Annotated in this window: 47 protein-coding genes and 1 riboswitch (1 of these 48 running past the window's edge); of the genes, 28 read left to right on the forward strand and 19 right to left on the reverse strand. The window is 70.6% G+C overall.

Annotation, left to right across the window (positions count from 1 at the left end; genetic code table 11):
• Nucleotides 1-140 precede the first annotated feature (140 nt).
• Together glyA and ACFHVL_RS18345 are read right to left on the reverse strand one after the other, a co-directional pair.
• Complete coding sequence (glyA, locus tag ACFHVL_RS18340; RefSeq protein WP_416629317.1) at nucleotides 141-1409, reverse strand: serine hydroxymethyltransferase; 1269 nt, start codon at nucleotides 1407-1409, stop codon at nucleotides 141-143.
• A gap of 66 nt (nucleotides 1410-1475) precedes the next feature.
• Nucleotides 1476-1561, reverse strand: a riboswitch (ZMP/ZTP riboswitch).
• Between the two features lie 126 nt (nucleotides 1562-1687).
• Entirely contained in the window at nucleotides 1688-2722 is a 1035-nt protein-coding gene (locus ACFHVL_RS18345; RefSeq protein ID WP_416629319.1) for a LacI family DNA-binding transcriptional regulator, read from the reverse strand.
• Nucleotides 2723-3094: 372 nt separating this feature from the next.
• Between ACFHVL_RS18345 and ACFHVL_RS18350 the strand changes: the two genes are divergently transcribed.
• The 6 genes from ACFHVL_RS18350 (at nucleotide 3095) to ACFHVL_RS18375 (ending at nucleotide 12024) form a co-directional block, all read left to right on the forward strand.
• Nucleotides 3095-4375, forward strand: a complete 1281-nt coding sequence (locus tag ACFHVL_RS18350; protein ID WP_416629321.1) for an extracellular solute-binding protein — start codon at nucleotides 3095-3097, stop codon at nucleotides 4373-4375.
• Between the two features lie 120 nt (nucleotides 4376-4495).
• On the forward strand, nucleotides 4496-5506 hold the full coding sequence (locus ACFHVL_RS18355) for a carbohydrate ABC transporter permease (RefSeq protein WP_416629322.1): 1011 nt from the start codon (nucleotides 4496-4498) through the stop codon (nucleotides 5504-5506).
• Nucleotides 5503-6441 carry a carbohydrate ABC transporter permease gene (locus ACFHVL_RS18360; protein WP_416629324.1) on the forward strand — a complete coding sequence of 313 codons (939 nt, stop codon included), beginning with the start codon at nucleotides 5503-5505 and terminating at the stop codon, nucleotides 6439-6441. Before ACFHVL_RS18355 ends, ACFHVL_RS18360 begins: the two co-directional genes overlap by 4 nt.
• A 66-nt stretch (nucleotides 6442-6507) precedes the next feature.
• Nucleotides 6508-9009, forward strand: coding sequence for a glycoside hydrolase family 2 protein (locus tag ACFHVL_RS18365; protein WP_416629326.1), 2502 nt, complete (start codon nucleotides 6508-6510; stop codon nucleotides 9007-9009).
• Nucleotides 9006-9965 (forward strand): ROK family protein, encoded by a 960-nt coding sequence (locus ACFHVL_RS18370; RefSeq protein ID WP_416629328.1) that lies wholly within the window; start codon nucleotides 9006-9008, stop codon nucleotides 9963-9965. The genes ACFHVL_RS18365 and ACFHVL_RS18370 overlap by 4 nt, the downstream gene beginning before the upstream one ends.
• Before the next feature lie 37 nt (nucleotides 9966-10002).
• Complete coding sequence (locus ACFHVL_RS18375) at nucleotides 10003-12024, forward strand: cellulase family glycosylhydrolase (RefSeq protein WP_416629330.1); 2022 nt, start codon at nucleotides 10003-10005, stop codon at nucleotides 12022-12024.
• An 88-nt stretch (nucleotides 12025-12112) separates the two neighbouring features.
• Here ACFHVL_RS18375 and ACFHVL_RS18380 read toward each other — a convergent pair whose 3' ends face one another.
• From ACFHVL_RS18380 to ACFHVL_RS18405, 6 genes are all read right to left on the reverse strand, one after another.
• Nucleotides 12113-12298 carry a DUF397 domain-containing protein gene (locus ACFHVL_RS18380; RefSeq protein WP_416629332.1) on the reverse strand — a complete coding sequence of 62 codons (186 nt, stop codon included), beginning with the start codon at nucleotides 12296-12298 and terminating at the stop codon, nucleotides 12113-12115.
• Nucleotides 12295-13083 (reverse strand): helix-turn-helix domain-containing protein, encoded by a 789-nt coding sequence (locus tag ACFHVL_RS18385; RefSeq protein ID WP_416629334.1) that lies wholly within the window; start codon nucleotides 13081-13083, stop codon nucleotides 12295-12297. The genes ACFHVL_RS18380 and ACFHVL_RS18385 overlap by 4 nt, the downstream gene beginning before the upstream one ends.
• A gap of 269 nt (nucleotides 13084-13352) precedes the next feature.
• Nucleotides 13353-14642 carry a hypothetical protein gene (locus ACFHVL_RS18390; protein ID WP_416629336.1) on the reverse strand — a complete coding sequence of 430 codons (1290 nt, stop codon included), beginning with the start codon at nucleotides 14640-14642 and terminating at the stop codon, nucleotides 13353-13355.
• Nucleotides 14615-15463: an inositol monophosphatase family protein gene (locus ACFHVL_RS18395; RefSeq protein WP_416629396.1), complete on the reverse strand. Its 849-nt coding sequence runs from the start codon at nucleotides 15461-15463 to the stop codon at nucleotides 14615-14617. The genes ACFHVL_RS18390 and ACFHVL_RS18395 overlap by 28 nt, the downstream gene beginning before the upstream one ends.
• 197 nt (nucleotides 15464-15660) lie before the next feature.
• Nucleotides 15661-16011: an alpha/beta hydrolase gene (locus ACFHVL_RS18400; RefSeq protein ID WP_416629338.1), complete on the reverse strand. Its 351-nt coding sequence runs from the start codon at nucleotides 16009-16011 to the stop codon at nucleotides 15661-15663.
• Nucleotides 16012-16024: 13 nt separating this feature from the next.
• On the reverse strand, nucleotides 16025-16813 hold the full coding sequence (locus ACFHVL_RS18405) for an acyltransferase domain-containing protein (protein WP_416629340.1): 789 nt from the start codon (nucleotides 16811-16813) through the stop codon (nucleotides 16025-16027).
• 308 nt (nucleotides 16814-17121) lie between these two features.
• Here ACFHVL_RS18405 and ACFHVL_RS18410 point away from each other — a divergent pair, with 308 nt between their 5' ends.
• From ACFHVL_RS18410 to ACFHVL_RS18420, 3 genes are all read left to right on the forward strand, one after another.
• On the forward strand, nucleotides 17122-17982 hold the full coding sequence (locus tag ACFHVL_RS18410) for a hypothetical protein (protein ID WP_416629342.1): 861 nt from the start codon (nucleotides 17122-17124) through the stop codon (nucleotides 17980-17982).
• 37 nt (nucleotides 17983-18019) lie between these two features.
• Nucleotides 18020-19570, forward strand: a complete 1551-nt coding sequence (locus ACFHVL_RS18415; RefSeq protein WP_416629344.1) for a sigma-70 family RNA polymerase sigma factor — start codon at nucleotides 18020-18022, stop codon at nucleotides 19568-19570.
• A 118-nt stretch (nucleotides 19571-19688) separates the two neighbouring features.
• Complete coding sequence (locus ACFHVL_RS18420) at nucleotides 19689-20282, forward strand: GNAT family N-acetyltransferase (RefSeq protein WP_416629346.1); 594 nt, start codon at nucleotides 19689-19691, stop codon at nucleotides 20280-20282.
• Here the strand turns inward: ACFHVL_RS18420 and ACFHVL_RS18425 are convergent.
• Nucleotides 20263-21708 carry a serine hydrolase domain-containing protein gene (locus tag ACFHVL_RS18425; protein ID WP_416629348.1) on the reverse strand — a complete coding sequence of 482 codons (1446 nt, stop codon included), beginning with the start codon at nucleotides 21706-21708 and terminating at the stop codon, nucleotides 20263-20265. The genes ACFHVL_RS18420 and ACFHVL_RS18425 overlap by 20 nt on opposite strands.
• Nucleotides 21709-21789: 81 nt before the next feature.
• Here ACFHVL_RS18425 and ACFHVL_RS18430 point away from each other — a divergent pair, with 81 nt between their 5' ends.
• Nucleotides 21790-22374, forward strand: a complete 585-nt coding sequence (locus ACFHVL_RS18430; protein ID WP_416629350.1) for a hypothetical protein — start codon at nucleotides 21790-21792, stop codon at nucleotides 22372-22374.
• 64 nt (nucleotides 22375-22438) lie between these two features.
• On the opposite strand, the gene dinB is transcribed toward ACFHVL_RS18430, so the two are convergent.
• Both dinB and ilvD read right to left on the reverse strand, forming a co-directional pair.
• Nucleotides 22439-23692 carry a DNA polymerase IV gene (dinB, locus tag ACFHVL_RS18435; protein ID WP_416629398.1) on the reverse strand — a complete coding sequence of 418 codons (1254 nt, stop codon included), beginning with the start codon at nucleotides 23690-23692 and terminating at the stop codon, nucleotides 22439-22441.
• Between the two features lie 67 nt (nucleotides 23693-23759).
• The gene (gene ilvD, locus ACFHVL_RS18440) at nucleotides 23760-25607 is read right to left on the reverse strand and encodes a dihydroxy-acid dehydratase (protein ID WP_416629352.1); all 1848 of its coding nucleotides are present in this window, start codon (nucleotides 25605-25607) and stop codon (nucleotides 23760-23762) included.
• Nucleotides 25608-25756: 149 nt separating this feature from the next.
• Here ilvD and ACFHVL_RS18445 point away from each other — a divergent pair, with 149 nt between their 5' ends.
• The 6 genes from ACFHVL_RS18445 to serA all read left to right on the forward strand — a co-directional run bounded on the left by ACFHVL_RS18445 (nucleotide 25757) and on the right by serA (nucleotide 35035).
• A complete protein-coding gene (locus ACFHVL_RS18445) occupies nucleotides 25757-27997 on the forward strand; it encodes a putative bifunctional diguanylate cyclase/phosphodiesterase (protein ID WP_416629399.1) in 2241 nt (746 codons plus the stop codon).
• Nucleotides 27998-28195: 198 nt separating this feature from the next.
• Nucleotides 28196-30094, forward strand: a complete 1899-nt coding sequence (locus ACFHVL_RS18450) for an acetolactate synthase large subunit (protein ID WP_416629353.1) — start codon at nucleotides 28196-28198, stop codon at nucleotides 30092-30094.
• Nucleotides 30095-30163: 69 nt separating this feature from the next.
• Entirely contained in the window at nucleotides 30164-30679 is a 516-nt protein-coding gene (gene ilvN, locus ACFHVL_RS18455; RefSeq protein ID WP_416629354.1) for an acetolactate synthase small subunit, read from the forward strand.
• Nucleotides 30680-30784: 105 nt separating this feature from the next.
• Complete coding sequence (ilvC, locus tag ACFHVL_RS18460; RefSeq protein ID WP_416629355.1) at nucleotides 30785-31798, forward strand: ketol-acid reductoisomerase; 1014 nt, start codon at nucleotides 30785-30787, stop codon at nucleotides 31796-31798.
• 202 nt (nucleotides 31799-32000) lie between these two features.
• Nucleotides 32001-33227, forward strand: a complete 1227-nt coding sequence (mpgS, locus tag ACFHVL_RS18465) for a mannosyl-3-phosphoglycerate synthase (protein ID WP_416629356.1) — start codon at nucleotides 32001-32003, stop codon at nucleotides 33225-33227.
• Between the two features lie 209 nt (nucleotides 33228-33436).
• Nucleotides 33437-35035 carry a phosphoglycerate dehydrogenase gene (serA, locus tag ACFHVL_RS18470; protein WP_416629357.1) on the forward strand — a complete coding sequence of 533 codons (1599 nt, stop codon included), beginning with the start codon at nucleotides 33437-33439 and terminating at the stop codon, nucleotides 35033-35035.
• A gap of 55 nt (nucleotides 35036-35090) precedes the next feature.
• On the opposite strand, the gene ACFHVL_RS18475 is transcribed toward serA, so the two are convergent.
• Together ACFHVL_RS18475 and ACFHVL_RS18480 are read right to left on the reverse strand one after the other, a co-directional pair.
• Nucleotides 35091-35459: a hypothetical protein gene (locus ACFHVL_RS18475; RefSeq protein ID WP_416629359.1), complete on the reverse strand. Its 369-nt coding sequence runs from the start codon at nucleotides 35457-35459 to the stop codon at nucleotides 35091-35093.
• Nucleotides 35460-35827: 368 nt separating this feature from the next.
• The gene (locus tag ACFHVL_RS18480; RefSeq protein WP_416629361.1) at nucleotides 35828-36691 is read right to left on the reverse strand and encodes an FAD:protein FMN transferase; all 864 of its coding nucleotides are present in this window, start codon (nucleotides 36689-36691) and stop codon (nucleotides 35828-35830) included.
• 233 nt (nucleotides 36692-36924) lie between these two features.
• On the opposite strand from ACFHVL_RS18480, the gene ACFHVL_RS18485 reads away from it, so the two are divergent.
• Both ACFHVL_RS18485 and ACFHVL_RS18490 read left to right on the forward strand, forming a co-directional pair.
• Nucleotides 36925-37956 carry a 3-isopropylmalate dehydrogenase gene (locus tag ACFHVL_RS18485; protein WP_416629400.1) on the forward strand — a complete coding sequence of 344 codons (1032 nt, stop codon included), beginning with the start codon at nucleotides 36925-36927 and terminating at the stop codon, nucleotides 37954-37956.
• Nucleotides 37957-38239: 283 nt separating this feature from the next.
• Entirely contained in the window at nucleotides 38240-39337 is a 1098-nt protein-coding gene (locus ACFHVL_RS18490) for a branched-chain amino acid aminotransferase (RefSeq protein WP_416629401.1), read from the forward strand.
• A gap of 66 nt (nucleotides 39338-39403) precedes the next feature.
• On the opposite strand, the gene ACFHVL_RS18495 is transcribed toward ACFHVL_RS18490, so the two are convergent.
• Together ACFHVL_RS18495 and ACFHVL_RS18500 are read right to left on the reverse strand one after the other, a co-directional pair.
• Nucleotides 39404-40141 (reverse strand): tyrosine-protein phosphatase, encoded by a 738-nt coding sequence (locus tag ACFHVL_RS18495; RefSeq protein ID WP_416629363.1) that lies wholly within the window; start codon nucleotides 40139-40141, stop codon nucleotides 39404-39406.
• Nucleotides 40142-40255: 114 nt separating this feature from the next.
• A complete protein-coding gene (locus ACFHVL_RS18500) occupies nucleotides 40256-40729 on the reverse strand; it encodes a PRC-barrel domain containing protein (RefSeq protein ID WP_416629364.1) in 474 nt (157 codons plus the stop codon).
• A gap of 368 nt (nucleotides 40730-41097) precedes the next feature.
• Here ACFHVL_RS18500 and cimA point away from each other — a divergent pair, with 368 nt between their 5' ends.
• Complete coding sequence (cimA, locus tag ACFHVL_RS18505; RefSeq protein WP_416629365.1) at nucleotides 41098-42705, forward strand: citramalate synthase; 1608 nt, start codon at nucleotides 41098-41100, stop codon at nucleotides 42703-42705.
• Nucleotides 42706-42715: 10 nt separating this feature from the next.
• Here cimA and ACFHVL_RS18510 read toward each other — a convergent pair whose 3' ends face one another.
• Together ACFHVL_RS18510 and ACFHVL_RS18515 are read right to left on the reverse strand one after the other, a co-directional pair.
• The gene (locus ACFHVL_RS18510) at nucleotides 42716-43651 is read right to left on the reverse strand and encodes an endonuclease/exonuclease/phosphatase family protein (protein WP_416629403.1); all 936 of its coding nucleotides are present in this window, start codon (nucleotides 43649-43651) and stop codon (nucleotides 42716-42718) included.
• A gap of 169 nt (nucleotides 43652-43820) precedes the next feature.
• The gene (locus ACFHVL_RS18515) at nucleotides 43821-44459 is read right to left on the reverse strand and encodes a transposase (protein WP_416629366.1); all 639 of its coding nucleotides are present in this window, start codon (nucleotides 44457-44459) and stop codon (nucleotides 43821-43823) included.
• On the opposite strand from ACFHVL_RS18515, the gene ACFHVL_RS18520 reads away from it, so the two are divergent.
• From ACFHVL_RS18520 to ACFHVL_RS18530, 3 genes are all read left to right on the forward strand, one after another.
• Nucleotides 44396-45439, forward strand: coding sequence for an AAA family ATPase (locus ACFHVL_RS18520; protein ID WP_416629367.1), 1044 nt, complete (start codon nucleotides 44396-44398; stop codon nucleotides 45437-45439). The two genes, ACFHVL_RS18515 and ACFHVL_RS18520, sit on opposite strands and share 64 nt — an antisense overlap.
• A gap of 62 nt (nucleotides 45440-45501) precedes the next feature.
• Nucleotides 45502-46497, forward strand: coding sequence for a DUF58 domain-containing protein (locus tag ACFHVL_RS18525; protein WP_416629405.1), 996 nt, complete (start codon nucleotides 45502-45504; stop codon nucleotides 46495-46497).
• A complete protein-coding gene (locus ACFHVL_RS18530) occupies nucleotides 46494-47456 on the forward strand; it encodes a VWA domain-containing protein (protein WP_416629368.1) in 963 nt (320 codons plus the stop codon). Before ACFHVL_RS18525 ends, ACFHVL_RS18530 begins: the two co-directional genes overlap by 4 nt.
• Here the strand turns inward: ACFHVL_RS18530 and ACFHVL_RS18535 are convergent.
• Complete coding sequence (locus ACFHVL_RS18535; protein ID WP_416629370.1) at nucleotides 47383-48747, reverse strand: RNA-guided endonuclease InsQ/TnpB family protein; 1365 nt, start codon at nucleotides 48745-48747, stop codon at nucleotides 47383-47385. The genes ACFHVL_RS18530 and ACFHVL_RS18535 overlap by 74 nt on opposite strands.
• A gap of 140 nt (nucleotides 48748-48887) precedes the next feature.
• Here ACFHVL_RS18535 and ACFHVL_RS18540 point away from each other — a divergent pair, with 140 nt between their 5' ends.
• Entirely contained in the window at nucleotides 48888-49793 is a 906-nt protein-coding gene (locus ACFHVL_RS18540) for a S1C family serine protease (protein WP_416629372.1), read from the forward strand.
• Between the two features lie 77 nt (nucleotides 49794-49870).
• Entirely contained in the window at nucleotides 49871-50299 is a 429-nt protein-coding gene (gene arfB, locus ACFHVL_RS18545) for an alternative ribosome rescue aminoacyl-tRNA hydrolase ArfB (protein WP_416629373.1), read from the forward strand.
• Nucleotides 50300-50327: 28 nt separating this feature from the next.
• On the opposite strand, the gene ACFHVL_RS18550 is transcribed toward arfB, so the two are convergent.
• A complete protein-coding gene (locus ACFHVL_RS18550; RefSeq protein ID WP_416629375.1) occupies nucleotides 50328-51872 on the reverse strand; it encodes a S8 family serine peptidase in 1545 nt (514 codons plus the stop codon).
• Nucleotides 51873-52166: 294 nt separating this feature from the next.
• Here ACFHVL_RS18550 and ACFHVL_RS18555 point away from each other — a divergent pair, with 294 nt between their 5' ends.
• From ACFHVL_RS18555 to ACFHVL_RS18570, 4 genes are all read left to right on the forward strand, one after another.
• Entirely contained in the window at nucleotides 52167-55607 is a 3441-nt protein-coding gene (locus ACFHVL_RS18555) for a diguanylate cyclase (RefSeq protein ID WP_416629376.1), read from the forward strand.
• Nucleotides 55604-56125, forward strand: coding sequence for a hypothetical protein (locus ACFHVL_RS18560; RefSeq protein WP_416629377.1), 522 nt, complete (start codon nucleotides 55604-55606; stop codon nucleotides 56123-56125). Before ACFHVL_RS18555 ends, ACFHVL_RS18560 begins: the two co-directional genes overlap by 4 nt.
• A 31-nt stretch (nucleotides 56126-56156) precedes the next feature.
• Nucleotides 56157-57083, forward strand: coding sequence for a 3-methyladenine DNA glycosylase (locus tag ACFHVL_RS18565; RefSeq protein ID WP_416629406.1), 927 nt, complete (start codon nucleotides 56157-56159; stop codon nucleotides 57081-57083).
• 247 nt (nucleotides 57084-57330) lie between these two features.
• Nucleotides 57331-57671 carry the 5' portion of a helix-turn-helix domain-containing protein gene (locus ACFHVL_RS18570; RefSeq protein ID WP_416629378.1) on the forward strand. The gene runs 250 nt beyond the window's last position, so the window shows 341 of its 591 coding nt (coding positions 1-341); its start codon is at nucleotides 57331-57333; its stop codon lies off the right edge, out of view.

Raw genomic sequence — 57671 nt, forward strand, 5'->3', positions numbered from 1 at the left:
GTCGGCGGGCGACCTACCCACCATTTTCACGCCTGCGCGGCGTCCTCCCCAAGGGGACCGGGTGACTTGCATTTATCGACAGGATTTGTCCGACTTGTCCATCGATAACTGCAAGATCGTCGTGATCATGGGGGCGGCGGTCAGGCGGTGGCGTAGCCGGGCATCGGGTAGCCGGCGAGCAGGTCGGTGACCTCACCGGCGATCCGGTCGAGAGCGGCGTCGTCGTCCTTGACCGAGGCGGTCACCGCGTCGTCCATCCAGGCGGCCACCTGCGGCATCTGCTGCTCGGTCAGCCCTCGGGTGGTCAGCGCGGCGGTGCCCAGCCGGATCCCGGACGGATCGAACGGCTTGCGGGGATCGTAGGGCACAGTGTTGTAGTTCAACTCGATCCCGGCCCGGTCCAGCGCCTGCGCGGCCGGCTTGCCGGCGACCCCCTTGGCGGTCAGGTCGGCCAGGATCAGGTGGTTGTCGGTGCCGCCGGAGGCCAGGTCGAAGCCCCGCTCGACCAGCGCGGCGGCGAGCGCCCTGGCGTTGGCGACCACCTGGTGGGCGTACTGGCGGAAGCCGTCGGTCGACGCCTCGCGCAACGCCACGGCGATGCCGGCGGTGGTGTGGTTGTGCGGTCCGCCCTGCAGGCCGGGGAAGACGGCCTTGTCGATCGGGGCGGCGTACTCCTCGGTCGTCATGATCATCGCGCCGCGCGGACCGCGCAGCGTCTTGTGCGTGGTCGTGGTGATCACGTCGGCGTAGCCGACCGGGGACGGGTGGGCGCCACCGGCGACCAAACCGGCGATGTGCGCGATGTCGGCCACCAGGATCGCGCCGACCTCGCCGGCGATCTCGGCGAAGGCCGGAAAATCGATGGTACGCGGCACGGCGGTGCCGCCGCAGAAGATCACCTTTGGTCGTTCCCGGCGGGCCAGGTCGCGGACCTCGTCGAGGTCGATCAGACCGGTCTCCCGCGAGACGCCGTACCGGACCGGGTTGAACCACTTGCCGGTGGCCGAGACCGACCAGCCGTGGGTGAGGTGCCCACCCATCGGCAGCGCCATCCCCATCACGGTGTCGCCGGGGGAGAGGAAAGCGAGGTAGACGGCGAGGTTGGCCGGGGAGCCGGAGTACGGCTGGACGTTGGCGTGCGCCACCCCGAAGACCGACTTGGCGCGCTCGATCGCGAGGGTCTCGATCGGGTCGACGAACTGCTGGCCTTCGTAGTAGCGCCGGCCCGGGTAGCCCTCGGAGTACTTGTTGGTCAGCACCGTGCCGCTGGCCTCCAGCACGGCGGTGGAGACGTAGTTCTCGGAGGCGATCATCCGCAGCTTGTCGTGCTGGCGGCGGGCCTCGCCCTCGATGAGTTCGGCGAGTTGCGGGTCGGCGGCGGTGAGTTGGGGGATCTGCGGTACGTGCACGAGGTGCCCTCCTGCTGTCGGGCGGCGCCGTCGCCCCGGGTTGCCCCGGACACGGCGATGCCGTCGACGTTGCACCCAGGCGCGCGGCGCACGTCAGTGGTCGCTCCCCGGTGGTCTGTTCCACCTTCGCTGCGCCAGTCGCGTGACCGGGTCGAGGATAACCCGTGGCCGCGCGGCCGTGCCGGGGGTCGCCACAGGCCGGTGCCGCGCGACCGTGCCGGTTCCTAACTTTCTATCCGGTTGATCCCACGGCTCAACTATCAAGCAACTTAACCGGTTCATGGGTCCGTCGGTCGGTCCGCCCGGGGCGGGGCGGTGCTGCCCCGGGGGGTCAGGTGCGGAGTCTCGTCCTGGAACGTCTGGGCCGGCTGGCCGGCGATCGCGGCGAGCAGCTGCCGCGCCGCGTGTGCCCCGTACGCCGGGATGTCCCTGCCCAGCGCGGTCAGGGACGGGTGCACGAGCTGGCACAGTGCGGAGTCGTCCCAGGCCACGATCGACAGGTCGCCGGGGACCGCCAGGCCCATCTCCTGGGCCACCGAAAGGCCGGCGATCGCCATCACGTCGTTGTCGTAGATCATCGCGGTCGGTCGGGCCGCCGTGCTGAGCAGTCGCCGGGTGACCCGCGCGCCCTCCTCGCCGGTGTAGTCCGACGGCACTGTGACGCACTGCTCCAGGCCCAGCTCGCGGCAGATGCCGGCGAAGGCGGTGGACCGGATCTCGGTGTGCAGCAGGCCGGGTAGGCCACCGACCCGGGCGATCCGTCGGTGGCCGAGCGCGGCCAGATACTCGACCGTCTCGACCAGCGCGGCCGCGTCATCGGACCAGACGCTGGGCAGCGAGCCGGTGTGTCCGGGGCCGCCGATCACCACGGCCGGCAGTTGCAATTCTTCCAGTGCGGGCACCCGGCTGTCGCCAATGCGCAGGTCACAGAGGAAGACCCCGTCCACCCGGCGCTCGCCCCACCAGCGTCGGTAGACCGTCACCTCGGCCTCGGTGTCGGCCACCACCTGCAGGGTCAGCGCGTAGGAGCGCGCGGACAGCTCCGCCTCGACGCCGCTGATCAACTCCATGAAGAACGGCTCGATGCCGAGGATCCGGGCCGGTCGGCTCAACGCCAGGCCGACCGCGTTCGCGCTGGCGCCCGAGAGCGCGCGGGCCGCGCTGTTGGGGTTGAAGCCGATCTCCGCCGCGATGGCGAGGATCCGTTGCCGGGTCGCCGCCGAGACTCCCGGTTGCCCGTTGAGGGCGTAGGAGACCGCGCCCTTCGAAACGCCTGCTCGGCGGGCGATGTCGGCGATGGTCGGCCGTTTCACCGGCGGCGCTCCTTTGACTCGTCGTTGCCGTCGGGTGACTTCTTGTCGCGACCGCGGTGACGGTGCGTATGTCGACCCACGACCTTGCCCGGTTAAGTTCCTGCTGGAAACGATATCCGTCGGGCCCCGCCTGGTGCCCGGGCCCCTGTGGTCGATCGCGTCCGCGCCGTGAGGGAGCTCGCGTCCGAACCTGATCTTGAGAGGCGACGTCGGGTCCTGGTGTGTGACTCGGGTCACCAAGGTTGCGGGTTGGCCACGACGGTGACTTGCCATTGACGCTCGCCAATCCCGCTCGTACCGTGGCTTCACTTATCCGGTTCAGTCAACGTTCCTCGATACCAGGAGCGTTTCCAAACTCGTTCGGAGGATGGCATGAAACGGCGTGGGACCCCTTGGGTGCGCACGGTGGCCGTGGGTGCCGCAGGCGCGCTGCTCGTCGCCGGCTGCAGCGGTGAACCCGGTGGTGGTGGTGACGACGGCAGGACCAACCTGACCATCGCGTTCTGGGGCGACTTCGGCCTCAACGAGCTGAAAGCCAAGTACGAAGCCGACAACCCCAGCATCCGGATCAGCCTCAATGCCGGCGAGTACAACGCTCAGCACGAGGACCTGCAGAAGAAGCTGATCGCCGGCTCCGGTGCCGCCGACATCGCCGCCATCGACGAAGGATTCGTCGTCCAGTTCCGCGAACAGGCCGACAAGTTCGTCAACCTGCTGGACAAGGGCGCCGGCCAGTACGAGGAACGCTACCTCGACTGGAAGTGGCAGCAGACCCTGTCCACCGACGGCGCCACCCAGATCGGTCTCGGCACCGACGTCGGCGGCCTGGCCATGTGCTACCGCACTGACCTGTTCGCCGCCGCCGGCCTGCCGACGGACCGCGACGAGGTCTCCGCCCTCTGGCCGGACTGGAACGCCTTCATCGCCACCGGCGAGGAGTACGTGGCCGCCGCCGACAAGAAGTTCGTCGACTCCGCTACCAACATCTTCAACCCGGTGCTGGGTCAGCAACCGGTCGGCCTCTTCGACACCAGCGACACGCTGGCGATGGAGGGCGGTCCGAAGGTCGCCTTCGACACCGCCGCCGCGGTCGTCGCCGCCGGCCTGTCGGCAAACCTCGCCGCCTTCTCCCCAGAGTGGAACAACGGCTTCGTCAACGGCGACTTCGCCGTGCTGGCCTGCCCGGCCTGGATGATGGGCCACATCCAGAACACCGCACCGGACACCGCCGGCAAGTGGGACGTCGCCGCCATACCCGGTGGCGGCGGCAACTGGGGCGGTTCCTTCCTGACCATCCCCGCCCACGGTAAGAACGTCGACGAGGCCTACAAGTTCCTGGAGTGGCTGATCCAGCCCGAGCAGCAGATCGAGATCTTCAAGAAGGTCGGCAACCTGCCGTCGCAGCCGGCGCTCTACGAGGACCCGGCGATCGTCGAGTTCTCCAACCCGTTCTTCAGCGACGCCCCGGTCGGCCAGATCTTCTCCTCGACGGCGGCGAGCCTCACCCCGCAGTACCTCGGCCGCAAGAACGGACCGGCCCGGGTCGCGGTGGAGAACGTCCTCAACCGGCTGCAAAGCGGTGACCTGGAGGGCAAGACCGACGAGGCCTGGCTGGAAGCCATCAAAGAAGCCGAGAAGGCGACGACCGCGTAGCTGGTCGCGGGCCACGACCCGGGGGCCGGGGGCGGGCTCCGCCAGGTGTGTCCACCTTGGCGCAAGCCCACCCCCGCCACGGGCGGGCCGGCCGTCGCACGGCGAACTCTGGAGGCAACCATGTCCGCAACGCGCGCCGCACCCCCGCCGCGTTCCCGCGGCAGGGCCCACGCCCAGTCGCCGGAACCCGACCGGCGCGGCAACCAGCCCTGGAGTAACCGGCTGCACCGCTTCGACATGCGGTACATGCCCTACATACTGATCTCCCCGTTCTTTCTCCTCTTCATCGCCTTCGGGCTCTTCCCGATCATCTTCAACGGCGTCGTGGCGCTGCGGCACTGGCGGCTGGACGACGCCGAGCTGACCGGCTGGGCCGGCCTGGCCAACTTCGAGCGGCTGCTCACCGACGACCGGTTCTGGAACGCGCTCTACAACACGTTCGGCATCTTCATCCTCTCCACCGTGCCGCAACTGTTCCTGGCCCTGATCATCGCGTCGCTGTTGAACCGCAAGCTGCGCGCGCAGACCTGGTTCCGGGTCGGCATCCTGCTGCCGTACATCACCCCGATCACCGCGTCGACGCTGCTCTTCGCAGTCTTCTTCGCCCGGGACTTCGGCGTCGCCAACTGGGTACTGGACGTGCTCAACCTGCGCGGCGAGGCGCCCATCGACTGGCGGTCCACCAAGACCGCCTCCTGGATCGCCATCGCCACGATGGTCAACTGGAAGTGGATCGGCTACAACGCGCTGATCTACCTGGCCGCGATGCAGGCCATCCCGCGCGACATCTACGAGGCGGCGGCCGTCGACGGCGCCGGGCCGTGGCGCCAGCTGTGGCAGATCACCGTGCCGATGATCCGGCCGGTGGTGGTCTTCACCGTGATCCTGTCGACCATCGGCGGATTGCAGCTGTTCACCGAACCGATGCTGTTCAACCAGAACGCCCAGGCGGCCACCGGTGGCTCCAACGGCCAGTTCCAGACCATCGCCCAGCTCATCTACAAGGTCGGCTGGAAGGACCTCAACCTCGGCTACGCCGCGGCGATGTCCTGGGCGCTGTTCCTGATCATCGTGATCATCGCCGTCGTCAACGCGCTGATCGCCAACCGGCTGGGAGGGGGTCGCAAATGAGCCTCAGCACCGCACCCCGTCCACCCGCCGGACACACCGGCAAGTCAGGCAGCGGTGACCTGCGCAAACGCCAGCGGCGCAGCGCCGCACTGCTGGGGCGTGCCCCGGCGAGCACGCCAGCCAACTTCTGGAACTACCTGTTCCTCAGCCTGGTCATCCTCTTCTCGGCGTTCCCGCTCTACTGGATGCTGGTCATCGCCACCGGCACCGACGCCGACCTGGCCAAGATCCCGCCGCAGCTACTGCCCGGCGGCCAACTGCTCACCAACCTCAACGAGGTCTTCACCCTCGAGGACGTCTACTTCGCCCAGTCGCTGGGCAACAGCTTCATCGTCTCGTCGATCGTGACCTTCTCGGTGCTGTTCTTCTGCTCGCTGGCCGGCTTCGCCTTCGCCAAACTGCGGTTCAAGGGCCGCAATGTGCTGATGGTCATCGTGGTCCTCACGCTCACCGTGCCCAACCAGCTCGGCGTGGTCGCCCTCTACATCCTGATGGGCGAACTCGGCTGGAACGGTCAGCTGATCGCGGTCATCGTGCCCGGCCTGGTCACCGCGTTCGGCGTGTTCTACATGCGGCAGTTCATCCTCGAAGCGGTCCCGGACGAACTGATCGAGGCTGGCCGCATCGACGGCGCCACCACCATCCGGATCTACTGGAGCGTGGTGCTGCCGGCGGTCCGCCCGGCGATGGCCGTCCTCGGCCTGCTCACCTTCGTGGCCACCTGGAACGACTTCCAGTGGCCACTGATCACCCTCGGTGGCACCTACTTCCCGACGTCGATGGTGGCCCTGTCCGACCTGGCCAGCGGCAACTACGTGCTTTACCGGCGGGTCCTCGCCGGCGCGCTCGTGGCTACCATCCCCCTGCTGATCATGCTTTTCATCGGTGGCCGGCAGATCGTCCGGGGAATCATGGAAGGCGCCGTCAAGAACTAACGTCGGCGACGGCAACGGCGACATCGTGACCAGTCCAGCACCAGCCAGCACAGTGAGGTACCGCCAATGAACACCGTACGACCGCTCCACGAGGGCTGGACCGTACGACCCGCCGACGGGTTCGACGTACCCGACGGCATCGGCGACCGGGCCATCCCGGCGGCCGTACCCGGCTGCGTCCACACCGACCTGCTCACGGCTGATCTGATCCCCGACCCCTACCTGGACGACAACGAGACCCGGTTGTCCTGGATCGGCCGGACCGACTGGATCTACGAGACGACGTTCGACTCGGTCGACCCGGGTGGGCACCGGGTCGACCTGGTCTGCGCCGGCCTCGACACGATCGCCACCGTCAGCATCAACGGCATCGAACTCGGTCGCACCGCCAACATGCACCGCGGCTACCGCTTCGACGCCCGCCCCGCCCTGCACACCGGCCACAACACCCTGCAGGTGCGGTTCGACTCCGCGTACCGGCACGCCGAGATCCTGCGTGACCAGCTCGGCGACCGGCCCAATGCGTACCCGGAGCCGTTCAACTTCATCCGCAAGATGGCCTGCAACTTCGGCTGGGACTGGGGTCCGAACCTGGTCACCGCCGGCGTCTGGCAGGAGATCGGCCTGCACACCTGGAGTACCGCCCGGCTGGCCACGGTCCGCCCGCTGGTCACCGTCAGCGGCGTCGGCGTCGGCGTCGGCTCCGGCGGTAGCGGCGGCGGTGGCGTCGAGGGACGCGTCGAGGTGCACCTCGACGTCGACCGGACCGACGGGGACGACGCCGCGTTGACCGTGGTCGCCGCCGTGGCCGGCGTCCGCGCCGAGACCGTCGTCCCGGCCGGGCAGCGCAGCGCCGTCGTGACCCTCACCGTCGCCGACCCCGAGCTGTGGTGGCCCCGGGGGTACGGCGAACCCGCCCGCCACATACTCGACGTCACCCTGCACCGCGCCGACGGCACCGCACTCGACGCCTGGCAGCGGCCCATCGGCTTCCGCTCGGTGCGCCTGGACACCACCGCCGACGACGCGGGCACCGCCTTCACCCTGATCGTCAACGAGGTCCCGGTCTTCGTCCGGGGCGTCAACTGGATCCCCGACGACGCGTTCCCCACCCGGGTCACCCGCGCCCGCTACGCCCACCGGTTCGGCGAGGCCGCCGACGCTGGCGTCAACTTCCTGCGAATCTGGGGCGGCGGGCGCTACGAATCCGAGGACTTCTACGACCTCGCCGACCAGATGGGACTGCTCGTCGGGCAGGACTTCCTCTTCGCCTGCGCCGCGTACCCGGAAGAGGATCCGCTGGCCAGCGAGGTCGCCGCCGAGGCCCGATACCAGGTCGCCCGGCTCACCCCGCACCCCAGCCTGGTGCTGTGGACCGGCAACAACGAGAACATCTGGGGCTGGCACGACTGGGGCTGGCAGGAAGCCCTCGACGGCCGGACCTGGGGGCTCGGCTACTACCTCGACGTACTGCCCCGGGTCGTCGCCGAACTCGACCCGACCCGCCCCTACTGGCCGGGCAGCCCGTACTCCGGCCGCGACGACCTGCACCCCAACGACCCGGCACACGGGACGATGCACATCTGGGACGTGTGGAACACCGACGACTACCTCAAGTACCGGCAGTACGTGCCACGCTTCCTCGCCGAGTTCGGCTACCAGGGGCCACCCGCGTACGCCACCGCGCGCCGCGCGCTGAGCGACGACCCGCTCGCGTCCGACTCGCCCGGCATGGCGCACCACCAGAAGGCCGCCGACGGCGACCTGAAGCTCCAACGTGGCCTCGACGCACACCTGCCCGCCCCGCACGACTTCGACGACTGGCACTACCTGACCCAGCTCAACCAGGCCCGCGCCATCGCCGTCGGCGTGCAGCACTTCCGCTCCCACCGGGGCAGCTGCATGGGCACCATCCTGTGGCAGCTCAACGACTGCTGGCCGGTCACGTCGTGGGCGGCCATCGACGGCGACGGACGCCGTAAACCCCTGTGGTACGCACTTCGCCACGTGTACGCCGACCGGCTGCTCACCATCGAGCCGCGCGACGGCGGGCTGGCTCTTGTCGCCGTCAACGACACCGGCACCGACTGGCACCCGCGGACCGACGTCGCCCGGCTGAGCCTGGCCGGCGAACCACTCGCCAAGATCGGTTATGAGCTGGCCGTGCCGGCCCACTCGGCTGTCACCGTGCCGCTCGACCCCGACCTGGCCGCCACCGGCGATCCACGTCGTGAGTTGCTGCTCGCCGACGCCGCCGGGCAGCGGGCCTGGTGGTTCTTCGCCCCGGACCGCGACGTCGACTACCCGGCGGCCGAGTACGACACGGCGGTCGAGCCAATCGACGACGGGCTGCGGGTCACCGTCACCGCCCGGACCATCCTGCGCGACCTCATCCTCTACCCGGACCGCCTCGACCCGGCTGCCGAGGTCGACCAGGCGCTGATCACCCTGCTGCCCGGCGAGACGACCGAGTTCGTCGTGCACACCGAGGCCGACCTCGACCCGGCCGCGTTGACCAGCCGGCCGGTGTTGCGCTGCGTCAACGACATCCCGGCGGTCGAAGCGTGACCGCCGGCACCGACCGTGCCGCCAGCGGTCCCGGGCCCGTTCTCGCTGTCGACGTCGGCGGCACCAAACTGGCCGCCGCTGTCGTCGAACCCGACGGCACCATCGCCGTGCAGGGCGCGGTGCCGACCCCGGCCGGCCAGGACGCCGCGACCGTCACCGCCGCCCTGCACCAGGTGATCCGCCAGGTCATCGGCGACCGGGACGCCGACGCGCTGACCGCGATCGGCATCGGCTCGGCCGGCCCACTCGACCCGGCCGCCGGCACCATCAGCCCGGTCAACATCACCGCCTGGCGCGGCTTCGCCATCTGCGACTCGCTGCGCCCCCTGCTGCCCGGCCGCCCGGTGGTGCTCGCCGGCGACGGCCACTGCATGGCGCTCGGCGAACACTGGCGCGGCGGCTACCCCGGCCGGGCGCTGCTCGGCATGGTCGTCTCCACCGGCGTCGGCGGCGGGCTGATCATCGACGGCAGAGTCCACCCCGGCGGCAGCGGCAACGCCGGCCACATCGGCCACATCGTGGTCGACATGACCGGCCCGCCCTGCCCCTGCGGCGGCCGAGGCTGCGTCGAGGCGATCGCCAGTGGACCGGCGATGGTCCGCTGGGCGGTAAGCCAGGGCTGGTCGCCGGGAGAGCGGCCGGGCGACGCCCGTACCCTCGCCGAGGATGGCCGGGCCGGCGTACCGATCGCCACGGCCGCCTTCGACCGCGGCGCCCTCGCCCTGGCCGCCGCGGTGGTCTCCGCCACCGCGTTGGTCGACCTCGACGACGTCGTCATCGGCGGCGGGGTCGCCGCCGCCGGTGACCTGCTCTTCGCTCCGCTGCGTGCGGCCGTCGCGGAGCTGGCCGGGCTCGACTTCGTCCGTCGGGTCCGCGTTCACACCAGCAGCCTCGGAAACGACGCCGGGCTGCTCGGTGCCGCCGCACTCGCCCTGGAGGCCGCCGCGCGCCAGTGACCTCCACCGTCCCCCCACGGTCAAGGAGAACCCCCGCATGCGCCCACGCTCCGCCGGCTGGTTACTCGCCCTCGCCGGTCTGCTCCTCGCCACCACCGTCGCGGTGCCGGCCCAGGCCGGGCCGTCGGCTCAGGCCGGGCTGCCGTTGCACGCCGGGCCGCCTGGTCAACCGTCGACCGGGTTCGTCACCCGGCACGGTGCCGACCTCAAACTCGACGGCAAGAAGTTTCGCTTCGCCGGCAGCAACAACTACTACCTGATGTACAAGTCGCCGACAATGGTCGACGACGTCTTCGCCGACGCGAAGGCGGCCGGGTTTACCGTGCTGCGTACCTGGGGATTTCTCGACATCGGCAACGCCGACGGCTCCGATTCGGTCGCCGGACCGGCCGACGGCGTCTACTTCCAGTACTTCGACGGCGAACGACCCGCGTACCGCGACGGCCCGGACGGCCTGGAGCGCCTCGACTACATCCTCGCCGCCGCCCGCGAAGCCGGCATCAAACTGGTGATCCCGTTGACCAACAACTGGCGCGACTTCGGCGGCATGGACCAGTACGTACGCTGGCGCGGCGGCCAGTTCCACGACGACTTCTACACCGATCCGGTGATCCGTGGCTGGTACTCCGACTGGATCTCGCACCTGCTCAACCGCACCAACACCATCACCGGTCTGAAGTACAAGGACGACCCGACGGTGATGGCCTGGGAGTTGGGCAACGAGCCGCGCTGCAAAGGATCCGGCGTCTACCCGACTTCACCGGACTGCAGCACCGCGACCCTGACCGCCTGGGCCGACGAGATGAGCCGACACGTCAAGTCGATCGCGCCCCGGCAGCTGGTCAGCGTCGGCGACGAAGGCTTCTTCTGTGACGATCCGACCAGCGCCGACTGGACCACCAACTGCGGCGAAGGCGTCGACAGCGTCGCACTGAGCAAGCTGCCGGCCATCGACGTGATCTCCTACCACCTCTACCCGGACCACTGGGGCAAGGACGCCGCCTGGGGCAACGAGTGGATCACCCGGCACGCCAAGGCCGCCAGGAAGGTCCGCAAGCCGGTGATGCTCGGCGAGTTCGGCATCCACGACAAGTCGACCCGCAACCTCGTCTACCGCCAGTGGACCGACACCGCGATCGCCGGCGGCACCAACGGATTCCTCTACTGGATTCTCTCCGGCGTCCAGGACGACGGCAGCCTGTACCCGGACTACGACGGCTACACCGTCTACTGCCCGAGCCCGGTCTGCACCACGCTGTCCAACGCCGGGGCGGCGGTTCGTGGGAGCCGCCGACCGTGGCCGCCGGTCGCCGACCACGACACCACCACCGTCGAGTTCGGCCAGGTCGCGACGCTGCGGCCAGCGGCCAACGACATCGCCCATCGGGGTACGGTGCGCGCCGCCACCATCGACCTGGACCCGACGGTACGCGGCCAGCAGCAGCGGATCGCCGTCACCGGCGGCGAGTTCACCCTCGGTCGCGACGGGGTGGTCACCTTCACTCCGACCGACGGGTTCGCCGGCCGGGCCACCGCCCACTACACCGTCACCGACCAGGCCCGGCGGCAGTCCAACGTGGCCGACCTGGTGGTCACTGTGAAGCCGGATCCGGCCGGAACCCAGGTGCTGTTCTCCTTCGAGACCGGCACCGACGGGTGGGGGCCGCCATCCTGGGAGCCGGGCGCGGGCAGCGTCGCGCACTCCGACGCGTTCGCCACCGACGGGGCGTACGGGCTGCGGGTCGACGCGGTCAACGGCGGCTGGTTCGGCACCTCGTTCGCCGAGCCGGTCGACCTGTCCAGCCGGGTCACGCTCAAGTACGACCTGCGTACCGACCCGTCGGTGGGCACGAACGCGGCGATCGCCGTGCAGACCGGGCCGGGTTACGCCTGGTGCCAGTCCACGTTCACCTGGTTGAACCAGAACTACACCGGCACCGCCGAGATCGACCTGCTGACCGAGATGTCGTGTGACGCCGAGGCACTGGCCGATGTGCGGGAGATCTACGTCTACGTCAACCCGGGCAGCGTGCACCTCGACAACATCCGGGTCGAGTAGCCAGGTCACCGGATGCGGGTGGGTCCCGGCCCCTGTCGGCGTGGGGCCGGGGCTCACCCGCGGGCCGCTGTGCTGCCGATTCTGTGGGTCAGCGGAGGGTGGGCGCTCCGGTGATGAATGCTTGCCAGGCGGCGGGGCCGAAGGTGAGGGTGGGGCCGGTCTGGTCTTTGCTGTCGCGGACGAGGACGCGGCCGGGAAGGTTGTCCGCGACCTCGACACAGGCGCTTCCGTTGCTGTTGCTGCGGCTGGACTTGCGCCACACAGGATCGGTCACAGTTCCTTCACCAACTTCAAGATCATGTCCCGCGACTGGTCGCGCGGCAACGCCACACCACTCAGAGCCTGCCAGGCCTGTTCCAGGGCGGCAACCCGCTTCGGCTCGGTCACCAGGCGCCCCTGCAACTGGTCGTCGACGTAGCCGACGGTGCCGCCGGTCTCGGCCAGGGTGGCGAGCATGAACGGACCGTTCTGGCCGGGGTGCCAGCCCGCGTCCGCTGGCGTCACCTGCACCAGCACCCGGGATCGGGTGCTCATCTCGGCGATGTGTTCCAGCTGCTCCCGCACGATCGTCGGGTCGCCCCGGAGGAGAGCCGACTGGTCGATGATGAACTGACACACCGGCGGCTCCGCCCGGTCGAAAACGGCCGCCTGTCGGGCCATCCTGATCGTGAGGTACTCGTCGGCCTTGGCAGGAGTCAGCAGACCGCTGTGCAGGATGGCGCGGGCGTACGCCTCAGTCTGGAGAAGCCCGGGAATGATCGCTGGATCGTGCCACCGGATCGATGTGGCCGTCGCTTCCACCTCTGGCCACGGCTGGAACCAGTCTGGTGGGATGGCCTTGCGGGCGTTGTCCACCAGTTCCTTGATCAGTGGGGCGCTGCTGAACACCAGATCGAGGTGGTCTGCGGTGTCGGGCATCGGGATCTGCCGGCCGGTCTCGAACTTGGCGATCAGGGACGTCGATACGCTGAGCCGCTGCGCCAACTGTTCCTGCGTCATACCGCCGTTGAGTGCACGAAGAAACCTGAGTACCTGCGGGATGCCATTATTACTCGTCATTACCGATCCTTCCGGCCCGTCTCGGGGCAGCGTCCTGCCCGCACCAACTGCGTCGCGTACCGGGCCATCTTCTCGCGTGACGTCCGCATAGTCCAGGGTGGAAGTCGACAAGCGTGACCCGAGCGGAGTCTTCAGTCGCGTGATCCGCGTCTGTAGGTCAGCGGACAGTAGAGCGCGGTCCGTCCTGGTGCCCGTGCACTTGGGTGGGACGGAGGCGGCAGTCGATCATGAGCTCCGTGAAGCGGGTGATGATGCGTGAGCCAGCTCGGCTATTTACCCGAACGTCTCCAGGCGCGGATGAATTCCTTGTAGAGGAAACGTTGCACCGGCGTGTTTCCCGGAGTGAATTGCTTGCCCGCTCTGCGCGCGATTAGCCACAGGCCACTTACCTTCGGCAGTCCGGGGATCGACTCGGCGACCGAGGCTGCCCCGTCGAGCAGTTCGCGTTCAACGGCGGACAACGTGACGTCGCGGAGCCCAAGGCGTTCAAGTAGATCCGCTCTGACGACCTCTATATCCCTGGTCAGTCGTAGATAGTCCTCGACGTGTATGCAGCGTTCGAGGGTATCTCGCAGTGGGCGGCTGACCCGCCGGTACTCCAATACTCGTTGTGCCACAAGATCGGACCATTCCTGGTCTCCCATTTTTCCCAGTTCATCTGGCCGCCACAACCGGCCGCCGAGTAGTGGGAGCTCCAATTCCAGGAGCTGGACGCGATTGGCTGAGCCGACTCCAGCGGCGTCTGCGACAGCGGTGTATATTCCGCGGACTGCCTTGATGACCTCGAAGACGTGATTCCTGTTTTCGCCGAGGCGACGAAGATCGAAGTCGATCAGGAAGTCTCTCCGCAGTGGATGGGACTGATAAGTGATGCCGGAAGCCTCGGCGCGGCTCTGATACTTGAGTCCGCGTGCGATTGTCGCCAATAGATAGGCTGCCTGGCCGGGTGGGGCGATGCCCTCCAGTGCACCGGACAGGAACTTTCCGGCGGTTCTTGCCCATTCGCCGAACGGTTCGTTCTCAATGCCATCTTCGGTGGAGACTCGTGCACGGTGATGTCCCGCCACCAGGACGTCGTTGGTCTGGAACTTGAGCCAATTTCTCACGCGTCCGGCCATGGTCGTCTGGCTGGGAATTTGCAGCAAGTCAATCTCAATCATCTGATTGACAAAGGACATGAAGTTCTGGGTTCCGGACGAGCTGCCAAGTTCCTTGAGTCGAGCTGAGTGCAGTCTGCCTGCAGCGCTCAGCTGTGTTTCGCGTAGAGCAAGTGGTTTGATGGGGCTGGCTCGGATGAGTGACTGCAAGAGAATTGGTTGATTGCCGAAATCGATCGCCCTTGGTGTTGCCAGCGTTGGGTGGGCAACGTACACGTCAGACATGAAGATGAGGCTTTGAATCAGCTCGACGAAGCACTGTCGCGAAAATGGGTCGGCCGGTGTGATGCTGTTATTCTGTGCGCGCACGAAACTGTCGGCACCGATTATCCTCGTGACGTCGATGAGGACTGCAGTGCTGCTTTGCGCTAAGTCTAGCTCTTGCTGATCTCCAAGAACCATTCGACCGCCTCCGGCAAACCCATGATCGTGGAATCAAAGCTCGGGGTCTTGTGCGACAGGATCTCACGTTCCACGGGAGTTCGGCTACTGCCGGTGTTGTCGACGCTGGTCAGCCCTGTTGCGGCGCCCAGGCACAGGCCGGCGACGCCATCCCAGATCTTCTGATCCTTCCGGTAGAACAGATCGAACTGGGGCATTGGCAGATCGGTCATGTCGGTCAAATCGACTGAGGTGCGGAGCATGTCGATGGTCTGCGACGTCGTGGACGTCTTTAGATCGAAACCCGCGCCCGCCATGAGCGGCTCAAAGGGGTGCGGTGCGCTTCCTGAGCTGCGGGTGACCGAGGCCCAACGCGGCCGGTTGGGGTTGCGCCCGGACTGGCAAGGCTGTCCGTTGACCGTGAGCACATGGGCGGCTCGGTCGGCAAAGACGATGAGTGGGGTACGGTCGTGGCCGAGCTCGGGTGCGACAACGAGCGTCGTAACTGGCTCACCGCGCTCCAGCAGGCAGATGACGCTGCAGAACTCCCGGCGGTCGGGACGCACGAACTCGGCGGTGCCGTCGATCGGGTCGATGACCCACACCTGTTCAGGAGTCTGTGCGACTTCAGACAGGTTGCCTGACTCCTCGGCGATGATCTGCGCGCCTGGGTCGGCAGCGCGGATCGCCTTGACGATCAAAGCTTCGACTTCAAGATCGGCTTTGGTGAGCAGGGTGCGGTCTGGCTTCTCGGTGACGTGGAGTGAAGGTAGTTGGTTTCGGTACTTCTGGATGCTCAATGGAAGCTGGCCGGCCAACGTGCTCCACAGTTCACCGAACATCACGCCACACTCCGAGTCCACACGTTGAGCGTTGGAATTCTGACAGTAATGCGGGAGCTCCCGTACGGACGAGTGTTCCAGACGTGACACGGCGTGCTCAAGCCGCCAGACCGCCGCTACTGGACGTGGGTCCGGTTGCGGTGCGCAGCCGCCCCGCTGGTACGCCTCCCACCCGGTGCGCAACTCGGCCAGCCCGGTCAGCTCGGTGCCGCCCAGGCTCCCTGGCTCAGCCCCCACAGCCCGAGCGGGACATCGCCGTCGACGAGCTTGCGCAGCGTCCGGGCCGCAGCCGCCGCGTCGGTGGCCTGCAACCGCAGTGGTACGTCGCGACCGGGCTCCAACGGCACCCGGCGGTCGTAGCGCAGCACCGCCACACCGTGTGCGGTGAGTACCCGGCCGACGTGGGTGTAGCAGAACCAGGACCGGTGACCGGCCGTCGATCCGTGCACCACGACCACCGCTGCGCGCACCGGACCGTCGGGCAGCTCCACCGTGCCGGGCAGCTCACCGTCGTCCGTCGGAACGGTGCACTCGTACGTGGCGGGCATCTTCGTGGCGTGCCTAGATCGGGAAGTGGCCGCGGCGGATGCGCCAGTGGCGGCCGGCGCTCAGATGGTCGACGATGGCCCGCTGGAGCGCGGTGCGGCGCGGTAGCGCTTCGATCGGCGTGGTCAGGGTGCGGAACACGAACCGCAGCACCTCGACGTCGGCGTCCAGCCCGTCCCGCTCGGCGTAGGGCTCCAGCTGGAACCTCTGCTGGAACGCGACGATGTTGGAGTCCTCGGGCAGGTAGTCCAGCAGTTGCGGGTCGAGCAGCCACGAACTGCAGATGAACGCCGTGTAGCGCTCGTCGGGGAAGTGGCGCGGGAAGAACGCGCGGGCGGCGTCGAGCGACGCGGAGACCGCCTCCGGGGTCAGCGGCCCCGACTCGGGAACGTGCAGGTTGATGGCGTTGCCGCCACCGCCGCCACGGTGGTGCTGCAGCCGGCCCAGCTCGTAGAGGCCGCCGCGCGCGTGCAGCGTCAACCAGGCCTGCATCACCGGCCAGCCCTCGCGGTGCATCCGACGGTCGACCGCGAGGCTGCGGCCCAGGTCCGCGAGGGTCGCCCAGGACACGGCCGCGGCGATGCCGTGGTCGCGGTGGTACGCCATGACGACGTCGACCAGGGCCAGGTACGCGTACACGTACAGGTGTCGCCAGGCGGGCCCTCGCTCGCGGGGCAGAGCCGGGCCGGGCGGAAGCCAGCCGTGGCCGCCGAGGTCGGCGCGGACCAGGGCGATCGAGCGGTCGAGCAGCCAGCACAGCTCCGGGGTCCACAGCGGAGAGTCCGGGTCGGGCCAGCCGGCCATGATCTCGGCGGCGTCGTCCGGCCGTACGGCGAGACGGTCGAGGATCGCGGGCGCGTCGACCTTGGCGGGCAGTGGGGCCGACGGCCGGTCACCGGCGAGTCGGTGTACGCGGTCGATGTCCTCGCACGCCGAGCCGGGCGGCGGTGTCGTCCAGATCCACGTGGATGACTCTACCGGCGGGCGGACCCGCCCACTGACCGAGCAAGGTGTGGATCGTGCCGTGGAAAGTTGTTGGTTCCCGGCTGGCCACCGTCTCCCAACCCTGTCCGGCACGACAGCCGGCAAGTGACTTCAGGCGAGGTGACGAGATGATCTACACGACTTCGGGTGTCGGATCGGCGCGGCGGTGGATGCGGCATTGGCCGGCGGCCACCGCCGTGGTCGTGGTGGCGCTGAGCGGGCTGCTCCTGCTGGCGTTGGTGGCCTGCGGCGCAGCGACCGGCCGGCTCAGCGGCCAGTCGGACGCCGGCGGGGTGCCCGGCTCGGCCGGGCTCGGCGGCGCACCGGCCACGACCGAGACCAGCGGCACCGGCCCGGCCGACGGCGGGCACACCGGGTCCGGTGGCGACGACAACGACAGTGGCAACGGCGGCGACGACGACGGCGGGGCGACCGGCCCGGACGGCAACGGCGGCGGCGACGGGAACGACGGTGCCGCGATCGAGCCAGAGCCCGAGGTGACGGCGGCTGCCGAGGACTGCGTGGGCTACGACCCGGCGAACCTTTCGGTCACGCAGCAGAGCGACGCCTGGCTGATGCGCGACGGCAGCCACGCCATCAAGCTCTTCGCGACCAGCCTCGACGCTCAGGACGGCGTCAAGGTGGCCCGCAACTGGACGCAGCTCTGCTACATCGGCCGGGGTAACGAGCGCGCCGACCGCCACCGCTACATCGTCACGTACTTCCAGAGCCCGTCGGGCCTGCCACTCGGCCTGGCCCCGCAGTACGACTGCACGGCGTACGACCCGGCGGCCCTCACCGTCAATGGTCCAGCTGCCGACGGCTGGTCGCTGCGGGCCGGGCAGACGTCGCTGCTGGTCCTCGACGATGCGGCCGACGCCGAACGGGCCCGGCTCGTCGCCGTCGGCAACACCCGGCTCTGTCTGATCGGCCGGGACAACGACAAGCCCGACCCGGCCCGCCACCAGCTGAAATATTGGCGACAGTAAGGGTGGTACGGGGATCGCCACCTCTAGCATCGGCTGCGTGGACGACCGCGCCGTCGTGGCCGCGCTGGTTGCAGGTGACCAGCGCGGCCTCGACGGCGCGTACCGCGCGTACGCCGGCCGGCTGTACACGTACTGCCGATTTTTGCTGCGCGACGCCGACGCGGCGGCCGACGCCGTGCACGACACGTTCATTCTCGCCGGTCAGCGGGCGGCCCAGCTGCGCGATCCGGACCGGTTGCGCCCGTGGCTGTACGCCATCGCCCGCAACGAGTGCCTGCGGGTGATGCGTGGCCGGCTGCGGCAGCTGCCGTTGGAGGCGGCCGGCCAGGTGCCGGCCCCGGCGGTCGACCCGGTCACCGGGCTCGGCGCCGAGCAGGTACGCGAGTTGATCTGGGCCGCCGCCGCCGGGCTGAACCCGGGTGACCGGCAGGTGTTCGAGCTGGCCATCCGGCACGAGTTGTCCGCTACCGAGGTCGGCGCGGTGCTCGGCGTCTCGGACAGTCACGCGCACGCCCGGCTGTCGCGGGTACGGGCACAGCTCGAACGGTCGATCGGCGCGTTGCTGGTGGCCCGCACCGGTGCCGCCGACTGCGCGGAGCTGGCCGGGCTGCTGCACGGCTGGGACGGCACCATCACGGTGCTGCTGCGCAAACGGGTCAGCCGGCACATCGAGAACTGTCCGACCTGCGCCGACCGGCGTCGGCAGCAGATCAGTCCGGCGGCGTTGTTCTCCGCGTACGCGACCCTGCCGCTGCTCGCCGTACCGCCGGAGCTGTGGCCCCGTCTGGTGTCGACCAGCTCCGACGCGGGCCAGGCTGCGGCCAGGGGGCGGATCGACCGTCGGGCCGGCCGGTTCGATCCGGCGACCGGATTCCCACGCGCGGTGGATCGGCGGCGGGGACGGGCGCTGGCCGCCGGGCTGGCCGCAGCCGTGGCGTTGATGTTGCTGCTCGGCGCGGCCCTGATCGTGCCCCGGTTGGGTGAGGTGGACGACGCCGCCCGGTCCGCAGCTGCCGGGCCGACCGCCGTGGCGGCCCCGACGGCGCCAGCGGAGGCGACCGGGCCGGCGACCCCGACCGGGCCGGCAGCGGCGAGCGATCCGGCGGGGGCGACCGGGTCCGCGTCGCCCGGTGGGCCGCCGGGCGCTGCGGCCACCACCGACCCGCCGGCGCCCCTGGCGGTACGGGCCCAGGCCCGGTTCGCCTGCACCGCCGCTGGCGGGGCCACGCTGACTGTCGGCGCGGTGATCGACGGTGGCGTCGCGCAGATTGCCACTTTGACCTGGTCGGCCGGCACTGGCGTGGCGACCAGCCAACCCCCGCGCGCATCCCCAGCCGGCCCGACGACTGCCCCGACGGCCCGGCCCGGCGGCCCCGGCGGCATCGTCGCCCCCGGAGGCGGATCGACCGGCGGCCCGACCGGCGGTGAGGTGCCGATGCGGATCACCGACGACACCGCGACGGCGCAGGTGCCGAGGTTGACCACGATGACGGTGACCTGGCAGGTCACGGTCACCGCAGCCGACGGGCGGCGGGCTGACGCCGGATCGGACGGTCCGGTCGCCAACCCGTGTCCCGCGCCCGGCTGAGCCGCCGGCCTGCTACGCGCCAACACTTCCGCCTGTCGATGTCCGCGGCAGGCAAGTCGCTGTGACCGAAGTCCTGACCAGTCGACGGCACGTCGGTGCAACCGGCAGGATGTCCGGCATGCAGCGCAACCCCGACGGCGGAAACGGCGACCAGGATCGGGCATCGGTCTATCACCGGGCCGGTACCCAGGCCGATGTTCCGGCGGTCCTCGACCTGCTCGACGGTGCCGTGCGCTGGCTGGCCGAGCGGGGGCGGACCGACCAGTGGGGCACCGAGCGGCAGTCGACCAGCCCGCGCCGGATCGCGATGGTCACCGGGTGGGCGCGGGAGAGTGGCCTGGTGCTGGCGTGCGTGCCGGCCGCTGCCGGTGGTGACGGGCCGCGAGTTGGCGAGCAGGTCGTCGGGGCGCTGGCCGTCGGCACGGCCCGGTCCTACGTGCCGCCGGTGAACGAGCCCGAGTTGTACGTGAATCTGCTGGTCACCGACCGACGGTGGGCCGGTCGCGGGGTCGGCGGTGCCCTGCTGGACGAGGCTCGGCGGATCGCCGTGGAACGCGGCGCGACCCTGCTACGGGTCGACTGCTACGCCGGTGGTGACCGGGCGCTGGTCCGCTACTACGAGCGGGCCGGGTTCACCGCCGCCGAGCCGTTCACCATCGACCAGCCCGGCGGCCCGTGGCCGGGGCAGATTCTCAGCCAGCGGATCCGCTGACCTGCTCGTCGGTGTCGGTCACCGGCCGTTCGGAGCCGGCTCGCCACCCGGTCGGGTCCACGCCGCCCGGCACCGCCGCCGCCGGATCGTACGGCCCTCGGGTCAACACCAGTGTGCCGAGATCGAGATGGTCGACCGCACCGGCCGGGTCCCGGATCACCCGCAGCGTCTCCCCGGCGTAGAAGCCGTCGAAGCCGGTCCAGGTGTCGGCGGTGGTGGTGGCGCGGAACCGGGTGCCCCGTCCCGCCCTGCCGATCGGGGTGAGCTGGAGCCTGCCGTCGCCGAGCAGCCGGATCGCCACCGGCCGCGCGCCCCAGTACCACGGCCCGGTCAGGTCGAGCAGTGTCGGGTCGAGGCCGGCGGCCGGTCGCCACGGCGGCGGGATCGTCGGCTCCCGGTCGGCGACGATCTTGACCAGGTCGGCGGCGATGTCGCCGATCTGCGGGCCGGCGGTGACGTTGGCCAGTACGACCGCAGCCACGTCCTGGTCGGGGCAGGTCCACAGGGCGGCGAGAAACCCCGGCACCGAACCGGTGTGCCCGGACAGGCTCAGGCCATGGTGGCGCAGCAACTGCATGCCCAGGCCGTACCCGTGGTCCGGGTCCGCGCTCTCCGGCGGCGAAGCGGCGGTACGCATCATCGCCAGCGACTCGGTGGACAGCACCTGCGGGTCGCCGTCGAGGAGGAACACCGCGAAGCGACTGAGGTCGGCGACGGTGGACCACAACTGCCCGGCCGGGGCGAGGTGGCCGTACTCCTCGGTCGGCTCGGGCAGTAGCACGTCCGCCCAGGGATGAACCGCCCAGCCGGCGGCAGGTCGACCACCCGGGGCGACGCCGCTCTGCGTCATCGAGAGCGGGTCGAGCACGTCGGCCCGCAGTGTCTGCCCCCACGGTCGGCCGCGCAGTCGCTCGATCAACTTGCCGAGCAGCGCGTACCCGGGGTTGGAGTACCGGTGCCCGTGTCCGGCCGGCCACCGGTCCGCATCGGCACCGAGCACGTCGGACAGCTCCGGTCGCAGCGCGCCGGGGGTGCGTTCCCACCATGGGCCGCGTGGTTCGGCCGGCAGCCCGGCATTGTGCGCCAGCAACTGCGCGACGCTCGCCTCGACTCCGCAGCCGGGCAGGTGCCGGTCGATCGGGTCGGTCAGCTTCAGCAGACGTTCCTCGGCCAGCCGCAGCACCTGGACCGCGGTGAAGGTCTTGCTGATCGAGCCGATCCGGTAGCCGGTCGACGCCTGCGGCGCGGTGCCGTCGACCTCGCCTCGACCGGCGGTCCAGACCGGCCCGTGCGCGCGGACCACCGCCGCGATCATGGACGGCGCGCGGCCGTCGGCCTGGCCGGTGGCGAGCCGGTGCAGCAACGCCCGCGCGGTCTCCGGTAGCAGACCTGCGGGTGTTTCCTGGTGTGCGGCGGCGGGTGTCATACCGCTGATCCTTGGCGATCCCGGCCGTTTCGGCCAGCGGCGGTGCCGTCGATCCGAGCCGATCCGTGGCATGGTTACCCGATGGACGATGTCGACGCCCCACACCTCGGTGCAGATCACGCCGCCTGGCATGCCCGTCCGCCGGCGGTGCTCGGTCAGGTGGTCGCCGGCCAACTGCTGCTGGCCCGCAGCGACCGGGCGGCCGTGGTGCTGGCCAGCGTACTGGCGTACCCGACGGGGTTCGAATTCGATGTCAGCGCCATCCTGCGTGAGCCGCAGCCAGCCGGAGGCGGAGCGTTCACCGACGGCGCGGCGGTGCCGCGCCCTCGCAGCGCCGCCGAGTCGGGCGGCGGGCCGGAGCTCACGGTGCGGTTCGCCGACGGTACGACGTTGTCGAGCGCCCGACCCGGCCCGTTGCCCGAGCATCCCGGGGACGGAGCCCCGGCCGGGCCGGTGCTGGTGCCGGTCGCGGCCAGCACCGACGGTCGCCGCCACGACGCGCGGTTCTGGGTCTGGTCGCTTCCGCCGGAGGGCCCGGTCGTCGTCGAGTGCGGCTGGCCGGCCCAGGACATCACCTACGGCCGGGTGGAGATCTCCGGCACGCTGATCCGTGCGGCGGCGGCCGGCGCGGTCGAGCTGTGGCCGCAGGAGGCCGCGACACGCTGACCAACGCGTTCGCCCGGCCGCCGGGGCCGGCCGCTGTCAGTCCGGCCGCCGGTGCCGGCCGCTGTCAGTCCGGCCGCAGTGGGGCGGCGGGGCCGAGGTCGCGGCCGAGCAGCACCGCCCGGTCGACCGCCCTCGACCCGAACCGGTCCCGGACCGCGTCGAGCGCGGCGTCCAGGCTCTCCTGCCGTCCTACCGGCTGACCGGCGGGCCGTCCGTCCGGTCGCGGCGCTGCCGTGTCCGGTCGTGCGTCAGCCGGATCCAGCGGCAGGGTCAGCTGGGTGGCCTGCCCGTCGTCGAGGTTGCCGACCGAGACACCGACCAGGGTGAGGCCGCGCTCGCCGATCATCGGAGCGGCGGCGGCCAGCAGGTCACGGGCGGTGCCCAGAATGATCGACGTCTGGGCGGTGGCCCGGGGCAGGGTGTGCGCGCGGGTGGCCCGGCTGAAGTCGCCGAAGCGCAGCCGCAGGGTCACCGTACGGCCGGTGTGCCCGGCGGCCCGCATCCGTCGGCCGACCCGGTCGACCAGCCCGGCGAGGATCGCGTCCACGTCGGCCCGGTCCCGGCTGGCCCGGCCGAGCGCCTGCTGCGAGCCGATCGAGCCGCGCTGGCGCCCGACCTGGACCGGGCGCGGGTCCTGGTTGTGGGCCAGCGCGTGCAGATGCCGGCCGGCGGCCGCGCCGAGGATGGAGACCAGCGCCGCCTCGCCGAGGCGGGCCACCCGGCCGACCGTGGTGATGCCGCGTTCGCGCAGTTTGCCGGCGCTGACCGGGCCGACGCCCCAGAGCCGCTCGACGGGCAGCGGATGCAGGAACGCCAACTCCTCGTCGGGCGGCACGACCAGCAGCCCGTCCGGTTTGGCGACGCCGCTGGCGACCTTGGCGAGGAACTTGGTCCGGGCCACCCCGACGGTGATCGGCAGCCCGACCTGCTCGCCGACGGCGACCCGCAGCCGGGCGGCGATGTCGGCGGGTGCCCCGACGAGCCGACGCAACCCACCGACGTCGAGGAACGCCTCGTCGACGGAGAGCGGCTCGACCAGGGGAGTGGTCTGCCGGAAGACCTCGAACACCGCCCGGCTGGCCGCCGTGTACGCCGCCATCCTCGGTGGCACGACCACCGCCTGCGGGCAGATCCGGCGGGCCGCCCCGGTCGGCATCGCGGTCCGTACGCCGAACGCCTTGGCCTCGTAGCTGGCCGCCAGCACCACGCCGGCGCCGACGATCAGCGGCCGCCCGCGCAGCCGTGGGTCGTCGCGCTGCTCGACCGAGGCGTAGAACGCGTCCAGGTCGGCGTGCAGGATGCTGGCCTCGCCCACCACCCGGTCATCATCGCACAAGTGTTCGACAATGGTGCCTGAGCTGCTCAGACGGTCGCTAGACGGTCGGTCAGTCCGGGACGAGGCGGTAGGCGCCGTCGCTGGCCGAGGTGGCCATCGACGCGTACGCCCGCAGCGCCGCCGACACCGGCCGGTCCCGGTCGACCGGGGTGTACGGGCGGTCCCGCTTCTCCTGGGCGATCCGGCGGGCCTGCAGCACCTCGTCGGGAACGTCGAGCTCCAGCTTGCGGGCCGGGATGTCGATGACGATCTCGTCGCCGGTCTCCACCAGGGCGATCAGGCCACCGGAGGCGGCCTCGGGGGAGGCATGTCCGATGGACAGTCCGGAGGTGCCGCCGGAGAACCGGCCGTCGGTGATCAACGCGCAGGCGCGGCCCAGGCCCCGGCCCTTGAGGAACGAGGTCGGGTAGAGCATCTCCTGCATGCCCGGCCCGCCCTTGGGGCCCTCGTAGCGGACCACCACCACATCGCCGGCGACCACCTCGCCGGCGAGGATCGCCGAGACGGTGTCGTCCTGCGACTCGTACACCTTGGCCGGGCCACGGAAGGTCAGGCAGTCGTCGGGCACGCCGGCGGTCTTGACCACCGCGCCCTGCGGGGCCAGGTTGCCGTGCAGGATCGCCAGGCCGCCGTCGGCGGAGTACGCGTGGGCGATGTCGCGGATGCAGCCCTGCGCCGCGTCGGTGTCCAGGCTGGACCAGCGGGCGGTGGTGGAGAACGGCTCGGTGGTACGCACCCCGCCGGGCGCGGCGTGGAACAGCTCGACCGCCTCCGGGGTCGGTGCACCACCCCGGATGTCCCAGTCGGCCAGCCACTTGGCCAGCGACGGTGAGTGCACCGCCCGCACGTCACGGCGCAGCGCGCCGGCCCGGTCGAGCTCCCCGAGCAGCGCCGGGATGCCGCCGGCCCGGTGCACGTCCTCCATGTGGTACTTCGGGGTGTTGGGTGCGACCTTCGCCAGGCAGGGCACCCGGCGGGAGATGTCGTCGATGTCGGCGACGGTGAAGTCGAGCTCGGCCTCGCGGGCGGCGGCCAGCAGGTGCAGCACGGTGTTGGTGGAGCCGCCCATCGCCACGTCCAGGGCGACCGCGTTCTCGAAAGCGGCCCGGCCCGCCAGTGACCGGGGCAGCACCGAGGCGTCGTCGTCCTCGTACCACCGCTTGGCGATCTCGACGACGGTCCGGCCGGCCTCGACGAACAGCGACCGGCGGGCGGCGTGGGTGGCCAGCACCGAGCCGTTGCCCGGCAGCGCCAACCCGATCGCCTCGGTGAGGCAGTTCATCGAGTTGGCGGTGAACATGCCGGAGCAGGAGCCGCAGGTCGGGCAGGCGGACCGCTCGATCGTGTCGAGCTGGGCGTCGGTGACGGCTTCGTTCGACGCGGCGATCATGGCGTCGATCAGGTCGAGCTTGGCGTGCACCACGCCGTCGACGGCAACGGTCTTGCCGGCCTCCATCGGACCGCCGGAGACGAACACGGTCGGGATGTTCAGCCGCAGCGCGGCGAGCAGCATCCCCGGGGTGATCTTGTCGCAGTTCGAGATGCAGACCAGCGCGTCGGCGCAGTGCGCGTTGACCATGTACTCGACGGCGTCGGCGATCAGTTCCCGGCTCGGCAGCGAGTAGAGCATGCCGGCGTGGCCCATGGCGATGCCGTCGTCGACGGCGATCGTGTTGAACTCGCGGCCGACCCCGCCGGCTTCGGCGATCGAGTCGGCGACCAGTCCGCCCATGTCCTTGAGATGTACGTGGCCGGGCACGAACTGGGTGAAACTGTTCGCGACGGCAACGATCGGCTTGCCGAAATCGTCGTCGGTCATCCCGGTGGCCCGCCACAGGGCCCGGGCGCCGGCCATCGTCCGACCGTGCGTGGAGGTCTTCGACCGCAGCTCAGGCATCCGCCAAGTCTTACACCACGGTGGCCGGGCCGCTGCCGTGAGCGGTGCCGCGTATCACGTGTCGGGATCTTTGCTGGCCGGATGCCCCACCCCGGCACCATGGCGCGCCGCCGATCCGGCACAGTTGTGCCGTGCACCTCCCCCCGGGCATGCGGGCGTACCGGCCGATAGCGGTCGGGGCCGGCCTGACCACTGTCGCCGTACTCGTGGCGCTGGTCGGGGTGTCGACGCTGGCCGACACCGGAGATCCGGACCAGCCGCAGCGGTTGCTGCTCGCCACCGTGGTCGCCAGCGGTGGCACCGCCGGTGGCCTGGCGCTGATCTGGGGCCTGCTGCGGTTGCCCGGTGCCGCCGCCGGGCGGACGATCCCGGAGCTTCGTCACCTGCTCGACAGCCTTGCTGTCGGCGCGGCGCTGTGGCTCACCGGCTGGGTGCTGCTGGCACCGCCGACCCGGCTGCTCGGTGCGGCCACCCCGACGGTCTGCCCGGCGGTCGTGCTGGGCGGGGCGACGGTCGCCGTGGTGGCGGGGGTGGCGGTGGTGACCGCGTTGCAGGGCGGCTGGCGTCGCGCCGGGCTGGCGGCCAGTGGAGCGGGCGCGGTGGTGATCGCCGCCACCGGGATCGGCGCCGCCACCGGGCTCTGCCAGGCCTGGTCGGGGCTCGTCCTGGCCAACGCCGCCGCGTTGCCGGTGGGTCTGCTGCTTACCTGGCACGGCAGCCGTCGGGCCGGCCGGGTCGACGGCGCGAACGCGGGGCCGGGCGGCCGGGGCAGCGGTTACGTGTTCCTGCCGATCGTCGTGATCGCCGGGGCCGGGATCTACCACGCGTCGCGCGGTGGTGCGTTCGGCACGCTGGCTGTCGTGGTCGGCGGCGTGGAGGGGTTCGTCCTGGTGGGGCGGCAGTACCTGGCCCTGCTCGATGTGCGCGGCTACGCCGAGCGGCTGGCCGCGAGCGAGGCGCACTTCCGCAATCTCGCGCACACCGACCCGCTGACCGGACTGGCCAACCGGCGGGCGTTGCTGCAGGAGCTCTACGAGTGGGTCGCGAACGAACGCCCGGGCGGGTTGATCGCCCTGGACCTGGACGGGTTCAAGACGGTCAACGACATGCGTGGCCACGATGTCGGCGACGCCGTGTTGATCGAGGTGGGGCGGCGGCTCGCCGGGGTGCTCGACGGCGCGGGGCTGGCCGCGCGGCTCGGTGGTGACGAGTTCGCCGTCCTGCTGCCGGCGGCGGACGCGCAGGAGGCGCGCCGGTTCGGCGATCGGCTGCTGCAGGTGCTGAACGCTCCGTACCCGCATGAGCTGGGCCCGATCTACGTCTCGGCGAGTATCGGCATGGCGTCCCGGTCCACCGCCCCGGACGTCCCGACGCTGCTGCGCAACGCGGACCTGGCGTTGCGGTCGGCCAAGCAGCGCGGCAAGAACCGGGTGGAGCGCTACGACGTCTCCTACGACCAGGCGCAGCGGCGGCGGGTCCAGCTGGAGCACGAGATGCGCGGCGTGGTCGACCGCGGTGAGCTGCGGCTGGTCTTTCAACCGGTGGTGGCGGTGCCGTCGGTACGCCCGGTCGGCGCCGAGGCGCTGATCCGCTGGCAGCATCCCGAGCTGGGCAAGGTGCCGCCGGACGAGTTCATCCCGCTCGCCGAGGAGTGCGGGATGATCAATCGGCTGGGTGCCTGGGTGCTGGACCAGGCGTGCGAGCAGTTGGCCAGCTGGTTGGCGCAGGGACATGACGTGTGGGTGTCGGTCAACGTGTCACCGCACGAGCTGCACGACCCCGGGTACGTGCGGCAGGTCGACGAGGCGTTGCGGCGTCACCGCGTACCGCCGCAGCGGCTGGTGTTGGAGGTGACCGAGCATGCTGTCGCCCGGGACCTCGCGGAGCTGATCCGCCGGCTCAAGGCGTTGCGGGCCACCGGGGTGCGCATCGCCATGGACGACTTCGGTGCCGGGTATTCGTCGCTCGGGCAGCTGCGGAATCTGCCGATCGACATTCTCAAGATCGATCACAGCCTGGTGGCCGAGCAGGGGCCGACGGCACCGCCGCTGCCCGGACGGCGGGCGTTCGCGCCGATGGTGGACGTGGTGATGCGGCTCGGGCACCAGTTGGGTCTGGAGGTGATCGCCGAGGGGGTGACCAACCGGTCCGAGTTGGCGGTGGTGGTGGAGGCCGGTTGCCGGTTCGGCCAGGGCGCGCTGTTCGGCTGGGGGGTGCCGGCCGAGCATCTGGCGGCGATGCTGCAGGCGGCGACTTCCTCGGGCGGTCCGCATGGTGGTGTCGCCGGCCCCCGCTACCAGGGGGACGGCAGCTCACCGGCGCTGCCCCGACACTCGTACGCCCAGGATGTGAGATCAGTTGACTCATCGCATGAGATGCGTCAGGCTTAGCCCTATGTCGCTGACTCTGTCGTCTCGAGTACTTACCTGAGCGCACTCTCCCGCCGAGAGTGTGCTGGCCCCGTGCATCTGCACGAGGGCCGTTTTTATTGCCAGCTACCTGCCGGTTCCGGCCGATCGGTCCCATCTGCCGGATATGCCGCCGAGACCCTTGTCGCGAGACCACTGAGCTAGAAGGCCTGAACCGTCATGACGAGACCCACGCCCGAGAACCTCGCCCACCGCGTTCACCCGGTCGCGGCGGCCGCGCCGACACCGGCCACCCTCGCCAACGCCGTAACACCGCCGCCGGCCGCGCCGGTGCAGGTCTCCGGTGCGGCCTGCCTGGTCCAGTCGCTCGAGGCACTCGGTGTCGACGTGGTCTTCGGTATCCCTGGCGGCGCCATCCTGCCGGCGTACGACCCGCTGTTCGACTCGACGGTGCGGCACATCCTGGTCCGCCACGAGCAGGGTGCCGGACACGCGGCGACCGGCTACGCGCAGGCCACCGGCCGGGTCGGGGTCTGCATGGCGACCTCGGGCCCCGGTGCCACCAACCTGGTCACGCCGATCGCCGACGCGTACATGGACTCGGTGCCGATCGTCGCGATCACCGGTCAGGTCTCCCGGCCGATGATCGGTACGGACGCCTTCCAGGAGGCGGACATCCAGGGCATCACCCTGCCGATCACCAAGCACAACTACCTGGTGCAGTCCGGCGAGGAGATTCCCCGGGTGCTGGCCGAGGCGTTCCACCTGGCGTCGACCGGCCGACCAGGGCCGGTGCTGGTCGACATCCCCAAGGACGTCCTGCAGGCGCAGACAACCTTCGCCTGGCCGCCGACGCTGGACCTGCCCGGCTACCGGCCGACGACGCACCCGCACGGCAAGCAGATCCGGGAGGCGGCCCGGCTGATGGCCGGCGCCCGGCGGCCGGTGCTCTACGTCGGCGGTGGCGTGCTCAAGGCCAAGGCCACCGACGGGCTGCTGCGGTTGGCCGAGCTGACCGGGATTCCAGTGGTCACCACGCTGATGGCCCGGGGCGCGTTCCCCGACTCGCACCCGCAGCACCTGGGTATGCCCGGCATGCACGGCACCGTCGCGGCGGTGTACGCGCTGCAGAAGGCCGATCTGCTGGTGGCACTCGGGGCCAGGTTCGACGACCGGGTCACCGGCCAGCTGGACTCGTTCGCTCCGGACGCGGCGGTGGTGCACGCCGACATCGACCCGGCGGAGATCGGCAAGAACCGCCCTGCCGACGTGCCGATCGTCGGTGACGCCCGGCGCGTCATCGACGAGCTGATCGAGGCGTACCAGATTGCTCAGCGCGGCGCTGCCGGCACCGCCCGGCCGGTTTCGACCCGGACCAGCGCTGGCACCGCCGCCGGCGATCGCACCGACTGGTGGACCCAGCTCGACGATCTGCGTGAGCGGTACCCGCTGGGCTACGACGAGCCCGACGACGGCACGCTGTCGCCGCAGTACGTGATCCAGCGGCTGGGCAAGCTGGCCGGCCCGGACGCGATCTACGTGGCCGGGGTCGGGCAGCACCAGATGTGGGCCTCGCAGTTCATCTCGTACGAGAAGCCGAACACCTGGCTCAACTCTGGTGGGCTGGGCACGATGGGGTACGCGGTCCCGGCGGCGATGGGCGCGAAGGCCGGCCGACCGGATGCGACGGTCTGGGCGGTCGACGGTGACGGCTGTTTCCAGATGACCAACCAGGAGCTGGCCACCTGCGCGCTGGAAGGCATCCCGATCAAGGTCGCGCTGATCAACAACGGCAACCTGGGCATGGTCCGGCAGTGGCAGACGCTGTTCTACGGCGGGCGTTACTCGAACACCGACCTGGGCACCCACAAGCACCGCATCCCGGACTTCGTCAAGCTGGCCGAGGCGCTCGGCTGCATCGGGCTGCGCTGCGAGAACGCCGCCGACGTCGACGCCACGATCGCCGCCGCGATGGAGATCAACGACGCTCCGGTCGTGATCGACTTCGTGGTCGGCAAGGATGCCATGGTCTGGCCGATGGTCGCCGCCGGCACCAGTAACGATGAGATCATGTTCGCCCGGGACGTCCGGCCCGCCTTCGACGACGACGACCTGTGACGACCGAACTCGTGACCTGCGCCGACCGAGCCGCGCCGACCGAACCGATCCGACGATGACGAGGAAATGATGACCAAGCACACGCTCTCCGTGCTGGTGGAGAACAAGCCCGGGGTGCTGGCCCGGGTGTCCGGTCTGTTCTCCCGGCGCGGATTCAACATCGACTCGCTGGCGGTCGGGGAGACCGAGAACCCGGAGGTCTCCCGGATCACCATCGTGGTCGACGCCGACTCCTCGCCGCTGGAGCAGGTGACGAAGCAGCTGAACAAGCTGGTCAACGTACTGAAGATCGTGGAGCTCGATCCGACGGTGTCGGTCGCCCGTCAGCTGCTGCTGGTGAAGGTGCGCGCGGACCGGTCGATGCGGTCGCAGGTGCTGGAGACGGTCAACCTGTTCCGCGCCCGGGTGGTGGATGTCGCAGCGGACACCCTCACCATCGAGGCCACCGGCACCGCCGACAAGCTGGACGCGTTGCTACGGGATCTCGAAACGTTCGGGATCAAGGAGATGGTGCAGTCCGGCCTGGTCGCGATCGGGCGTGGCTCCCGGTCGATCACCACCGGTCCGGCGCTGCGCGCTGCCTGACCTGGGCGCGGCAGTGGCATCTGCCGCGCTTCGATGACCTGCGGCAGGTTGTTGCCGCCCGAAGAGAACGCCGGCCATCGTGGCCGGGCACACGAGAGGGAAGTCATGACCGCTGAGGTGTTCTACGACGACGATGCCGACCTGGGCCTCATTCAGGGCAAGAAGGTCGCCGTGCTGGGGTACGGCAGCCAGGGCCACGCCCACGCGCTGTCGCTGCGCGACTCCGGTGTCGATGTCGTGATCGGCCTGCCGGAAGGCTCCAAGAGCCGGGCGAAGGCCGAGGAACAGGGGCTGCGGGTGCTGACCCCGGCCGAGGCGTCGGCCCACGCCGACGTGATCATGGTGCTGGCGCCGGACACCGCACAGCGCTCGCTCTACACCGAGGCGATCGCGCCCAACCTGACCGCGGGCAAGGCGCTGCTCTTCGGCCACGGCCTGAACATCCGGTACGGCTTCATCACGCCGCCGGCCGACGTGGATGTCGCGATGGTCGCCCCGAAGGGGCCCGGGCACCTGGTGCGCCGGCAGTACGTCGACGGCAAGGGCGTGCCGGCGCTGGTCGCGGTGGAGCAGGACGCCACCGGTGGCGCGTTCGGTCTCGCCCTGGCGTACGCAAAGGCGATCGGTGGCACCCGGGCCGGGGTGATCAAGACGACCTTCAAGGAGGAGACCGAGACCGACCTGTTCGGCGAGCAGGCGGTGCTCTGCGGTGGCGCGGCGGCGCTGGTGCAGACCGGGTTCGAGGTACTCACCGAGGCCGGCTACGCGCCGGAGATCGCCTACTTCGAGTGCCTGCACGAGCTGAAGCTGATCGTCGACCTGATGTACGAGGGTGGCGTCGCGCGGATGCGCTACAGCGTGTCGGACACCGCGGAGTACGGCGACTACTCCCGTGGGCCGCGGGTGGTCGACGCGCGGGTCAAGGAGGAGATGCGCAAGATCCTCGCCGAGGTGCAGTCCGGTGAGTTCGCCCGTGAGTGGATCGCCGAGGACGACGCCGGCCGGCCGAACTTCGCCAAGTGGCGGGCGGAGGGCGCGGCGCACCCGATCGAGGAGACCGGCCGCAAGCTGCGCGGCATGATGAGTTGGGTGGACCGGCCGATCACCGAGACGGCCTGAGGTTCGGCGGCACCGCACCAGTGGATGTTCATCAGGGCCCGCTACTGAGAGTAATCATTAGCGGGCTCTGTGGCTATCTTGATTGGGGCCAGGTTACCGATAGATTGCGGGTTGGAGTCGGTTTCGGGTAGTTGATGGCTGATGCCGATTATTGACCTACGGTTACAGCTAGTTAATATGGTGCTCGGGTAAGGTGCCCCGCATGCGTCTGGAGCAATCGCACCGTACTGAGCGCTTTGGTGCCGTTCGCATCCATGAGCTTCAGCGTGTCATCGAGCTGGACTCGGGGGATGTGACCGGGGACCGAGACCGTGGGCTTGCCTCGCAGCAGGACATCAGGGCGATCGAGCGGAACATGGTCGTCGTCATTCCCTGCATGAACGAGACGCGCCGGGTGATCGAGGGCGTGCTGGCCGGCATACCGCACGACTGCCTGATCGTCCTGGTGTCGAACAGCGGGCGCCAGCCGGTCGACCGCTACGAGATCGAGGCGCACGCGGTCGAGCAGTTCTGCCGGTCCGCCGACCGCCCGGCTATCACGGTGCACCAGCGGGACCCGGGCCTCGCCGCGGCGATGAAGGCCGCCGGGATGCCGGAGCTGATCGACGAGAGCGGACTGGTCCGCGCCGGCAAGGGCGAGGCCATGCTGATCGGCATGGCGGTGGCCGCGTTGACCGGCCGCAAGTACGTCGGTTACGTCGACGCCGACAACTACGTCCCCGGCGCGGTGCACGAATACTGCAAGGTGTACGCCGCCGGCCTGCACCTGGCGGACAGCCCGTACTCGATGGTGCGGATCTCCTGGCACTCCAAGCCCAAGCTGCGCGACGGCCGGCTCTTCTTCAGTCGCCGGGGACGCAGCTCTGAGATCACCAACAGCTTCCTCAATCGGTTGATCGCCGAATACTCCGGCTTCGGCACCGAGGTGATCGCCACCGGCAACGCCGGTGAACACGCGCTGAGCCTCGACCTCGGGCTGCGGCTGCGGCTGGCCGGCGGATTCGCCGTCGAGCCGTACGAGTACGTCGACCTGTTCGAACGCTTCGGTGGAATCCTGGACACCGACTGCCCCGAGGTGATGGCGAGTTCGGTGCCGGTGCTGCAGGTGGAGACCCGCAACCCGCACTTTCACGACAACAAGGGCGAAGACCACGTCCAGGGCATGCGAATGCAGGCGCTCAACGTGCTGTACCACTCGCCGGTCTGCCTGCCGGCGGTCCGCAAGGAGATCCTCGAATTCATGGTGGACCAGGGTGCGTTGGCCCCCGGTGCCGAGCCGCCCCGGGAGCGGGTCTACCCACCGGTCGGCACACTCGCCTTCGACCTGCTCCACGACGCTCTGATGGCGGAGGCCAGCACCCTGCGGCAGATCGGCGAGGGCGGCATCGTGCCCGGCGGGGCGGCACCGGGTGGGATCGCACCGAGCTGACACCGGCCGGGACGACCCCGGGCTGAACGGGTGTTAGGTCGGGTTTGTGAGGGCACTCACCCCCGGCCCTGAGCCCGGCCGTCCATTGGTGCGCCTACGATCGCGGGTAGGCCGCCTCCGTGCCGGCGCGACGCCCGGGCGGGGAAGCGTAGGGCGCAGAGCGGCGCCCCACCGCCGCAGATACCCGTCCCGGACGACTTTGAGGACCAATGAATCCTGTCGTACTGATCGCTGAAGAGCTTGCGCCCGCCGCCATCGACGTGCTCGCCCACGACTTCGATGTGCGTCACGTCGACGGCACCGACCGCGCGGCGCTGCTCGCCGCGCTCGCCGACGCCAACGCGGTGATCGTGCGCAGCGCCACCCAGATCGACGCCGAAGCGCTGGCTGCGGCCCCCCGACTCAAGGTGGTCGCCCGCGCCGGCATCGGCCTGGACAACGTCGAGGTACCGGCCGCCACCGCCCGAGGTGTGATGGTGGTCAACGCGCCGACCTCGAACATCGTCTCCGCTGCCGAGCAGGCGATCGCCCTGCTGCTCGCGGTCGCCCGTAACACCGCCAGCGCCAGCTCCGCGCTCAAGGCCGGCGAGTGGAAGCGTTCGAAGTACACCGGCGTCGAGATCCAGGGCAAGACCGTCGGCGTGGTCGGGCTCGGTCGGATCGGGGTGCTGTTCGCCCAGCGGATCGCCGCGTTCGGGACCCGGCTCATCGCCTACGACCCGTACATCCAGCCGGCCCGGGCCGCCCAGCTCGGGGTGCGGCTGGTCGGCCTGGAGGAGCTGCTGCGCGAGAGCGACTTCATCTCGATCCACCTGCCGAAGACGCCGGAGACGCTCGGCCTGATTGGCGAGAAGGAGCTGGCGATCGTCAAGCCCGGGGTGCGGATCGTCAACGCCGCCCGTGGTGGCCTGGTCGACGAGCAGGCCCTGGCCGACGCGCTCGCCGAGGGCCGGGTCGGCGGCGCCGGGGTGGACGTGTACGCCAAGGAGCCGTGCACCGCCTCGCCGCTGTTCGCCTTCGACAACGTGGTCGCCACCCCGCACCTGGGCGCGTCCACCGCCGAGGCGCAGGACAAGGCGGGGCTCGCGGTGGCGCGCAGCGTCAAGCTGGCCCTGCAGGGGGAGTTCGTGCCGGACGCGGTCAACGTCCAGGCCGGCGGGGTCGTCGCCGAGGACGTCCGTCCGCTGCTGCCGTTGGCGGAGAAGCTCGGCAAGGTCTTCACCGCGGTGGCCGGCGGCGTCGCGGCCAACGTCACCGTCGACGTACGCGGTGAGGTGGTCAGCAACGAGGTGTCGGTGCTGAAGCTGGCCGCCACCAAGGGCCTGTTCAGTTCGGTGGTGGAGGAGCAGGTCACGTACGTCAACGCGCCGCACCTGGCCGCCGACCGGGGCGTCGAGGTGGAGCTGGTAACCCAGCAGGACACCGCCGAGGCACCGAATCTGGTGACGGTGCGCGGGGTGCTGCCGGACGGCGGCACGGTCAGCGTCTCCGGAACGGTGGTGCACACCGGCGGTCGTGACCTGGTCCGGTTGACCGAGGTCGACGGCTTCGACCTTGAACTGACCGCCGAGGGCATCCTGCTCTTCTTCCGCTACGTGGACCGGCCCGGCGTGGTCGGCACCATCGGGTCGACCCTCGGCGAGGCCGGGGTGAACATCGCGGCGATGCAGGTGGCCCGGCGCTCCGCCGGCGGTGAGGCGCTGATGACCCTGACGGTGGACTCCGCGGTCGGCGCGGAGTCGCTGAGCTCGGCCGCGAGCTCGATCGGGGCCACTGCGGCCAGCGCGGTCGACCTGCGCGAGGAGTGACGGTACGGAACATTTGGCGCGGCGGTTCGGGCGTTCTGCCCGAACCGCCGTCCGCTCAGCGGGCCGTCGCGCTGGCCGACGACGGGTATACCGAGCCGTCCTGCGGATCGAGCAGGAGCAGGCCGTGTTCCTGAGCCAGCCCTTCGATGGTCAGCAGCACCTCATCGGCGCAGGTGAGCTGCAGATTCATCTCGACGTGGTCGATGGCGACATGTAGTGGAACCTTCGCCCAGGGGGAACCAGCACCGGTCGCGGCGGGGCCCTGGTCCGGATAGTCAGCGGTCAGCGTGGCGTAGAACGACGTTATCCGGCGGTCGGTGTCGCCGTCGACGTGCTGGCCCTGCCGGCACAGTTCATGTGCGGCGTGCACGTCCGCCGGAGTGGACTGATCGTCCAACGCCCATACGACTAGATCAAATGTCACGCCGGACAGCGTGCCATCTACCCGGTCGATCGTTCCAGCCAGTGGGGCGGTCGACAAGCGTAGATACAGAATTTTGAGCCTTGCGTACCGTTGTAGGGAATCGATAGCGTGTGGTGGCGGTCGCTCAGGAGTTGTTGCGGTACGGTCCCGTCTTCGGGTGACGTCCGACCGCTCCGCGCGTGCTCCGTGAGCGGCAGCACCCCCGGTGCGCGAGCCAGGCGCACGTGTCGCCGGTCGGCTCCCGTGGTCACTTGCCGAGATCACGGGAGCCGACCGCGTCGGCCACCGCTCGTTCCCGGGTCGCCAGTTGTCCGGCGGCCACCCACTGGCTATGGCCGCTGACTGATCACCAGGTCCGGCGCGGCCGGTCAGTCGCCGATCAGGTCGAGGACCTGGTATCCGTCCGCTGTGGGGAACCAGTCCCGGCCAGCCGCGCCGGCGGCGTACAACGCGGTGGCGTAGCCGTCGGCCACGGCGAGGTCGGCGCCGAGCACCATTGCGGCACCGGCGCGGCGCACCGTGGATCCGGTGTGCGGATCGATCACCAGCCGCTGGCGGGTGGTCAGCCCGCTGGTCCCGATCGCGCCGTCCACCATGGTCACCACGGTCGGCGCGGCGTCGACGCCGTCGGAGCCGGGTGGTTGCTGCAGGGCCACCCGCCACGGTCCGCCGTGTGGGGCGTGTCCCCGTACCGTCAGATCGCCGCCGCTGATCACGGCGTAGTCGCTGACGCCGGCCGCGCGTAGTCGGCTGGCGGCGCGCTCTATCGCCCAGCCCTTGATCATGCCGGCGGGGTCGAACCCGCCGGGGACGGCCCACGGGTCGAACCAGCCACCGGTGGCTGCCCGCATCGTGAGGCAGCGGTCCACGATGTCGGCGAGCGGCGGATACACCTGCGGCGCGACCTCGCCCCGACGCAGCAACGACACCAGGCTGTTGGGTCGCAACGGGCTGTAGGTCACGTCGATGGCCCGCAACTCGGCCACCGCGTCGCTGATCGCCTCGCTCAGTTGGCGACGGCCGATGCGGTCGCCGCCGACCAGGACCAGCCGGTACCGTGCGGTCGAGGTGCTGACGGTGTGCCGGGCCGCGATCGTGCCGGCCGCGCGGGGGTCGGCCGCCGACGGCGGTAGGTCGGTGGTGCGACCCGTCGCTCTGCTGGGGGTCACCGCGGGTACGGCCCCGACCAGCAGATCGGGTGGCTCCAGCTGGGCAGCGCGGTGTGCCAGCATCGTGATGCCTCCTTCGACCGGCGCCCGAATGCGGCCTTCACCTACAGTAGCCGTCGGGTATGAGAAGGGTACTAAGCCGGACTGTGTACTTGCTGTGCGCCCGGCGGTGTCAGGCACAAGACGGGAATTGGCGGCGTACCGTCCGAATCATGGGACTGGCGTACCGTTGAACGAGACGATCGCTTAACGTTCGCTAGGCGGTCGATCGATCTGACTTAGGAGTGGACGTGGCGATGGCGCGGATCGCGGTCGTGGCCGGCGACGGCATCGGGTCCGAGGTGACCGCGCAGGCCCGCAAGGTCATCGACGCGGTGCTGCCCGGAGTCGAGGCCACCGAGTACGACCTGGGCGCGGCCCGCTACCACCGCACCGGCGAGGTGCTGCCCGACTCGGTGCTGACCGAGCTCGCCGAGCACGACGCCATCCTGCTCGGTGCCGTGGGTGACCCCACCGTCCCGCCGGGGGTGCTGGAACGCGGCCTGCTGCTCAAGCTGCGCTTCGCCTTCGACCAGTACGTCAACCTGCGGCCATCCCGGTTGTGGCCCGGCACCGCCAGTCCGCTCGGCGGGGTCAAGCCCGGCGAGATCGACTTCGTGGTGGTCCGCGAGGGCACCGAGGGTCTCTACACCGGTGCTGGCGGGACGATGCACCAGGGCACTCCCGCCGAGGTCGCCACCGAGGAGAGCCTGAACACCCGGTACGGCGTCGAGCGGGTGATCCGCGACTCCTTCGCCCGAGCCGCCCGCCGGGAGCGGCGCAAGGTCACCCTGGTGCACAAGACGAACGTGCTGACCCACGCCGGTTCGCTGTGGGCGCGGACCTTCGCCGAGGTCAAGGCCGACTTCCCGGAGATCGAGACTGAATATCAGCACGTCGACGCGGCGGCCATGTTCATGGTCACCCACCCGCAGCGCTACGACGTGGTGGTCACCGACAACCTGTTCGGCGACATCCTCACCGACATCGCCGCGGCGGTGACCGGGGGCATCGGTCTGGCCGCCAGTGGCTGCATCAACCCGGAGCGCCGCTTCCCGTCGATGTTCGAGCCGGTGCACGGCTCCGCGCCCGACATCGCCGGCAAGGGGGTCGCCGACCCGGTGGCCGCCGTGCTCTCCGCCTCCCTGCTGCTCGACCACCTCGGTCACCCCGAGCAGGCCGAGCGAGTATCCAGGGCGGTCGCGGCCGAGCTGGCCTCCCGTACGCCGGGAGCCGCGCTGCGTACCGCCGAGATCGGCGACCGGCTCGCCGCCCACGCGGCGGGCTGAGGCCGCACCGCACCGCACCGACCGCGGACCGCAGGTCGGAATCTCGTCACCTTCCACAGCCCACCCGGCACTGGCCCACCCGGCCGCCCACCCACGGCGCGGTCGGGCGTGCCCGTGTCGCCGGTCGGGCGACCGCGCGTGTCCGACCGCCGATGACCACTGGCTCACCAGCGAGACGTGGTCCATCGGCGTGGCCGACTGCGCCGGTTCCCGCTGAACGAACGTTCGGGGTAAGTTGCATGACACACAACTTCGTCACTTTCTCGCCATGGAGGTCAGCCCAATGATCGGCGGTGACAAACTCGATTTCGAGATCCGTCCGAATCCGCACCCGGTAGCGGCCGCGGAACGCAGCGCGCTGCTGGCCAATCCCGGATTCGGCCAGATCTTCACCGACCACATGGTCACCGTCCGGTACGCCGAGGGCAAGGGCTGGTACGACGCCCGGGTCGAGCCGCGGGCACCGATCCCGATGGACCCGGCCACGGCGGCGCTGCACTACGCCCAGGAGATCTTCGAAGGGCTCAAGGCCTACCACGCGGCCGGCGGCGGCGTGACGTTGTTCCGGCCGCAGGCCAACGCGGCGCGGTTCGTCGCCTCCGGCGCGCGGATGGCCATGCCCGCACTGCCGGAGCAGGTCTTCCTCGATTCACTACAACATCTGATCACCATCGACCGGGAGTGGATTCCCGCCGGTGACGACGGCAGCCTCTACCTGCGTCCGTTCATGTTCGCCAGCGAGGTCTTCCTCGGGGTGCGGCCGGCCCGCGAATATCTCTACGTGGTGATCGCCTCACCGGTCGGCTCCTACTTCTCCGGAGGCGTGAAGCCGGTGACGGTCTGGGCCTCGCCGCTCTACACCCGGGCCGCGCCGGGCGGCACCGGAGCCGCCAAGTGTGGTGGCAACTACGCCGCCTCCCTGGTGGCGCAGGCCGAGGCGATCGAACACGGCTGCGACCAGGTGGTCTTCCTGGACGCGGTCGAGCGGCGCTACGTCGACGAGCTCGGCGGCATGAATGTCTTCTTCGTCTACGACGACGGTTCGTTGGTGACCCCGCCGCTGACCGGGGCCATCCTGCCGGGGATCACCCGGGAGTCGGTGATCACGTTGGCCCGCCGGGCCGGTCACCAGGTCATCGAGCGGCCGGTCAGCCTGGAGCAGTGGCGGGCCGACGCGGCCAGCGGCAAACTGCGGGAGGCGTTCGCCTGCGGCACCGCGGCGGTGATCACCCCGATCGGCCGGGTCCGGTCGACCGACGGCGAGTTCACTGTCGCCGACGGCGGGTCGGGCGAGGTGACGATGGCGCTGCGGCAGACCCTGGTGGACATCCAGCGGGGCCGGGGCACCGACCCGGACAACTGGGTGCACCGGGTGCTCTGACCAGAGTGCGTTTCGGGTGGTGCGGTGTCCACCGCACCACCCGAAACGCGAGGCCGGGCGGCGCTGTCAGGTGAGCAGGCTGGCGCGCAACGTCTCGATCCGGTCCGCCGGTAGGCCGGCTGCCCGTAGGTAGCCCTCCACCGAGCCGTGCCGCTGCCGGAACTCGGTCAGGAACGTCTGCATCGCCTCCGCCGGGCAGGTGAAGAACGGCACCGGCACCAGATGGTCGTTGCCCTTCTGGGTACGCAGCCAGGCGAGCAGGCGCTCGCTGCCGGCCGTACTCAGTGCGTAGTCCTCGGCGATCACCGTGTCCCGCACCCCGAGCAGCGACAGCGTCATGGCACAGACCAGGCCGGTCCGGTCCTTGCCGGCCATGCAGTGCACCACCGCCGGGGCGGTCCGCTCCTGCGCCAGCAGCGCGATCGCCGCGACGAAGCCGTCAGCGGCCTGTTCGGTCAGGTCGTGGTACCGGTCCGCCAGGTAGCGGGCCGCACCCCGGTCCGGCTGGTACGGGATCTCGTTCCAGTCCTGATGCTCCAGGTGGATGTTGTGGTACTCGAGCCCGTCCGCCGGCCGGATCCGGCCGTAGGTGTCGACCTCGTGCGGGCGGCGCAGATCGATGACGGTGCGTACGCCGAGCGTGGCGAACACGGCTTCGTCGTCGCCGTCCAACCGGTGTGGCGAGTCGGCGCGGTAGACCCGCTGCCAGCGGACCGTACGGCCGTCGAGCCCTTCGTAGCCACCGATGTCGCGGAAGTTGAACATGGTGGCGAAGGCGAGGGACCGGGTGGCGGCTGAAGTCATGTCATCCACCGTAGCGACGAAGGCCGACAGTGGTAAACGGCCGGGCAGCCGTGGCCGAAGCTGGTCACGGCCGCCCGGCCGATCACGCGTGACGTGTCGTGCGGCGTCCGGCTGTCAGATGAGGCGTCCCGGCGCCATCGGCGGGACCGGGGCACCGTAGGTGCCGCCGTAGTAGCCGCCGAGCTTGTCGCGGTACGTCGGGTCGGAGCCGTGCGTCTCGTCGTACTCGGGGGAGTCCTTGATCTGGTCCTTGCTCCGGTCGACGAAGACCTTCTCCTCGTCGTGGTCGACGCGGTTGACCACGCCGGCCGGCAGCATGACCTTCTTGCCGAAGATCCACGGCCCGGTGTCGACGACCAGGTAGCTGCTGTCCACCTCGTCGCTGGCGGAATCGATCTTGCCGATGCTGCCGTCGGTCGCCTCGACCTTGTAGCCGGCGAGGTCGGCCCCGTCGACGGCCGCGTCGTCCCGGTAGCGCCACGGGTCGAACGCGCCGGCCGGGCTGCCCCCGGCGACGGCACCCTGGCCACCGGCCAACAGCGGGTCCGGGGTCTGCGGCGCGGTGCTCTGCGGATCGATCCTGTCCATCGGAGATCACTCCTCTGCTAGGCGAATCTGACGACCTTGTCGGGTTCGAGATACCCGGACGCCCGGATCCCCACACCTGTCGCCGATAGACGAAGATCGTTCAGGTCGGCGGGCCGCCGTCCCGCGATGTGGGTTCGACTACCGGACTGGCCGTCGCCGGTGGCAAAGTACCCTGCGTGACTCGCCTCGTACTCATTATTGGCAGCTAGCGCGCCCGGCACCCGCCCGCCGAGCGCGCAGACCTCCCGCATCCGCGGGGGGTCTTTTTGTTGGCCGTACGAGGTCGGCGCAACGAGCGGGCAGGCGGGCCCGGCGCGAGCCCGGCGACGGATGCGGTGGCGCGGGACACCCGGCGAAAGGAACCCAGGATGACTTTCCAGGTCTTCGACACGACGCTGCGCGACGGGGCGCAGCGTGAAGGCATCAGCTACTCGGTGGTCGACAAACTCGCGGTCGCGCGCCTGCTCGACGACTTGGGCGTCGGCTTCATCGAGGGTGGCTGGCCTGGTGCCATGCCCAAGGACACCGAGTTCTTCCGCCGAGCCCGCACCGAGCTCGACCTGCGGCATGCCGTACTGGTCGCGTTCGGAGCCACCCGCAAGACCGGTGTAGGCGTCGCCGACGATCCTCAGGTCCGCGCCCTGCTGGACGCCGAGACCTCGACTGTCTGCCTGGTCGCCAAGTCCGACATCCGCCACGTCGAACGGGCGTTGCGGACCACCGGCGCCGAGAACCTGGCGATGGTCGCCGACACGGTCGCCCACTTCGTCGCCGAGGGCCGGCGGGTCTTCCTCGACTGCGAACACTTCTTCGACGGCTTCCGCCACGATCCGGCGTACACCGCGTCGGTGGTCGCCACCGCCGCCGAAGCCGGCGCCGAGGTCGTCGTCATGTGCGACACCAACGGCGGCATGCTGCCGTCCCAGATCGGCGCGGCCATCACCGACCTGGTCGGGCGGACCGGGCTGGGCGCCGACCGGCTCGGCATCCACTGCCAGAACGACACCTCGTGCGCGGTGGCCAACACCATCGCCGCCGTCGAGGCCGGCGTACGCCACTTCCAGGGCACCGCCAACGGCTACGGCGAACGGCCCGGCAACGCCGACCTGTTCGCCGTCGTCGCCAACCTGCAACTCAAGCTCGGGCTGCCCGTCCTACCGGACGGCTGCCTGGGGCAGATGGTGCGCGTCTCGCACGCCATCGCCGAGATCGCCAATATCGCCCCCGACACCCACCAGGCCTATGTCGGGGCCGCCGCCTTCGCTCACAAGGCGGGGCTGCACGCGAGTGCGATCAAAGTGGATCCGCTGATGTACAACCACGTAGACCCGTCGGTTGTCGGTAACGACATGCGGATCCTGGTGACCGAGATGGCCGGTCGGGCCAGCATCGAGCTGAAGAGTCGTGAGCTCGGTGTGGACCTGGCCGGCCATCCGGACGCCCTTTCGCGGGTCACCAAGCGGGTCAAGGAACTGGAGGCTGGTGGCTGGTCCTTCGAAGCCGCCGACGCGTCGTTCGAGCTGCTTGTTCGCTCCGAACTCGCCGCCGACAGCGGTACCGTCACCGTCCGGCCGTTCACTCTGGAGTCCTACCGGGTGCTGGTCGAGCACCGCGAGGACGGCGCGGTCGTCTCCGAGGCCACCGTCAAGGTCCGGGTACGCGGCGAGCGGGTGATCGCCACTGCCGAGGGCAACGGCCCGGTCAACGCCCTCGACGAGGCGCTGCGGGTGGCGCTGCGCGGCCACTACCCGGAGCTGGCCGAGTTCCAGCTGGCCGACTACAAGGTGCGGATCCTCGAAGGCAGTCAGGGCACCGGGGCGATCACCCGGGTGCTGGTGGAGACGGTCGACGGCAACGCCCGGGACTGGACCACCGTCGGGGTGCACGAGAACGTCGTCGAGGCGAGCTGGCGGGCTCTGGTCGACGCGCTCACCTACGGGCTGGCCCGCAGCGCGGCCCACGCCGTCGCCGGCTGAGCCCGCGCGGTCACGGTGCCGGCAGCACCAGTCCGGCGACGACCATCCGATGGTCGCTGCCCGGCACCGTGCGCACCACCACCGAGTCCACGCCGATCCGCTCGTCGACCAGCACCCGGTCCAGGGTCACCGGGGGAATCAACGAGCCGTCGTACGGACCCCAGGTGCCGACGAGTCCATCGCCGGTCGCTGACGCCGCGTCGACGTAGCCGGTCGCGATCAGTCGGCGCAGCGCCGCGTGATCGAGCGTCGAATTGAAGTCACCGGCCAGGACGCGGGGCGGCCCGGCCGGATCCGGCCGGGGCTGCGCGGCCAGGTCGGCCCGCCACAGCGGAAGCGTGTACAGGGCGAACGGGGCCATCGGATGGGCCGACTCGACCAGTACCGGCCCGACGTCGGGCACCTGCACCGTCCCGTACGACTGGCCGAAACCCCCCTCGTTGCGGCGCACGCCGGCGTCGTTGATCGGCCAGCGGGCGTAGACCGCCGACCCGGTGGTGCCGACCTCGGGGTCGGCCCGCCGGTACGGAAGCAGCTCGGTGATGCCGAGCCGGTCCAGCTCGGCCTCGGCGTCCGGGGTGAACTCCTGCACCGCCAGCACGTCCACCCGCTCCTGGCGGAGCAGCGCCAGCAGCACCGGCAGCTGCGCGGCCCCGGCCAGCAGGTTCGCAGTGGCCACCCGCAACGGGGTGCCGGCATCGTCCCCGGTGACCCGACTGGCGGGCACCGCCCGGGGCAGTACCGCCGCCGCCAGCACCACGACGGCCAGCAGCGCGACCGCGCCGGCCCGCCAGCGTCGGGTCAGCGCCGCCACGACCAGCGGCACGACACTCCACGCGGCGACGTACGGGGTGAACGCCAGCAGCTGCACCAGGGGGCCGTACTCCCAGCCGGCAGCGCGCAGGACCGCCCAGACCGTCGTGGGCACCACCAGCAGCCACACCAGCCAACCCAGCCGCCGCCGGGTCGCCGTCGGTGTCGGCGGCGGTGCCGGCGGGTCCTGCTCGATCCGTACGTCCACGACCGGCACGGTATCCGGTGCGCGCCGCAGAGCCGGCCATCACCGGCGGGATCCCGGCGATCACCCGGCCCACAGCCAGCGCCCACTGCGGGAATCACCCTTTTCGAGGTCGGTAATCACCCGGTCGGAGTCCGGCGGCGGCGTTAGACCGGGCCGATCCGGGGCAACCACTCGGCGGGTGCCGGACACGTTCCGTACGGGACGGATGGCCGGCCATGGGTGACCAGCGTCGAGGACGGTGCGTTGACATCCTCCCCGTCCTGACGGACGGGGATTCCCTTGGTCGCCCTTGGGTTTCCTGCTTTACCGTCGGCTGCCCCGAACGGAGGTTCCCCCGTTGAGGTCCTACACCTCCTTCACCGGCTGCGACCGAGAGCCCCGAGCCCTTCTCCTTCTTCGTCATCGCTGGTTGGGCGCGGGCCAGCCGGTGACGGTCGGCCCGCTCATGCTCCGGGTTGGCGACCTTCTCTCCGGTCGACAGGGTGAGCAGGCTGTCGAGCCCGGCATCGACACCGACCGTGTCGGCGGCCGGCGTCCGGTCGATCGTGTCGTCGCAGAGCAGGGACACGAACCAGTGGCCGGCCGGGTCCTGGCTGACGGTCACCGTGGACGAGGACGCGCCGTCGGGCGGTGGCCGCGACCACTCGATGTACCCACGGAAGGAGTCCGATGACGACCGAGCCACAGAACAGTACGCAACCGTCAGCCGGCCACGACCCGGCCGCCGAAGCACTGGAACAGGCGCTGTTCGAGGTCAAACGGGTCATCGTCGGGCAGGACCGGCTGGTCGAACGGCTCCTCACGGCGCTGCTGGCCAACGGCCACTGCCTGCTGGAGGGCGTACCCGGAATCGCCAAGACCCTTGCCGCGCAGACCCTGGCGGTCGCGGTCGGCGGCAGCTTCTCCCGGGTGCAGTTCACCCCCGACCTGGTGCCGTCCGACATCGTCGGCACCCGGATCTATCGGGCCTCGACCGAGTCGTTCGACGTCGAACTCGGCCCGGTGATGGCGAACCTGGTCCTGGCCGACGAGATCAACCGGGCGCCGGCGAAGGTGCAGTCCGCCCTGTTGGAGGCGATGGCCGAACGGCAGGTCTCCATCGGCGGCCGCAGCTACCCGGTGCCGGAGCCGTTCCTGGTGCTGGCCACCCAGAACCCGATCGAGTCCGAGGGCGTCTACCAGCTGCCCGAGGCGCAACGCGACCGGTTCCTGATGAAGGTCGTGGTCGACTACCCGACCGACGAGGAGGAGCTGGGCATCCTCTACCGGATGGGGGTGGACCGGCCACAGCCCCGGCAGGTGCTGGACATGGCGCAGTTGAGCGCGATGCAGCGCCAGGCCCGCGACGTGTTCGTGCACCACGCCCTCGCCGAGTACATCGTCCGGCTGGTGCTGGCCACCCGGCGGCCCCAACTGTTCGGGCTGCCCGAGCTGAACGGCCTGCTCGCCTACGGGGCGAGTCCGCGCGCCACGCTCGGCCTGGTCGCCGGTGCCCGCGGCCTGGCCCTGCTGCGCGGTCGCGACTACGTGCTCCCGGAAGACGTCCGCGAACTCGCGGTGGATGTGATCGCCCACCGCCTGGTGCTGTCGTTCGACGCCGTCGCCGACGGGGTCAGCGCCGAGTCGATCGTGCGTCGACTGGTCGAGGTCGTCGCGCCACCGCGGATCGCTCCCGCGCACGACCAGCGACCCGGACTGGCGGCCGTGGCGTGACCGGCCGGGATCGGACTGGCGGCCGTGGCGTGGGCATCCGGGACCCGCTCGGCCCGGCCACCCTGCCGGAGCTGACGCCACCGGAGACCCTGCGTCGCCTCGAACTCGCCGTGACCCGCCGGCTGGACGGCCTGTTGCACGGCCAGCACCTCGGCCTGCTGCCCGGCGCCGGCAGCGAACTGGCCGGCAGTCGGGAGTACCGGCCCGGTGAGGACGAGGTACGCCGGATCGACTGGGCGGTGACCGCCCGGACCGCCGTACCGCACGTCCGAGAGGTCGACGCCGACCGGGAGCTGACCTGCTGGGTGCTGGTCGACGGCACGGCCAGCATGGACTTCGGCACCGCCGAGGTGGAAAAACGTGAGTTGGCGGTCGCCGCGGTCGCCGCCGTCGGTTTCCTGACCGCCGGCACCGGCAGCGCCCTGGGCGCGCATCTGCTGGGTGCCGACGGGGTGCGGCGCTTCCCGACCGGATCCGGCCGGGACCACCTGTTGTGCGTACTCCGGGCATTGCTCACCGCACCCCGGACGGCCGCCGCCACGTCCCACCGCGCCGGTCGGGCCGCCGCCGCGCAGCAGCCCCGACCGACGTTCGCCGACGGCATCGACGGGCTGCGCCGGGCGGCGACCCGGCGCGGGCTGGCGGTCGTGGTCTCCGACTTCCTCGACGGGCTGCCGGACGACCCGGCGGGCCGGCCCGACTGGGAGCGGGCGTTGCGCCGGCTGGCCACCGTGCACCAGGTGCTCGCCGTCGACGTGACCGACCCGCGTGAGCTGGAACTGCCCGACGTCGGGGTGATCACCGTGCAGGACCCGGAGAGCGGCCGGCGGCGGGAAATCAGCACCGCCGACCGGGGACTGCGCGACCGGTACGCCGAAGCGGCCGCCGCGCAGCGTGACCAGATCGCCCGGGCGATCCGGCGGGCCGGTGCCGCGCACCTGGAACTGCGCACCGACCGGGATTGGGTGGCCGACATCGTCCGACACGTGCACCGGCAGCGGCAACTGACGACCCGCGCCCCGGCCCGGGGTGTCGCCGCTTGGGAGGGGACGACATGAGCTGGCAATCCCCGGAACGGCTCTGGCTGCTGGCCGCGGTGGTGGCCCTGGCCGGCGGGTACCTGCTGATGCAGCGACGGTCCAGCCGGTACGCGGTCCGCTTCACCAATCTGCGGCTGCTCGACCGGGTGGCGCCGGCCCGCCCGGCGTGGCGCCGGCATCTACCGGCCGGCTTGTTCCTGGCGATGCTGGCGATGCTGGTGATGGGGTTCGCCCGGCCGATGGACGAGGTCCAGGTACCTCGGGAACGGGCCACCGTGATGGTCGCGGTGGATGTCTCGACCTCGATGCTCGCCAACGACGTGCGGCCGGATCGGCTCACCGCGGCGAAACAATCGGCGCACGAGTTCGTCGACTCCCTGCCGCCCCAGTTCAACGTCGGGTTGGTCGCCTTCGCCGGCAACGCATCGGTGCTGGTCGGTCCGGGTACCGACCGGGAGGCGCTGGGTGCCGGCATCGACCGGCTCGCCGAGGGGATCACCGGCGCCCAGGGGACCGCGATCGGCGAGGCGATCAAGACGTCGTTGGAAGCGATCCGGTCGTTGGACGCGCAGGCGGCGCAGGAACTCCCGCCGGCCCGGATCGTGCTGCTGTCCGACGGGGCGAACACCTCCGGCCGGTCACCGGAGACCGCGGCGGCCGAGGCGGTCGAGGCCGACATCCCGATCGACACCATCTCGGTGGGCACCGACGCCGGCTACATCGACTACGGCGGCGGCCGGCCGCTGCGGGTGCCGGTGGACGGCGAGAACCTCAAGGCGGTCGCCGAGCTGACCGGCGGTGCCTACCACGAGGCGGCGAGCAGCAAACAGCTCAAGGACGTGTACGCCGACATCGGTACCTCGGTCGGCTACCGGTTGGAGCCAGCGGACGTGTCGGCCCGGTTCATCGGTTTCGGCCTGGTGTTCGCGCTGGCCGCCGCCGGAACGTCGCTGATGTGGTTTTCCCGGCTGCCGTGAGACATCGCCGCGTGGTGCGTCCCGCCCGGCCGGGACGTACCCGACCTGTGAGGAGAGGGCTTTGACAATCCTCCCCGCCCTGAAGGACGGGGATTCCCTGGGTCGCCCCAGGGGGTTCCTGTTTCACCGACGACCGCCCCGTCCGAGAGGAGGACTCTCGTTGAGGTCTTACACCGCCTCCACAGGCAATCACGGAGAGCCCCTCCGCGAGGATGTTGCGGGCCGCGTTCACGTCCCGGTCGTGGGTCCGCCCGCATCGGCAGGTCCACGACCGGACGGCCAACGGCAGGTGTTCAGCCCGTGCGCCGCAGGTCGAGCACAGCCGGGTCGACGGGAACCAGCGGTCCACGACCACCAGGTCCCGGCCGTACCAGTCCGCCTTGTACCGCAGCATGGTGCGGAACTGCCGCCAGGCCGCGTCGGAGATGGCGCGGGCCAGGCTGTGCATGCGGACCATGTTGCGGACCGTCAGGTCCTCGATCACGATCGTTTGGTTTTCACGAACGAGTCGAGTGGTCAGTTTGTGCAGGTGGTCGCGGCGGCGGTCGGCGATCCGGGCATGAACCCGGGCCGCCTTCAGGCGAGCTCTGGCCCGGTTCGCCGAACCTCGGGCCTTGCGCGCGAGGTGCCGCTGAGCCCGCGCCAGGGCTGCCCGGTCACGGCGTTCGTGCCTCGGGTTGGGGATCTTCTCCCCGGTCGACAGGGTGAACAGGCTGTCGAGGCCGGCGTCGACCCCCACCACGGCACCCGACGCCGGGGCCGGCTCGATCCGGTCGTCGCAGAGCAGGGACACGAACCAGCGGCCCGCCGGGTCCTGCGTCACCGTCACCGTCGACGGCACCGCACCCTGCGGCAGGGGCCGGGACCAGACGATGTCCAACGGATCGGACATCTTGGCGAGGGTGAGCCGGCCGTCGCGCCAGCGGAACGCGCTGGCGGTGTACTCCGCCGACCGCCGCGACCGCTTCCTCGACTTGAACGCCGGATACCGGGCACGTTTGGCCCAGAAGTTGGTGAACGCGGTCTGCAGGTGCCGCAGCGCCTGCTGCAGAGGGACGCAGGAGACGTCGTTGAGGAACGCCAACTCGTCGGTCCTCTTCCACCCGGTCAGCATCGCCGACGTCGCGTGGTAGGTGACCCGTTCCCGGCGTCGGGTCCACGCCTGCGTGCGGGCGGCCAGTGCCATGTTGCAGACCAGCCGGACACAACCGAACGTCCGGGCAAGCTCGGCGGCCTGCCCGGGGGTCGGAGAGAAGCGGTACTTGAACGCCCGCTTCACGGTCCTGGACACAGTCCACAGTCCAACAATCCAACCGGTGAGCCCTGGGGTGACTTGTGGATGAACGCCGGTCCGCCTCGGCGGCGGGTCGGCTATGCCTGCCCTGCTCCGCAGGGGTTCCTGAAGGTCGAAGTATCCACGGAAGGAATCCGATGACTGTGCCTACCGGGCTGGGCGAGCCGCGCGGGCCCTGGTTCGTTTCGCCTGACGCGGGCCGCTGGCCGGGGCCGTACGGGTCGGCGGTGCCGCCCCCGCCCACGCCACCTGCGCGTTGGCGGCGGCGGATGTTGGCCGCGGCGGCGGTGCTGTCGCTGTCGGCGGTGTCCGGCGGCCTGGCCGGTGCCGTGGTGTCCGGCTGGGACGGCGGCCGGGCGCACCTGACGGCGGCGCTGCCCTCACCATCGGTGCCGGTCGGCACCGGGGTGCCGGCGGACCTGGTGGCGGCGGCGGCGCAGGTGCTGCCGGGAGTCGTCTCGGTGCAGGTCAGCCGGGGCAGCACGGTCTCCGGCGGATCCGGATTCGCCATCGACGATCAGCATCACATCATCACCAACGACCACATCCTGGACGGGGACAGTCCACCTGGTACGCCGTTGAACGGCCACCGGGTCAGTGTGGTCGCCCAGGACGGCCGGCGGATCGTGGCCGAGGTGGTCGGTCGGGACCCGGGCAGCGACATCGCCGTGCTGCGGGTGCCGCCGTCGGCGGGGTTGCATCCGTTGGCGCTAGCCCAGCCGGGTTCCGCCCGGGTCGGTGAGTCGGTGCTGGCGGTCGGTTCTCCGCTGGGGCTGTCCGGCACGGTCACCGCCGGGATCGTCAGCGCGCTCGACCGGGTGGTGCTGCTCGGCAACGGCGGCCGGCAGACCGCGGTGCAGACCGACGCGTCGATCAACCCCGGCAACTCGGGGGGACCGCTGGTGAACGCCGACGGCGAGGTGATCGGGGTGAACACCGCGATCGCCACGCTGGAGGGCGTCGGGTCGATCGGGATCGGGTTCGCCATCCCGATCCAGCGGGCGGAGCAGACCGCCGACGAGATCATCCGCCGGGGCGGCTGACCGGTCACGTGGGTGTCGGCCCGTATCGCCGCGTCGCTGGTGCGAGCCGGACTCAGGACGGGCGGTACTGTCGGATGATGGCAGCCGGTGACGTGCGAATCAACGACTCGGTGCTGATTCCGGCGCGTGAGCTGACCGAGCGGTTCTCCCGCTCGTCCGGCCCCGGCGGCCAAGGGGTCAACACCGCCGACTCCCGGGTGGAGCTCGCCTTCGACGTCGCCGGCTCGTCGGCGTTGCCGCCGTGGCTGCGTGAGCGGGCAGTGCAACGGCTCGCCGGTCGACTCACCGACGGGGTGTTGACCATCGCCGCCAGCGAGCATCGCAACCAGCTGGCCAACCGGGCGGCGGCCCGGGAGCGGTTGGCCGCCCTGCTGCGGGAGGCGATCGCCGCTCCCGCGCCGACACGCCGGCCCACCCGCCCGTCGCGGGCGGCGAAGGAACGGCGGATCACCGCGAAGAAGCGCCGCGGGCAGACCAAACGGCTGCGCCGCGGCGACTCGGACTGATCGCGCCGGCTCCGTACCGCCGGGTGGGTCAGCACCAGCAGGCGTTCGCCCAACTGTCGGTGGACCAGAAGTGCGATCCCCAGTCACCGGGGGACCACGCACCGGTCGACCAGAAGTGGCTCGACCAGGCCGGGTCGAGCCAGGAGCCGGAGCCGTCCCAGGACGGCGACGTCCAGGCCGCGCCACCCCAGGTGCGGCTGGCCCAGGAGTTGCCGGTCCACCCGTCGGCGGCCATCCGGTGGCCCAGCCACACCCCACCGTTCCAGGCCGTACGGGCACCTGAGTGGCCTGCCCAGGTGGGGCTGCTGAACGGGCCGAAGATGCTCTGCGCACCGGTGAGCGTCACGTTGTTGCGGACCACCTTGCTGGTGCCCCGGGAATCGTCGAGGTGGCCGCTGCCGTCCGAGCGTGTCCACTGCTGGGGCTGCCACGCCGGGGTGTAGGTCAGCGCCGCGTGCAGGTTGACCGAACGCAACCCCAGGTTGGCGCCGGCACCGACGGACAGGAAGGTGCCGCTGCCGACCAGCGTCTGCTTGACCTGGTCCGGGGTGAGCCAGGGTTTGGCCTGCAGCAGCAGCGCGGCCGTCGCGGCGGTCACCGCCACCGCCTGCGACGTGCCGGTGCCACGGAACAGGGTGCTGCCGACCCGGGCACCCGGATAGTGGTTGTCGACGTTGGAGCCGGGATTGCGCAACGACAGCACGGACTGGCCCGGGGCGAGCAGGTCCACCTGCTTGCCGGCTACGGCGAGGTTGGTGAACGGCGCGAGTTCGTCGTCGGCCGTTGTCACGGTGCCCTTGGTCAGGCTGGCACCGACGGCCACGACGTACGGATTGCTCGCCGGGTTGTCCAACCGGCCGAAACCGTTGCCGTCGTTGCCGGCGGCGGTGACCACCACGATGCCGGCGTGCCAGGCCTCTTCGACGGCGAAGTGCAGCGGGTCGGTCCAGAACGCCGGGTTGCCGGCGCTGCCGTAGGCCAGATTCAGCACCCGGATCGGATGACTGGGATCGTGGTTGCGGTTGGCCACCACCCAGTCGACCGCCGCGATCACCTGCGACACGTCGACGGCCCCGTTGGCGATGCCGACCTTGACCGAGGTGAGCTTCGCGTGGGGTGCCAGCCCACGCAGGCCGCTGACCGGGTCGTCGCCGACGAGGATCCCGGCAAGGTGGGTGCCATGGCCGTAGGTGTCCAGCCAGCGCAGACTGGTCGCCTGCGACTCGAAGGACAGGTCCGGGCCGTTGACCACCTGGGCGGCCGGTAGACCGGGGACCGAGACGACTCCGGTGTCGACCATCGCGATGCCGATCCCGGTGCCGTTGAGGTGCGCGGTGGCGGGCGTGTTCGCGCCGATGATGCCGCGGATGTCGGCGAGTGAGGTACCCAGGGTTGCCCCGGGGGAGCTGTTCCAGAGGCTGGCGAAGCCACCGGCCGGCGTGCCGGGCCGCGGTGGCGGCACCGGGACGGAACCGGTCCCGACCAGTCCTGCCGCGACCAACGTCAGGACGGTCGACAGTGTGGCGATCTGACGGCGGCGGCGTCGCGGCCACGTGGCACTCTTCGTTCGCACCGGTGAAATCCTCCTGACGCATGGCGGGACCGTGTTGTCGATGGAAGAGTCCGTCCGGGTGCGACATCCGACACGCCACGGTGGACCTGTCACGTAGCAGAAACCTCCGGACCGGGAACGAACATCCTCCTATCGTGCAGGACCTGCGGCGGGCCGGTGGACTCCGTGCGTGCTCCTCGCCGGATAACATCGATTTGTAGTGACCTGAGTTGCAGGCACTGTCAACCACGCCGACACACCTGGCGCTCGGGTGACCGGCACACCGGTGGTGACGAGGGCGGTGAGAGGTACGACGTGGCGGCGGCCGATTCGGTCACGGGAGCCCGTCCGCGTGCCTCCCTGGAGCCCTACCTCAGGCGGCAGCTGAGCCGCCCTGGGCAGCCCTGCGCGGTGTTCCTCTTCGACGTCGACTTCTTCAAGACCGTCAATGACGTCTACGGCCACCTGCGGGGCGACCGCGTGCTGCGGCAACTGGCCGACCGGGTGCGCGCGAACTGCCGAAGGCAGGACGCCCTGTTCCGCTACGGCGGGGACGAGTTCGTCGTGGTGCTGCCGGAAACCGACCGTTCCGACGCGGTGCGGCTCGCGCTGCGGTTGACCGAGCGGATCCGGGCCACGGAGTTCGCGGGTGACCCGCCACTGCACCTGACGGTCAGCCTCGGTGTGGCGTCCGCGCCGCAGGACGGACGCACCGCCAACCAACTGCTCGATCATGCAGACCGGCGCAACTACCTGGCGAAGCGCCGTGGCCGGGACAGCGCGGTCGCCGACGATGTGGAGATCTCCGACGGGGACGGGTCACGGCTGTGGGAGCGTGACGAACCACTGCGCCGTACGCACGAGTTCCTGACCCGGCTGCAGCTGGTCGGGCGTGGTGCGGCGTGGATCCAGGGGCCACGCGGTGTGGGGCACACCCGCTTCCTCGACGAGGTCGCGCGACTGGCAACGCTGCGCGGATTCGCGGTGGTCAGGGTGCCGTCCGAGCCGGAGCCGCTGCCGCTGCCGGTCTTCGCCGAGCGGCTGCTGCTGATCGCCGACCTGGCTGCGGTGGACCGAGTCCCGGAGCTGCTGCGTGCCTGGTCCCGGCCGAGGATGTTGCCGCCGGTGCTCGGACTGGTGCGGGCCGGCACCGAGACCGGGCTGCCAGCGGTGTCGCCGACCGCGACCAAGGTCGGCGAGCCGGTCTCGGTGGCCGGCCCGGATCCGCTGTCCGGGTCCGGGTCCGGGTCCGGGTTCGGGTTCGCCGAGGTGTACCTGCCGGAGCTGGACCGGATCGAGCTCTCCCCGTGGTCGCCGGCGACGCTGCGGATCTGGCTGCGGACCGTGCTGCGCGGCGAGCCGAGCCGGGCACTGGTGTCCTGGTTTGCCCGGCAGAGCGCCGGGTTGCCGGCCCTGGCCGCCCGGGAGCTCGACCGGGTACGCGGCCGTCGTGGCCTGGTCGGCTCGGGCACCGGCGGCTGGACGGTGAGCCCGGAACTGCTCGGCCGGCCGCAACCCCGGGTGCGGCTGCCCACGCCGATGACGCCGCTGGTGGGCCGCGACCGGCAGGTCGCCCGGGTGTGCGAGGTGCTGGCCGTTGGCCGGCTGGTTACCCTGGTCGGGGCCGGCGGGATCGGCAAGACCAGGCTGTCGCTGTCAGTCGCGGGGCAGGTCGCGAACCGGTTCGACGACGGCGTCTGCTTTGTCGCGCTGGCGGCGGCCCGCACGGCCGACGACGTGCTGGCCGCGGTCGCCGCCGCCCTGGACGTGTCGCCCCGGCTCGATCAGTCGACCTTGGACGCTCTGGCGGAGCAGCTGGCCGATGTCGAGCTGCTGTTGGTGCTGGACAACCTGGAGCAGGCGCTGGCCGCCGGCCCGCCACTGGGCCAACTGTTGGCCGCCGCCGGGCGCATCCGGGTGCTGGCCACCAGCCGGGAGCCGCTGGGCATCTACGGCGAGCAGGTGTTCCGGGTCCCGCCGCTGCCGTTGCCGCCGGTCGCCGACCTGCCGCAGGGTGCCGGTGCCGCTGCCGAGGCGATCGCCGCCTACCCGGCGATCGCCCTGTTCGACCAGATGGCCCGGGCGGCCGACGCCGATTTCGTGCTGACCGCCGAGTCGCTGCCGGCGGTCGCGCAGCTGTGCCGGCGACTGGACGGGCTGCCGTTGGCGATCGAGCTCGCCGCCGCCCGTACCGACCAGCTGAGCCCGGCGGCACTGCTGGAGCGGCTCGGGCCGCGACTGGACGCACTCGGCTGCGGCCCGGTGGACCGGCCGCCCCGCCAGCAGACGCTGCGGGGCACGGTCGACTGGAGCTACGGGCTGCTCGACCCGCAGCAGCAGGAGATCTTCCTCGCCGTCGCGGTCTTCCCCGCCAGCGCCACGGCGGCGGCGATCGCGGCGGTGGCCGGGGCGCCGGCGGACCCGGTCGACGCCGTCGCGGACGGGCTGGCGGCGTTGGTCCGCAAGAGTCTGTTGGTGGCGGTGGTCGGTGTCGGCGGAAACCGGCGGTACGCCATGCTCAACACCATCGCGGCCCGGGCCCGGCAGTTGGCGCCCGCCGAGCGGCGTGGCCGGCAGCTGCGCGACTACCTGACGTACTTCGCCGATCTCGCCGACCGGGCCGGTGCCGGAATGGCTGGCCCGGAGCAGGGCCGCTGGGCCGAGGAGCTCGACCACGACTATCTCAATCTGCGGGCCGCGCTCGATGCGGCCGTTGCCGCCGACGACCTGGCGATCGCGACCCGACTCTGCCTCGGGCTGTGGCGGTACTGGCGCAACGGCAGCCACATCCGCGATGGTCGACAATGGCTCGACCGGGTCGTCTCCGCCCCGGCCGGGCTGGCCGACGACTACCGGCGACAGCTGCTGTACCCGGCGGCGGTGCTGGCCGCGACGCAGGACGACACAGCGACCGCAGCCAGGCTCGGCGCCGACTGTCTGGTCCTCACCGAACGCGTCGGCGATCAGGAGGGCACCGCGCAGGCCCGCAACATTCTCGGCGTCGCGGCCATGCTCGCCGGCCGCTACGACGAGGCCGGTGACCATTTCCGGTACGGGTTGGAGGTGTGGCGGGAGCTGGGGGTCAAGTCCGGGATGGCGATCGCGCTCGGCAATCTTGCGAAGGTCTGCCTGCGACTGGGTGACATCGCCGACGCCGACTGGCACATCAACCAGTGTCTCGCGCTGGAACGCGAGGCCGGCAACAGCAGGGGAGTCCTGCTCGGGTTGACCTGCCTGGCCGAGATCCTGCTCGCCCGTCCGGACCCGGCCGCCGCCGCCGATGTGGCCCGGTCGGCGCTGGAGTTGGCGTCCGACCTCGGTGACCTGTTCGGTGCGGCGGTAGCGTTGCATCAACTCGGCCAGTGCCGGCTCGCGGTCGCCGACCGGCCCGCCGCGCTGCGGTTGTTCGTCGTCGCGTTGCAGCGCCGCTACGAGTTGGGTGACCGGGCGGACCTGGCGACCTCGCTGGAGACGGTGGCCGAGGTGATCGTCGACGACGACCCGGCGCTGGCGGTGCGGATCCTCGCCGCCGTCGACGCGCTGCGTCGCCGCTACGGTCTCGTCGCGCCGGTCGCCGTGCAGGCCCGGTGCGACGAGACCCGCGCCGCCGGCCGGGCCGCACTCGGTGAGTCCGGGTACGCGGCCGCCTGGGACTGCGGCTCCACCACCGCATTGGACCTGATCGTCGACCAGGCACTCGACTGCGCCCCGGATGGACCACGTGACCCGGCCACGATGCTAGGGTCCCGTGGGTGATCGAAGCCGCTGTCCATCTCGCCGCCCAGCCCCGTCTCGACACGCTCGTCACCGAGTTGCATTCCGAGTCGCGCCGGCTGCGTACCGACTACGCCGGCGTCGCGTGGATCGGTGACCGTCCGGCCGCAGGCAGCGGCATGGCGGGCCCCGACTACACCCGCCGTGCCGTGGACGCCGTGCTGTTCCTGCCGGACACCCACTGGTACGACGTCGACACCCTCGATGACGTGGAGGTCCAGGTGACCGCCGGGCTGCTGCAGGTCGCCCCGACCGCCCGGCAGTCCCAGGGCCTGGTCGGCGCGCTCGCCGAGCCGACGGTGGACTTCTTCGAGCACCCCGAAGGGGAGCCCGGGGTTGGTCTGTGTCTACAGGTGCGCGGGGAGATCTGGTCGAATCTGGGCGTGTCCTACCGGGTGAGTGTGCTCTGCCGCCGGGAGGCGTTGCTGCGGGTCGGCGACACCGACACCGAAGCTGACGCCGAGGACGGCGACGTCGACGGCCAGGTCTCCGCAGCCTGATTCCGCGTGGCGGCGGCCGGTCTGCCGGCACCTGAGGGCGCCGGCCTACCCTGGTCGGGTGACCGAGACCGGGCTCGACCGGGCCGACTGGACCCGTCGGCGCGACGCGCACGCCGAGCGCGTCGACCGGCTGGTCGGTGGGCACTTGGAGCGCCGTCGGCGGGGCGAGGCACATCCGGTCGCTGACTTCCTGTTCACCTACTACGCGTACCGGCCGGCGCAGCTGCGTCGGTGGCATCCCGGCGCGGGGGTGGCCCTGGCCGAGGCCGATCCGGCCGAGTGGGGCCGGGATTACCACGCGGTGGCGACGGCGGCCGGTCCGGTGGTCACCGTGGACATCGCCGGGTTCCTGGCCCGCCGTGGGGCGACCGTGGCCCTGGTACGCGAGCTGCTGGCTCGTACCGAGGGCCGGCCGGGGCACTTCGGCTGCTTCGGGCTGCACGAGTGGGCGATGGTCTACCGGCAGGCGCCTGACGAGGTGCGGCACGAACGGTGGCCGTTGCGGATGAGCCCGCAGGGCATCGCCGAGTTCGTCGACAGCCAGCGGATCCGGTGCAGCCACTTCGACGCGTACCGGTTCTTCACTCCGGCGGCCCGGCCGTTGAACCTGTTGGCGCCGACGCGGCCGACGCAGGCCGAGTTCGAGCAGCCCGGCTGCCTGCACGCCAACATGGATCTCTACAAGCACGCGTACCGGCTGGTGCCGTTGGTGTCGGCGGAGGTCGTGGTGGACTGCTTCGAGCTGGCCCGCGACATCCGCGACCTGGACATGCGGGCCAGCCCGTACGACCTTCGGGAGCTGGGGTATCCGCCGGTGCGGATCGAGACCCCGCACGGCCGGACCGAGTACGTGGCGATGCAGCGTGGGTTCGCCGACCGGGCGGCGGTGCTGCGTCGTCGGCTGTTGGCGGAGCTTGAGCGGTTCGACGAGGGCGAGGATCCGGCGTACCGGATCTGACATTTCCCGCTGAGTCCGTATTTCTGGGGTGGTTTATGACCGACGGTGCCCGGCTGCCCGGATTTGAACTTTCCAATGGTTGACCGAACCTAGACGTTCAACTAACATCAAGCGCGGCAATTCGCGCAGTGAGTGGGAAGTGGAGTGCGCAGATCCAACTGGCGTTCAAAATATCCTGGGCGAAGGACGGAAGTTGATCGTCGGGTTGGAATCAACCGTGAGGCCTCGGTTGAAAGGGAGGTCCGCTGTGACCGAGCTGATGGTCAGCCGGGTGATCGAGGACGTCGCGACACTCAAGGCACTGGCCGACCCGATCCGGATGCGGGTGCTCGAGCTGGCGATGTCGGAGCCTGAGCGGACCTGGACGGCCAAGGAGCTGGCCCGAATCATCGGCGTCCCCCCGACGAAGATCTACTACCACCTCAACCAGCTGGAGCAGCATCAGCTGGTGCACATCCGGGACACCCGGGTGGTCAACGGCATCATCGAGAAGCAGTACGGTGCGGGTCAGCTCAACCTCACCTTCCACCGTCGCTCCGGCGACGAGCCCAGCCCGGCGCAGGAGATCGTCTCCACGCTGCTGGGCCA

The organism is Micromonospora sp. LOL_023 (assembly GCF_048060115.1).
GTDB lineage: Bacteria > Actinomycetota > Actinomycetes > Mycobacteriales > Micromonosporaceae > Micromonospora_E.

Bases quoted from the DNA above. Each gene is read 5' to 3' on its own strand.
- ACFHVL_RS18425 (WP_416629348.1), bottom strand. From the start codon at position 21,708: ATGACACCCGCCGCCGCACACCAGGAAACACCCGCAGGTCTGCTACCG.
- ilvD (WP_416629352.1), bottom strand. From the start codon at position 25,607: ATGCCTGAGCTGCGGTCGAAGACCTCCACGCACGGTCGGACGATGGCC.
- mpgS (WP_416629356.1), top strand. From the start codon at position 32,001: ATGCGTCTGGAGCAATCGCACCGTACTGAGCGCTTTGGTGCCGTTCGC.
- ACFHVL_RS18420 (WP_416629346.1), top strand. From the start codon at position 19,689: ATGCAGCGCAACCCCGACGGCGGAAACGGCGACCAGGATCGGGCATCG.
- ACFHVL_RS18360 (WP_416629324.1), top strand. From the start codon at position 5,503: ATGAGCCTCAGCACCGCACCCCGTCCACCCGCCGGACACACCGGCAAG.
- ACFHVL_RS18390 (WP_416629336.1), bottom strand. From the start codon at position 14,642: ATGGTTCTTGGAGATCAGCAAGAGCTAGACTTAGCGCAAAGCAGCACT.
- ACFHVL_RS18520 (WP_416629367.1), top strand. From the start codon at position 44,396: ATGACGACCGAGCCACAGAACAGTACGCAACCGTCAGCCGGCCACGAC.
- ACFHVL_RS18495 (WP_416629363.1), bottom strand. From the start codon at position 40,141: ATGACTTCAGCCGCCACCCGGTCCCTCGCCTTCGCCACCATGTTCAAC.
- arfB (WP_416629373.1), top strand. From the start codon at position 49,871: ATGGCAGCCGGTGACGTGCGAATCAACGACTCGGTGCTGATTCCGGCG.
- ACFHVL_RS18405 (WP_416629340.1), bottom strand. From the start codon at position 16,813: ATGGCCGGCTGGCCCGACCCGGACTCTCCGCTGTGGACCCCGGAGCTG.
- ACFHVL_RS18500 (WP_416629364.1), bottom strand. From the start codon at position 40,729: ATGGACAGGATCGATCCGCAGAGCACCGCGCCGCAGACCCCGGACCCG.
- ACFHVL_RS18480 (WP_416629361.1), bottom strand. From the start codon at position 36,691: ATGCTGGCACACCGCGCTGCCCAGCTGGAGCCACCCGATCTGCTGGTC.
- ACFHVL_RS18410 (WP_416629342.1), top strand. From the start codon at position 17,122: ATGATCTACACGACTTCGGGTGTCGGATCGGCGCGGCGGTGGATGCGG.
- ACFHVL_RS18530 (WP_416629368.1), top strand. From the start codon at position 46,494: ATGAGCTGGCAATCCCCGGAACGGCTCTGGCTGCTGGCCGCGGTGGTG.
- ilvN (WP_416629354.1), top strand. From the start codon at position 30,164: ATGACCAAGCACACGCTCTCCGTGCTGGTGGAGAACAAGCCCGGGGTG.
- ACFHVL_RS18350 (WP_416629321.1), top strand. From the start codon at position 3,095: ATGAAACGGCGTGGGACCCCTTGGGTGCGCACGGTGGCCGTGGGTGCC.
- ACFHVL_RS18355 (WP_416629322.1), top strand. From the start codon at position 4,496: ATGTCCGCAACGCGCGCCGCACCCCCGCCGCGTTCCCGCGGCAGGGCC.
- ilvC (WP_416629355.1), top strand. From the start codon at position 30,785: ATGACCGCTGAGGTGTTCTACGACGACGATGCCGACCTGGGCCTCATT.
- ACFHVL_RS18365 (WP_416629326.1), top strand. From the start codon at position 6,508: ATGAACACCGTACGACCGCTCCACGAGGGCTGGACCGTACGACCCGCC.
- ACFHVL_RS18395 (WP_416629396.1), bottom strand. From the start codon at position 15,463: ATGTTCGGTGAACTGTGGAGCACGTTGGCCGGCCAGCTTCCATTGAGC.
- ACFHVL_RS18430 (WP_416629350.1), top strand. From the start codon at position 21,790: ATGGACGATGTCGACGCCCCACACCTCGGTGCAGATCACGCCGCCTGG.
- ACFHVL_RS18375 (WP_416629330.1), top strand. From the start codon at position 10,003: ATGCGCCCACGCTCCGCCGGCTGGTTACTCGCCCTCGCCGGTCTGCTC.
- ACFHVL_RS18490 (WP_416629401.1), top strand. From the start codon at position 38,240: ATGATCGGCGGTGACAAACTCGATTTCGAGATCCGTCCGAATCCGCAC.
- ACFHVL_RS18540 (WP_416629372.1), top strand. From the start codon at position 48,888: ATGACTGTGCCTACCGGGCTGGGCGAGCCGCGCGGGCCCTGGTTCGTT.
- ACFHVL_RS18445 (WP_416629399.1), top strand. From the start codon at position 25,757: ATGCGGGCGTACCGGCCGATAGCGGTCGGGGCCGGCCTGACCACTGTC.
- ACFHVL_RS18450 (WP_416629353.1), top strand. From the start codon at position 28,196: ATGACGAGACCCACGCCCGAGAACCTCGCCCACCGCGTTCACCCGGTC.
- ACFHVL_RS18485 (WP_416629400.1), top strand. From the start codon at position 36,925: ATGGCGCGGATCGCGGTCGTGGCCGGCGACGGCATCGGGTCCGAGGTG.
- ACFHVL_RS18400 (WP_416629338.1), bottom strand. From the start codon at position 16,011: ATGCCCGCCACGTACGAGTGCACCGTTCCGACGGACGACGGTGAGCTG.
- ACFHVL_RS18385 (WP_416629334.1), bottom strand. From the start codon at position 13,083: ATGACGAGTAATAATGGCATCCCGCAGGTACTCAGGTTTCTTCGTGCA.
- cimA (WP_416629365.1), top strand. From the start codon at position 41,098: ATGACTTTCCAGGTCTTCGACACGACGCTGCGCGACGGGGCGCAGCGT.
- serA (WP_416629357.1), top strand. From the start codon at position 33,437: ATGAATCCTGTCGTACTGATCGCTGAAGAGCTTGCGCCCGCCGCCATC.